The following is a 57,671-nucleotide window of genomic DNA, read 5'->3' on the forward strand; positions in this document are numbered from 1 at the left end:
TCGAATACTTCCAGGTCGGCAACGAGCCTGATGGCTTCCCCAGCCGCTTCCGCGACAAGACCAAGTGGTCCGCCGACGCCTATTTCGACGAGTGGCTCGCCGCCGCCAACGCCATCCGCGCCCGCGTCCCCTCCGCGCGTTTCGGCCTGCCCGACGTCGCCGGTAATCCGCAGTGGCCTACTACCGTCTCCACCCGCCTCGCCGCTTTGCACGACCACCCCGAGATCGCCGCCATCTCCCACCACTACTACTTCACCGGCCCACCGTCGAACCCCAAGGCCAACCTCGACGACCTGCTCAAGTCCAATCCCAAGGTGCAGACCGTCGCCGAAACCACCCGCGCTGCCGCCGCCAGGATCGGCACAAAATACCGCATGACCGAGGGCAATAGCTGCTACCGCGGCGGCCGCCCCGGCATGTCGGACGTCTTCGGCGCCTCACTCTGGTCGGCGGATTACCTGCTCACCCTCGCCTCCCTCGGCTACGCCGGCGCCAATCTGCATGGCGGCAGCGGCAAGGCCGTAGCGGACTCCCTGGGCGGCACGCTCCCCGGCGAGCTCCTCATGCCCGACCCCAAGGCCCCGCACCCACGCCCCTTCTACACGCCCATCGCCGAGATCGAGGGCCGCTACGTCGCCGAGCCTGTCTTCTACGGCATGAAGTTCGCCGGACACTTTGCCGGCGCAACCATCATCCCGATCGACTTCAACCCCGGCGAAGTGAACGCCACAGCCTTCGCGGCCAAGCTCCCCACCGGCCAGACCGTCATCGCGATCATCAACAAGGACAAGGCGAAGGAACTCCGCGTCGATCTCTCTGGCTACAGCCTGGCTTTCACGCTAAGCGCGCCGTCGCTATCTTCCACCAAGGTCGAACTCACCGAACCCGCAAAGTTCCGCGAAGCCTCCATCGTCGCCCCAGCCAGCGCCGTGCTGCTCTACAACACACAAGGCTAAGTTCTATACCTGACCTGTGCCGTTGTTTGTATTTCGTCGTCATCCTGAAGCGTAGCTGAAGGATCCCCGCATTCGTATTACCGCGAATGCGGGGGGTGTCTAGGGTGCCTCTGGCACGTGTTACCACAACCTTGTCATCTCGACCGAAGCATTGCGCTTTTTGCAATGCGAAGTGGAGAGACCTGCAGCTTGCCTGCGCTGGCACCACTGCTCGCGCTAGCAGCCTGCAGGTCTCTCCACTACGGCGCAAAAGCGCGCCTTCGGTCGAGATGACAAGGTTGAGTTAGCACATGCAATACCGCCGAAAACAACCCCTACTTCAACTCCACTCGCAAAATCTCCACCCGCTTCGTCCCCGCCTGCACGCCCAGCTTCGCCGCATCCCAACCCTCCCCCGCATGCGCCGTCTTCCCCGCGCACAGCGCCCCATCGACACGCACCGCCAGCCACACCACGCGCGCCGCGTGCGACTCCAACAACGCACTCTTCCCCGGCTGCACGCCCACGCGCACGATACGCAGATGCGCGTCGTCAAACTCCACCTTCTCCGGCTGCGCTGCTTTCCAGAAGTCCTCTCCCGCCGCCGCCATGCGAGCATGCATCGAATTGATATACAACGGCAGTGTCTTGAACTCGACACGCAGAAAATCACTCGACGTCTTGCTCAGGCTCTCCACGCGATGCGTCTCCATGCGCCCAGGGCTCAACCGCAGCTGTCCGGTCTGCACCGGCTTACGCACGAGCGAGAAGTTGTCGTCGCCGGTATGCACAAACCGCACCGGCCCCGCGTCGGAGAGATACACATACAGCGTAGGAGTCCTGGGGTGATCATGCTGCGGCACATGTTCTCCCGCGCCATAGTGGACATGCACTACTCGCACCGAAGGATCCTCAAACTCCACCCAGTAGTTATGCGGCAGCGTCTTCAGAGGATCCTGCGCCCACCCACAGCCCGCCACCCCCACTACCGCCAACAGTATTGCTACGACTCTCCACATCTCATCCTCCAGACACGCTCATCCTCTCCTTCAAACTTTCCCAAATCAAGTAGCACCCCGGATGCTCACGACTGGAAAAGAGCACTCGCCACTGTCTTACTCAAAACTCAAAACTGAAAGAACGCGCTCTTCCTCGTAGCTGACACCCTCATAGCTAGTAGCTGAACAGACCCTCTGTTTCCTACTTCCTGTTTCCTGTTTGCTGTTCTTCACCATCTACACTGCTAACTATGTGTGGAATCGTCGGATACATTGGCCCCAAACCCTGCGTCCCTGTCATCATGGAGGGCCTGGCCCGCCTCGAATACCGCGGCTATGACTCCGCCGGCATCGCCGTCGCTGGAGGCGGCCACCCCCTGCAACTCCGCCGCGCTCCCGGCAAGCTCCGCAACCTCGACGCGATTCTCCGCGAAGATCCTGTGCAGGGAACCTACGGTATCGGCCACACCCGCTGGGCCACGCACGGCCGCCCCACAGAAGAGAACGCCCACCCTCACCGCGACGGCACCGGCACACTGGTCGTGGTGCACAACGGCATCGTCGAAAACTACCTGCAACTCAAGAACGCCCTCATCGCCAAGGGCCACAAGTTCGCCAGCGAAACCGACACCGAGATCATCGCCCACGTCATCCAGGACGAACTCGAACTGGCCGAACTCACCAAAACTCTGTCATCTCGACCGGAGCGCAGCGCAGTGGAGAGACCCCTAGACGCAGAGCGCGATGCCAATATTGATGCCACGCTCAGCATCAAGAGACCCCTGCATTTCGCGGGTGCCAGCACCACCACCGGCGCTGAGGATTCCAACTCCGCCCAAACCGTCTTAACCGCCCCACCCTCTCTCCCCCTCGAAGAAGCAGTAAGACGCGCCGTCAAGCGCCTCACCGGAGCCTTCGCGATCGGCGTGCTCTCCGCGCACGAGCCCGACAAGCTCGTCGCCGCGCGCATGGGCCCACCCGCAGTGCTGGGCATCGGAGAAGGCGAATACTTCCTCGCCTCCGACGTCCCCGGCATCCTCCACCACACCCGCACCATCTACTTCCTGCAGGACGGCGAAGTCGCCACCCTCACCCCCCTGGGCATTGAGCTCACCGACTTCGCAGGCGCGCCCAAGACTCTCACGCCACAGCGCATCACCTGGGACCCCATCCAGGCCGAAAAGGCCGGCTACAAGCACTTCATGCTCAAGGAGATCAACGAGCAGCCTCGCGCCGTCCGCGACACCACCCTGGGCCGCGTCTCGCTCGATACCGGTAAGGTCTTTCTCCCGGACATGCAGATCACCCCCGAGGAGTTCCGCGCCGCTACAGGAATTACCATCGCCGCCTGCGGCACCAGCTGGCACGCCGGCCTCGCGGGCAAGTTCATGATCGAGCGCCTGGCGCGTCTCCCCGTGGACGTCGACTACGCCAGCGAGTACCGCTACCGCGACCCCATCCCCTCGCCCACCGACATCGGCCTGCTCATCACGCAATCCGGCGAGACAGCCGACACTATCGCGGCGCAGCACGAACTCATCGCCAAAGGCTCCAAGACGCTGGCCATCTGCAACGTGGTCGGCGCAGCCGTCACGCGCTTGGCCCAGGGCACAATTACCACCAACGCCGGCCCGGAGATCGGCGTCGCCAGCACCAAGGCCTTCACGGCCCAGCTCACGGCGCTCTTCACCTTCGCACTCTACCTCGCCCAAACCCGCGGGACGATTACGGACGCCGCCTCACTGCATCTGGTCACCGAACTCTCCCGCGTTCCTGGCAAGCTCGAAGAGATCCTCCGCACGGTCGACGCCCAGTGCTGCGAACTGGCCAAGTCCTTCTCCACGGCGCGCGACTTCCTCTTCCTCGGCCGCGGCATCCACTACCCGATAGCGCTCGAAGGTGCACTGAAGCTGAAGGAGATCAGCTACATCCACGCCGAAGGCTACCCCGCCGGCGAGATGAAGCACGGTCCCAACGCTCTGATCGACGAAACCCTCCCGGTAGTCTGCATCGCGACCAAAGACCCAAGTGATCCCAGCTCAGTCCTGAAGTACGAAAAGACCCTCAGCAACATCCAGGAAGTAACAGCCCGCAGCGGCCGCGTGATCGCCATTGCGATCGAAGGCGACGAGCACATCGCCCAACTGGTAGAGCACGTCATCCAGATCCCGCAGAGCCACGAGCTGCTGCTGCCGATCTTGGAAGTCGTGCCCCTGCAATTGCTGGCGTACCACATCGCTGTGCGCAGAGGCTGCGATGTGGATCAGCCGAGGAATTTGGCGAAGAGTGTGACGGTTGAATAGTCGATTTCGCGTGATTTTTTTACGCGAACTGCTGGATTGATATAGATTTTATCTATGATTCTCTCGTTTGCTGTCGAGAACTATCGCTCAATACTCAAAAGGCAGGAGTTAACCTTTCTCGCATCGCGTTATGGGGCATTCTCCGATAGCTTAGGCCATCACCCTGGGGTGAAGAATGGGGTTTTGCCTGTCATTGCTCTTTTCGGTGCAAATGCGGCTGGTAAGACGTCGATGCTGAAGGCTTTTGCCTTCTTCTCTGGCGCGGTTCGCAATTCTCATGCGGCACTGCGGGATACCAAGATTCAGATACGTCCTCACTTCTTTCGCACCTCAGAGCCGACGATGATGGAGTGCGAGTTCATACTTGACCGGGCTATATACAAAATTGGTTTTCGGATTGACGCCGATCGTGTGATCGAAGAGTGGCTCTATTTGGGGCGGCGTCTTTTATATCGACGTCACGGCCAAAATTTCCAAATCGGAACAGCATTCAAAGGGGGGAAAGCTCTCGTAGGTTTTACCCGACCAAATGCGCTCTTTATCTCAAGCGGAGCCGCGAATAACAACCAGCTGTTGGGGAAATTGCAAAATGCTATCGATTCATGGACGGTGGTAAGCGACGACAACCCATTCCAAAATGCAGTAGCCTCAGTATTCATGGATCACGAATATAACCGACGTTTCTTTCTCCAAGCGTTGAGAGTTATAGATCCTCTTGTAAGTGATATTCGACATAGCGAAGAAGCAGGTAAATTACCTTTCGAATTGCCACCAGACATGCAGGATTCGTTCGGCGAAATATTGCGAGGATCAAATCGTTTCAACAAAATTAAAGTAACCCATCAATCGCTAGATGGGAACAATGCGGCGGAACTCACGTTAGATGAAGAATCGGCCGGAACAAAGAATTATTTGGGCCTGTTGGGCTTAATTATGTTCACCCTTGAGTCAGGCACTTGCCTCTTCCTAGACGAGATGGATGCAAGTCTTCATACGGGCCTATTGAAATCGATAATTATGCTCTTTCAATCTCCCAAGACGAATCCGCGGCATGCGCAGTTATTCTTTACGACACATGACACGGCATTATTAGATTCTAAGGTGCTTCGCCCCGACGAAATCTGGTTTGCAGATAAGGATCCTGAATTTGGCACGAAGATTTATTCACTTGCAGACTTTGAAGGGATGAGATCTAGCATGAAAAGTCAGCGGGATTATTTAGAAGGTCGGTTTGGCGCTATTCCGTTTATGGAGGATCATCTGCAGGTTGTAGCGGAGGCTTTGGCTGGAGAAAGAGCGTACGAACAACATAAAGAAGAGACGAAATAACCATGCGAGAACGCCAGCGTCCAAGATTGAAACCAATTCCGCGTCTGCTCGTAGTTTGCGAAGGGAAGTTGACCGAAAAGATTTACCTTGAGGGTGCTAGAAGAGATAGGAAAATTGCGCAAGAACTCATGCACGTCAGAGGGGGTGGACTCTCACCACTTGATGTCGTGAATTTAGCGATTTTGTTGCAAGCGAAGAATAAAACGGATGCGGCCTCGGATCCTTATGGTCTCTACGATCAAATATGGTGCGTATTCGATAGAGATGACCACCTGAATATACCTCAGGCAAGGCAGAAGGCTGCTGGGCATGGATTTAAAGTCGCATTTAGTAATCCTTGCTTTGAATTATTTCTGCTATTGCATTTCGAAGAATGCAATAAGGACCTGCATCGCACGAAAGTTGCGTCGCTCCTTCGGAAGCATCTTGATGGCTATAAGAAGGCTTTCAAATACGAAGATATTAAGCAAGGTTATCTACAAGCTCGCACAAGAGCAGCTGTAATTAATGGCAAAAGTAGGATCGTAAATCAGATTAACAGTGCGCCGTACACGAACGTCAGCAATCTGGTCGACCAAATCCGTAAACCACTCTAGTATGCATTCGACTGCACCACATAAGCTAATGGTAGGTGGCCGACTCATGGTGTCTTAATCTATCCCAAAGTATTGGGTGCCGTATCTGTCGCGTTCTTTGCGATGAGGGGGCATCGCGAAGGCACGATTGCTCTCGCCCTTCACAATAGTTAGCACGAATCGGAAGGGCGCGGTTTCAATTTCGCCACAAACCCGACGTCGAAGACGCCTACCTCACTGTCGCAAGCAGAAGTGCAGGCGTAGCAGGAACGGCTGATCTGCTTTCCGTCGCAGCGCCTGCTATTTTTCAGTACAGCCACAGTATCCAAGCATTTTCCCTTTTGTCTTTGGATATCCCACCTCCTCTCCGCGTGCTACCCTAACCCCGCATCAACAAGAGGACACCAGCATGGCGGGAAGCTTGAATCTTTCCTCGGCAGTTCACGTTCTTCCGTGCCCCAACTGCGGAGAGACCATCAACACCTCGGTACAGCAGTGTCCGTTCTGCTCCACGCCTATAGATCCAGCGGCTGCGGAAGTCTCCGCCGCTGCCACCAGCAGGATTAGCCAGGCCTGCAGCGACGCCAGCTACCTGAAGGTCATGGCCTGGTCTCTGCTGACGTTCTTCTGCCTGATGTTTGTTCCGTTCGTGGGTCTGGCCGGCGCTGTTGGCTTATGGTTTCTCCGGATCGCGATTCCTGTGATGGTCGTCCGCTGGTGGATAAAGTTCGGCTCTATCAAGACCGACGACCCCGACTTCGCCCGCGCGAAGCGTGCGGCAATCATCGTCGGCATCGTAGGACTGCTGGCCCTCGCCAGTGCGATACCTCTGCATTCTCACCCATAGCGAAAACCGCCGCTTAAACAGACACGGCGATCACCCGCTCAAGAAAGCGGACAATCGCCGTGGTGTGGACTACAGGGCTTGGAGGAAACCAAATAACTCGAGGAGGTCTTGGATGAAATTGAGGAAGGGATTGTCAATGACGATCTGCGTGGATTGCATGAGTTGATCCGCCTTTCTTTCTGAAAAACACAGAGTCGAGGTGCAAGTACGGAAACCGGTAGATGAGACCATACAACTTTGCCTGTACCCACACAACACAATTGTTCGGCAATCTGAGAGTTCTCAGGTGATATTAACGGGGAAGTAACCACTCCCTCCGTCGAAGGCGAACCGCGTTTGTTGTAGGGAGCAGAGGCCACCGAGCCGGATGCCTCGCCTCTCGCTTCTGCGAGGTGTGCCACCGTGCAAAGCAAGATCGCTGCTGACTGGAATCGAAAGCCGCCGCTTTAAAGAGACACGGCGATCGCCCGCTCAAGAAAGCGGACAATCGCCGTGTAGTGGACTACGAAATGGTGATGCTGAGGAGACCAAAGAGGAACGTGAGGATGCTTGCGAGGTTGATAGCAATGGTAAGCATGAGATGAGTCCGCCTTTCTCTCTGAAAAAACAGAGGAATCGCACCTGCGTGTACGAAAGCCAGTAGAGAGACCATACATCCTTACCTCCCAACGCACAACACAATTCTTTCGGCAATCCGAGAGTTTAATCCGATATTTACTGGAAATTAAACGCTTCATCTTCCAAATGCGAACTGCATTTGTTGAAGGCGCAGAGTCCGTCGAGCCGGGTGCCCCGCATCTCGCCTCTGAGAACTGGGCCATCGCGCAAAGCGTGCCCGCAACCTTCTCAGCCGGGACTTCTCGCCAGAAGGGCGACGACAGAATAGAATTAAGCTTGCACCTACCGCCCAGGCCATGTACTCCCCGCCCCGCCGCCAGCGTGCAACCTCGATCGAGAAAACCCGTCTATTTCTATCCAGACACCCTAAGGAAAACCACGATTTTGATAGGTCGCGTTCTGCTCGTCTTTACCCTCTTCGGTCTCACCGGCCCCATCGTAGCCCAGACGGTAGCCCCGTCGGTGTCCCAGACGCTCGATAACCCCGTAGCGACCTCGACCGCGCCTTCTGAAACTCCCCTGCCGCCGTCGCCGAGCCAGAGCTCCCAGAACTCAGAAGACCAACTCGCCACCGTCACCCTGCCGGACGCTCCCATCCCGCAAGTGCAGGAATCAAGCTCCCAACAGCAGCAGCCCGTCGCACCCCAAACGCAAGCCCCTCAAGACGAGACCCCGGAACAGCGCCGCGCTCGCGCCGCGAAAGAGCTGCAACTCGAAGAGAAGCAGCGCATGTTCGGCGTCGTTCCCAGCTTCAACGCGGTCCTTAATGGCAACGCGACCCCGCTCTCAGCAGGACAGAAATTCCATCTCTTCTTCCACGGCTCGATCGATCCCTACCAGTTCGGCATCGCCGGCCTCGACGCGCTGCTCGAGCAGGCGGAGGGCTCCTATCCTGAGTGGCGCGGAGGCATCGGGGGCTACAGCAAGCGCTTCGGTGCGTCCTACGCCGACGGCTTTATCGGCAACTTCTTTGGCAACGCTGTCCTCCCCGCCGCCTTCCATCAGGACCCGCGCTACTTCCGCCTGGGCTATGGCAAGCCCATGCATCGCTTCTGGTATGCGCTCTCCACCACGTTCCGCGCCAAAAGTGACAGTGGTAACTGGCAGTTCAACTATTCCAATATCTCGGGGAACTTCATCGGGGGCGCCATCTCGAACCTCTACTATCCAGCCGCGGATCGCGGCGTTGGCCAAACCCTGGAGAGCGGCCTAACCGTCACGGCCGAAGGCGCCATCGGAACTCTGGCGATCGAGTTTTACCCCGACATCGTCCGCCACTTCCACAACCGCCACAACAAGAAGATCGCCGCGGACGCAGACACGACGCAACCCTAGCGCTGAAACTCAATAGTGTGATCTGTCCCTTTTCGACCCACCATGACAACTCTGGGGGTAGCCAAGCCATTCCGCCCCACCGGAGACAACCCACTCGAACCAACGAAAAGACACGTTAAATGGACACGGCGATCATCTGCTCAAAGGAGCGGATGACCGCCGTGTGCTGAACTACGAAACGGTGATCTTGAGGAGACCGGCGAGGAACGTGATGAGGCTTGCGAGGTTGATAGCAATGGTAAGCATGAGTCGATCCACCTTTCTCTCTGAGGCAAAAAAGCCAGAGGAATCAAAATTCAGAATTGCGGGGGGCCCGGTAAAAACATACAACTTAATAGGCAATTACACAATAGACCGTTTGATTCTCTGGGAAGTTTTCACTCCATATTGACTACGGAGTAAACACTATATTTCCATTTCCCCAGGGCCGTGCAATGTCTCGTGGTTCACACGGTCAGGAAAAGACTGTGCAGGATGCCTCGTAATCCCACTCTGCTGCGAAGCAACGACTGCTTAGGACCTGATCCTGAGCGGTTTAGTCCTACGTGAGGGAAATCTTGAGGATGGTAGACAGGAATGCGATGAGAGCTGCGAGGTTCAGAACGATCGTGAGCATATTGTTGATCCACCTTTCTCTCTGAGATCAGTCAGAGGAGTCAAAGTTCGAAAGTACAGGGCACAATAGAAGTCAACATACAGCTTTAGCTGGGATTACGCAATAACAATCCATGCTCAGCCATCAAGGCGTTCCACTTGATGTTGACTGGAGAGTAAACATCACATCTGCCTAACGCTGGGTGTACCTCCCCTGGAGGCAAAAACAGCCACGCGGGATGTCTCGCTCTCTCGCCCCAGAAAGAAAGACCTCTCCAGAACCTGAGCGTAGCCGAAGGCCGCAGTTGGCGGGAGCGAATACCGTTTGTGAAACAAGTTTTCTTAAAGGAAACACGGCGATCGCCCGCTCCTTGGAGCAGGCGATCGCCGTGTGCTGAACTACGAGATGCTGATGAAACCAGCGAGGAACGTGAGAAGGCTTGCGAGGTTGATAACGATGGTAAGCATGTGTGGGTTGACCTTTCTCTCTGGCTGCAACCAGAGGAATCAAAAATGAAAATTATTGGTGCAAAGCAGAAGTCAAAATACAACTTTACATACCATTACACAAATTATTTTTTTCGTCATCAAAGAAGTTTCACTTGATATTGACTGGGCAGTAACTACCCGATTTCCCGCTGTACATCGATCCGTTCTCTGTGCTACGCGGCGTGTTCCCGGCACAAGCAGAAGGCGCTCTCCTATATCTGTTTTTGAGAGATTTCGTTCCCGCAGGATAGGAGGGAAAGCAGGCCTTCCGCGTCCTCCGCTCGAGCGCAAAAAAACCACAGCCGATTTAAGTCCACTAAGATAGTGCTTGCATGTCGATGTTTTTCGTTGAGTCGATCTAAAACGTTGGTGTCATCTGCCTAATGGCTGACCTGGCATTCGAGGAGTTCCATGCACAGCATACTTTCCGATCTCAAACTGGTCTTCCGGCAATTGCGCAAGTCCCCCGGATTCACGCTAACGGCAGTCATGATGCTGGCTTTCGGGATTGGTGCCACGACCGCCATCTTTTCCATTGTCAACGCGGTGCTCTTGCGTCCGCTGCCCTTTCCTCACGCCGACCGTCTTGTGACGCTCGGAGACCAGGTCAGCGGCACCCACTGGGGAGAGCAGGACGCAGGCCCCGTCACCGGTCCAGAGGTCGTTATTTACCCGCGAGATACCCGTTCGTTTGAGAGCCTTGGCGGCTATGGCTCTGCAGGCTTTGAGCTCTCCGGAATTGGCCAGCCTGCACAGATCAACGCCACGCGCATGACGCCCTCGATCTTTACCGCGCTTGAAGTTGCGCCCCTCATGGGTCGCACCTTCACCGCACAGGAAGATCAGCAGAAGGCGCAGGTCACAGTCCTCAGCTACGCCACATGGAAGAGCCGCTTCAATGGCGACCCGCACATACTCGGCTCAAAGATGCTGCTCGATCGCAAACCGTATGTCGTCATCGGCGTCATGCCCAGGGACTTTGAGTTCCCACTCAATCCCGGCAGTCTCAACCGCAGCGAGATCTGGGTTCCGATGAGCCTCTCTGCGCAGGAGCTTTCTCCGGAAGCCAGTGCCAGCTGGTATCTCCAACTGGTGGGCCGCCTCAAGCCCGGCATCACGCCAGCTCAGGCTCAAAGTGATGCTGCGCTCGTTGCCCAGCAGATCATGCGTAACTTTCCGCCCGATGAGACCAACTTTCACATCAAGCCAGTGGTCTATCCGCTGCAGCACATCACCGTACTGCATGCTCTTCCACTTCTGCGCATGCTCTTCCTCGCCGTAGTCGTAGTGTTGCTCATCGCCTGCGCCAATCTCGCCGGACTCCTCCTGGTTCGCGCTATCCGCCGCCAACACGAAACGGCTATACGTCTGGCGATCGGCGCGCCGGCGGTCACGCTCTTGCGGCAGACGATTCTCGAGAGTCTCGTCCTGAGTATGGCTGGTGCTCTTCTCGGCATCGGCCTCGCCGCTCTCGCCTTAGTCGTCGGCCGCGGCCTCCTTCCAGAGACCATGCCGCGCGTCAACGAAATCACTCTCAACTGGTCTGTCATTGGCTTTGCATTCCTGCTCGCACTCCTTACCGGTCTCCTCTGCGGACTAGCTCCTGGCTTCGCCGCCCTGCGCACCAACGTGAATGCCGCGATGAAAGAAGGCGGACGCAGCGGCTCCGCAGGTGGTAGCCACGGCCGTCTGCGCTCCGCACTTGTGGTTATGGAGATCGCCGTCGCGCTCATTCTCCTCACGTCTTCCGGCCTGCTGCTGCGCAGCTTCAACAAAATGAGCGCAGTCGATCTCGGATTCCGTCCCCAGCATGTCACCACAGCCCTGTACTCGCTTCCGCAGAAGCAATACTCCATACAGGTGCAGGTTGACAGCTTTAACAACCGCCTTCTCCAACAGCTTCGTCAGCAACCCGGTGTCGAAGCCGCTGGTATCACCACCACGATTCCTACTACTGGAGACGGTATAGAGGCCTTTGTCGCCGAGGGATACGTCGATCCACGCGGCCCTGACCAGACGGCCGCTTCGCCTTCGCAGGTGATCGGCGACTACTTCAAGGCCATCGGTACTCCGCTGCTCCGCGGCCGCTATTTCACCGAGTCCGACAATGCCCAGGGCCAGCTTGTCATCATCGTCAACCACGAGTTCGCCGAGCACTACTGGCCGCATCAGGATCCGATCGGGAAACGCGTGCATACCGGCACCGCAAAGGCGCCAACTCCCTGGATGACCGTAGTTGGAGAAGTAGCCGACGCCAAGCTCAACTCGCCGGATGCAGACGCGACCGAGCAGTTTTACCAGCCTGTCGCCCAGCTCGAAAAAGATGCCGGCTCGTTTGCTCAACCTACGGATGTGAACGGCAACGGCGGCTACATCGTCCTGCGTTCCTCACTGCCGCCTGAACAGATGGAGAATGCTCTCCGCGCTGCCGTCAGGTCCATCGATGCACAGCTGCCGCTCACTCAGGTGCAATCCATGGAGCAAGTGGTCTCCCAGAGCGAAGCGCCACGCCGCTTCAACACCCTCATCATCTCCATTTTTGCCCTCGCAGCAGTAGTGCTCTCGGTGCTTGGCATCTACAGCATCATCGCGTTTTCCGTCGCCTCTCGCGTGCAGGAGATGGCGATTCGCATCGCTCTCGGATCGCAGCGGTCGCATATCATTCGTCTGGTTCTCGTCTCCGGCCTTAAACTCGCGACCATCGGTTGTATTCTCGGGCTGGCCGGAGCCGCCGCCGCGTCCAGCCTTCTGCGATCCTTCCTCTTTGATGTAAGCCCCTTCGACCCTGTTGTGATGATTCTGACCGCGATTGCGGTCTTCGCATTGGCTCTTTTGGCTTCAGCCATACCCGCACGCCGCGCTGCTTCGGTCGATCCTCTCAACGCTTTGCGAGGAGAATAACCTCATCGTTGTACGTATGAGCCCAGTCCAAAGCCTGTCATTTCTCCGCTCCCGTTGGTCGGTCGAAATGACAGACATCAACGGTAGGTTGGTTTCGCCGCAATAGTTAGCCGTGCACACGCGAACAGCGGACCGGTTTGGTCGCACATCCCCAGTGTTGACAAGGGTTTTCGCGCGGTAGAGAATTGGCGGCATCAGGCAACGTCAGCCCTTCGAGTGGAGTCACACTGTGGAGAGAGCGGGCGGAAAGCAAGCCTCGGGAGGTCAGTATGCAGGCAGTTCACGACGGACAGTGCGGGCTGTGTAGCCACTTTGGTGAGCAGCACGCGAAGGAGCAGGTTCTGGTGTCGATTCTCTCCAGCAAAAAGGCCGACGAGGGGCTGCTGGACGATTGCGGCCACCCCAAACACGCAGCACTGCACCTGAAGGTAACTCCGATCTCAGGATGCGACGGCTTTGTGCCGGCAGCACAAGCGTAAAAACGACCAGACATCAACAGGAGAAGTTGCAGAGCAAGGCTGCGTTGGTCGCAGCCTTTGTTCTGTCTGTTGTGACTTGAAGCTCCGCCGTTCGAACTATGATGGTGGAACTATGAGACGTTCCTTCGCGCGCCGCGCCGCCGTTGCTGGTCTATCCGCCTCTTTTGCTCTTACTTCCAACCTTGGTTTTGCCGCGGAGAAGCCCTCCGAAGCGGCAGCGAAGAAGACCGCGTCCGCTGTCGAGACGCTTGATCTTGAGATGTACTCGCGGATTCGCGATGAGGGCTTCAACCACTCGCGGGTCATGGAGTATGCCGGTGCGCTGTTCGACGACATCGGGCCGCGGCTTACAGGCTCGCCGGCCATGGCGCGTGCGAACGAGTGGACGCGACAGCAGTTGCAGGCGATGGGTTGCGCGAACGCGCATCTCGAAAGCTGGGGCGAGTTCGGTATGGCGTGGACGCAGATCGGCGCGAGTCTGCAGATGGTGAAGCCGGGGCCAGCAGTGTTTCTGGCGCAGGCCACACCGTGGTCTCCCGCGACGGCGGGAGCGATGACGGTGGACGTGATCGCTGTGCCCGGGCTGAAAGCTGAAAGCGAGCTTGCTGCGTGGAAGGGCAAGCTGAAGGGCAAGGCCATTCTGTACGGTCAGGCGCAGGAGAATCCGGATGTGGACCCGGACAAGGTTCCCAAGATGGAACATGACGATGCGGAGAAGCTCGCCAAGTTCGCGCAGTATCCGCTGAATGGCGACATGCACGAGCAATATGTGCTGCCCACCAACCAGCCCGATCTCTTTCGCAAGTACTTCGCTCAGAATGCCTTCAAGGAGAAGGTTGCGAAGTTCTTCGCGGACGAGGGCGCGGTAGCCGTGCTGGTACCTAGCGGCTCGGGCGGCGTATTGCATGACGACACGAACTCCTCCATGGGATGGTTCGTCTACCGGCCCGAGCACAAGCAGGCAATTCCGGAGGAGGTTATCGCCGACGAAGCCTGGAACCGCATGAGCCGCCTGCTTGGGCACAAGGTGCCGGTTAGCGTAAACATTGCGATTGCGACACAGTTCGGCGACGAGCATGCCCAGGGCTACGACACCATCGCGGAGATTCCCGGCACAGACCCGCAGTTGAAGGATGAGGTCGTAATGGTCGGCGGCCATCTCGATAGCTGGATTGCCGGCACGGGTGCAACTGACAACGGCGCAGGCGCGATCGCGGCCATGGAGGCCATGCGCATCCTGAACGCACTGCACGTCAAGCCGCGGCGCACCATCCGGATTGCGCTGTGGAGCGGCGAGGAGGAGGGTATCTTCGGCTCGTTAGGCTACGTGGCGAACCACTTCGCCACCTTCCACTACTCCGGCGCCAAGGAAGACGAGGATGTGCCGCTGTTCCTGCAAGCCATGACAGCGCCGCCGACGCTGAAGCCGGAAGCCGCTAAACTCGATGCCTACTTCAACCTGGACAACGGTACAGGCAAGTTGTTGGGCATCTACACAGAGGGCAATGTCGGGATCGGGGCGATCTTTCAGCAGTGGATGGAGCCGCTGAAGGATCTCGGGATGACGACGGTGAGCGCGCGCAACACGGGCTCTACCGACCATGTGCCGTTTCAGATGGCGGGCCTGCCGGGGTTCCAGTTCATCCAGGACCCACGCGACTATGACAGCCGCACGCACCACAGCAATCTCGATACGTACGATCACCTGAGTGAACCGGACCTGAAACAGGAGGCCGTGGTGGAGGCGATCTTTCTCTACAACGCGGCCATGCGCGACGCGATGCTGCCAAGGCCGGAACTCCCTTTCAGCGGCGCGAGCAAACCGCTGGAAGGTTTGTACCCAGACGCTGCGAAATAGTGCACCTTCACGAATAGTGTGATGTGTGGATGAACCACTACAGAATTGTCATCTCGACCGAAGCATGATGGTTTTATCATCATGCGGAGTGGAGAGACCTGCAGGTTGCCTGCGCAGGTGATAGTGCCGTGCAGGCAACCTGCAGGTCTCTTAGGCCATGTATTACGTGTCGATTCCCGTATCGGTCTTATTAGCCTGACGCACAATTCTGCTCTGTCACTTTCTTGATGGAAAACAAGGATGCATCGAGACCGGATCGGAATGGACCTGGAACCTCTGGAACAGGCCCGCCAAAGCCGCTTAAGACATAGTCGCTATCCAACACGCGGTGACAAGGTTATGACAAACCTGTGACAACTGATCGATTCCACTATGGTCTTCTAGGACGGCTCAAGACTGAAATGCAAACCGATTACACCTTGCCACTCATTAAGACATCTGGATTAAGGACGGCGCTATTCCTGGTGGCTACGGGTATTTTTTTATACCTGCGAACTTGTGTGCTTCCGGGTATACCAATGGCAGCGCAGAATGATGCGGTGTTTTTCTTTGAGCATGCGAAACGCATTTTAATGGGCCAGGTCCCCTTTCGCGATTTCTTTGTTTTTGTAATGCCGGGAACGGACCTCTTGTATGCCGGGCTATTTCGATTATTTGGCATTCATGCCTGGCTTGTTTTGGCCATCGTCATTCTGCTTGGTCTCTCGCTCACGGCAGTCCTCTTACAAATTTCGAAGCGACTCTTGAGCGGAAATCTCGTATTTCTACCGGCTACCCTGTTTCTTATATTTGATTTTGACAATGCGCGCGATGCGACACATCACTGGTATAGCACCTTGCTGGTAATGCTGGCTGTGCTCACGCTGCTGCGCGGCAGGACATACAGCAAAATTCTATCCGCGGGTGCTCTATGCGGCGTCGCTACGATATTTACTCAGACACAAGGCTTTCTTGGCTTTGTGGCTATCGCCACATTCATCATCTGGATGCTTCGGACCGAACGTCAGTCAAAGTTCTTATTAATAAAGGCACTAGTTGTATTAACCGTTCCATTTATCGTTATAGTTGGTGGAACTCTCGGCTATTATGCGCACTTGGCAGGCATTCGCACTTTGGTCTATGCGTTATGGGAATATCCCCGCCCCTTCACAGCCACACAATATTCTTATCCACTTTTGGGACTCGGGTCTCAGCCTGGATTCATTGATTTCTTTCATAGGGTCTCTTTTTCTTGCCTGTATCTATTCGTACCTCTTGTATATATCTTTTGTTTCCATCGATTATTTCGTCAAAAACATCATATGAATCCGCGTCACTGGGAAGCTGTACTGCTAATTAGCTTGGCTGGCTCGGCGCTTCTCGTTACCGTAGCACTAGGTCCGTCTTCCCACCGGCTATGCATGGTTGCTCCCCCAGCCATGATTGCGTTTGTCTGGTATTTCAGCGGGGTCGGGGCAATCGAGCGAAAGATACAAAGCACGCTCTGGTGGTTGTCGATCGCTTTATTTCTCTACCTGCCAATTCGATTACAGCTACTGCCGCGAAACTATCTTGATCTTCCGACTGGTAGGACTGCCTTTCTGTCACCGGAACAATATGCCGTGGACCGTTGGCTAGCAGAGCACACTCGTGCCAATGACTATTTCTTCGGATTAACGCCTGCGTCTTTTGCAGTCGCATTGCGAAATCCTACCCCGTTGGATCTCATCCTTCCCACAAAGATGACAACTCCTGCACAGGAGGAAGCAGTTATCCGATCGCTTCAACAATATCCTTCGACCCTCATCTTTCTACGGCACGAAGAAGCATTCGACGATAATGCTCGTTTGCAAGAATTTACCGTCTTTATACATAGTCATTACCATCTGGCAAAAGCATTTCCCTCCGGGGAATTTTGGCAAGTAAACCAATGATGACGCTCGCAAAGGTGCGCGTCGAGATCGAAGAACGACAAAGGGCGCGCCATAGTGGCGCGCCCTTTATGTCGAAGATAGTACAAACTACATCTCTTTGACGCCATCGACGAACGCCTTGAGCTTGCGCGAGCGCGACGGATGACGCAGCTTGCGGAGAGCCTTGGCCTCTATCTGGCGAATGCGCTCGCGAGTGACCTGGAAGCTCTGTCCAACCTCTTCCAGCGTGTGCTCGCTGCCGTCCTCGAGTCCGAAGCGCATCTTGATCACGCGCTCTTCCCGCGGGGTCAGCGTGCGCAGCACCTGAGAGGTGTACTCCTTCAGGTTGACCGAGATCACAGCGTCGCTCGGGCTGACGGCCATGCGGTCTTCGATGAAGTCGCCAAGATGCGAATCTTCCTCTTCGCCGATCGGAGTCTCCAGTGAGATGGGCTCCTGCGCGATCTTGAGGACCTTGCGGACCTTCGCGACAGGAATATCCATGCGCTTGGCGATCTCTTCCGACGACGCCTCGCGGCCCAGCTCCTGCACCAGCTGACGCGAGGTGCGGATGAGCTTGTTGATCGTCTCGATCATGTGCACCGGAATACGAATGGTGCGAGCCTGATCGGCGATGGCGCGAGTAATGGCCTGACGAATCCACCAGGTAGCGTACGTCGAGAACTTATAGCCACGGCGATACTCGAACTTATCCACGGCCTTCATCAGGCCGATGTTGCCCTCTTGAATCAGGTCGAGGAACTGCAGGCCGCGGTTGGTGTATTTCTTCGCGATGGAGACGACGAGACGAAGGTTGGCTTCGATCAGCTCACGCTTAGCCTTCTCCGCGTCCATGTCGCCCTGGATCATCTCGCGCTGCGTGCGCTTCAGATCGTCGAGTGAGATACCCGAGTCGGTTTCCACGCGCTGCAGATCCACGCGGCAGTTCTTCTGCTGGCGCTTGTATTCCTTCTTGAGCTCTTCAGAGCGCGAGGCGTCGAACTTCGCCTCGAGCGAACGAATCTGACGCTCCAGCGTGCGCATGGAGTCGACTGTCTTGTTGACCTTGTCGAGCAGCCGCTTCTTTTCGCCGTTGGTGTACTTCAGCTCGCGGACGATCCGGTTGACGAATACATGCTCGCGGCCCATGAGCCAGCGGCTCTTGCGCTTGTCCTTCTCCTTGGCCTTCGCGTCCTTGCCATGCGGCTCTGCGACGCGGATGGCATGGTCGGCGGCTTTCTTCTGGTGCTTGATCAACTCGTCGATGCGGGCGACAGTCTGCTTCACGCGCGCGGCGAGAATCTCTTCCGTCAGCTCTTCTTCGTCGAATACGACGACTTCCTTGATGTTGCGGACGCCGCGCTTGAGGTCTTCACCGAGGCCGGTGATCTCGCGAATGACGATCGGCGAGCGCGAGATGGCCTTCATCACGCGCATCTGGCCGCGCTCGATGCGCTTCGCAATCTCGACCTCACCCTCGCGAGTGAGCAGGGGAACGGTACCCATCTCGCGCAGGTACATGCGGACGGGGTCGTTGGTCTTCTCCAGCGTGCCGGGCGAGAGATCGAGTTCGACATCGTCGCCTTCTTCGCCGGACTCGTTGTCGTGCTCTTCGGCTGCGCGTTCGCTGGCCGCACGACGGCCCTCACCCGAGAGCACTTCAATGCCCTGGGTGTTGATGGTGGTCATCAAATCATCGAGCTCGTCGGGCGACGTGATGTCGCCGGGCAGCAGGTCGTTGACTTCGCCGTAGGTGAGGTAACCCTTCTCCTTGCCGGTGTCGATGATGCGGTCTACGTCTTCTTCGTACTTATCGATTTCGTCAGCCACGTTGGGCGCTCCTGGGGGGTCTCGGCGCGGGTTGGCGCGAGAAAATATTTAGAGGAAAAGAACGCGCTCGTGAGTGCGGCGCGGAGGTCTCCCTGGGTTGTGTCGGATCACTGGGACGGGGGTGCGGTCAAGGCCGCGGGCGCAGGCGGAAGACACTCAGGGCTTGAGGCTTCGGCAACTCAAAGGCGCACGTCTCCAGTGAAACATAGTGTACCACTCCTTTAGACGCGAATCCTAGTGGGAAAGATGCAGAGGAGGACCGTCGCTCCTACCCGCCCGCAGCTAGCTGCGGGCGGTGAAGATGGAAGCCCCCTGATCCGGTGTGCTGACCGTATTGCGGAACATGCTGAAGAGCTCGCGGCCCACCCCGAACTGCGACTCCGCAAGGTCCTCGTGGATGGGGGAGCGAGCGTCCCACTCCGCCGGATCCACCAACACATTGAGCTCGTTGGTATTGGCGTCGATCCGCAGGCGATCGCCATCGCGCAACTTGGCGATCGGGCCTCCTTCGGCGGCTTCGGGAGTGAGATGAATTGCCGCAAGCACGTCACCCGAAGCCCCGGAGAGTCGGCCATCGGTGACCAGCGCCACCTTAAATCCATGACTCTGAACGGCTTGCAGCGGCGGCAGAAGCTTGTGCAACTCCGGCATGCCATTGGCACGCGGACCCTGGAAGCGCACGACAACGATGATGTCCCGGTGCAGCTCCCCCGCGAGAAACGCCCCCTGCATCTCCTCCTGGCTATGGAAGGTCCGGACGACACCCTCGATCGTGTGCCGGTCTTCCGCAATCGCCGAAGTCTTGACGATGGCTTTGCCAAGATTGCCCTGAAGTACGCCCAGACCGCCATGGTGTTCAAATGGTTCGATTACCGGACGGAGGATCTTCGTCTCTCCGCTACTAGCCACACCCTCACGCCAGGTAAGTTCGCCCTCCGCGTCCAGAAAAGGTTCCTGGGTATAACGGTCAAGCCCCGTCCCCATGATGGTCTTTACGTCAGAATGCAACAGCCCAGCGCCGAGCAGTTCGCGGATCAGAAAACCCATCCCACCAGCAGCGTGGAAGTGGTTCACATCAGCCTTGCCGTTCGGATAGACCCGAACCAGCAGGGGCGTAACCTCAGCAAGCGCGGCGAAATCAGCCCACTCCAGCTTGATGCCCGCAGCGGCAGCCATCGCGATCATGTGCATAGTGTGGTTCGTTGAACCGCCCGTGGCGAGCAGTCCAATGAGGCCATTAACGAACACCCGCTCGTCGAGCATCGTGCCCACGGGAGTGTATTCCGAACCAAAGGCGGTAAGGGCCAGCGTACGATGCACGGCGGCCCGGGTGAGCGCATCACGCAGCGGTGTATTCGCGTTCACGAACGAGGAGCCGGGCAGATGCAGGCCCATGATCTCCATCATCATCTGGTTGGTGTTGGCGGTCCCGTAGAAAGTACAGGTGCCGGGGCTATGGTACGAGGCAGCCTCCGCTTCCAGCAGCTCTGCTCGAGTCACCTGGCCCTCGGCGTAGCGCTGCCGCAGGTACTTGCGGTCTTCGTTCGAGAACCCGGACGTCATGGGTCCACTGGGTAGAAAGACCGTCGGAAGGTGCCCGAAGGAGAGCGCGCCGATCACAAGGCCCGGGACGATCTTGTCGCAGATGCCGAGACACACAACCGCATCGAAGGTCTGGTGCGAGAGCGCAACCGCGGTCGAAAGCGCAATAACATCGCGCGAAAAGAGCGAGAGCTCCATGCCGGTCTCGCCCTGGGTAATGCCGTCGCACATGGCGGGAACGCCGCCGGCAACCTGCGCCACCCCGCCGGCCTCGCGTGCGGCTGCACGAATGAGCTCGGGGAACCGCTCATAGGGCTGATGCGCGGAGAGCATGTCGTTGTAGGCCGTGATGATGGCGATATTGCCTGCGCCGCCCTGGCGCAGCACGGCCTTGTCATGTGAGGTGCAGGCCGCAAACCCATGGGCCTGATTGGCGCAGCCACGGGCTTCACGATGCGGTGCGGTGCGGATAGAGGCCGAGAGAGCTTCGAGATAACGGGAACGGGTAGGTTGGCTACGTTCTACGATGCGGCGGGTAACTTCGGCGACGCGGTGGTTCACATCCATGGTGCGGACACCTGATTCGAAACGAGAGTGCGGGAAAAGAGGCAGGTCATGGGCGAAGTATATCCGATAATCGGACGTATTTTGCTTTCGCAACTTCTATCAAAAAGATGACCAGACCTTCCTGAGTCAAAGGACTCTAGTCTTTAGGAGGAGAAATCGAGCATCGGCCCGCGCTCACGGAGGGGCTCGCCGGGTACACCGGACTGGCAGCTAGGGCAGAGACGTCCTTTGATGTCGAGCCCGTTGCAGCCATAGTCGTGGGAGCAAAGACCGCAGCGCAGATGGTAGATGCTCTGGTTCGCGCGCGAGGTGGAACGCGCGCCTGTAGCGGCGATGACCTTCTGCTGGTTCGGGTTCAGAAAACCGGGAGCGGTGGTCTGGGAGAGTGAGGGAGAGGCGGAGGAGCGGCCGCGATGCGGCGGGGCCGTAAGCTTCATCGTGAGACTGCCTCCAGCGGCTTTGCAAAGATCAGATCGCAGCACACCTGTGTGCCGACTGTGAAGGTGCGTGTTCCGGCTTCACTGAAGCCGTTGCGCCGGTAGAAACCAATGGCGCGCTCGTTGCCTGCGTGTGTTCCCAGCAGCAGACGTGTGCGCCCTAGCTCACGGGCATCGGCAATGGCCGCATCCAGGAGTGCCTGCGCTGTCCGGATGCCCGGATGGCCTTCTACTGGTGTCGCCGACGAGCGAAATCGCGAAAACAGATAGATACGTTTGAGTTCGATGTCGGTGGGCAGCACGTCGAAGCTGGGAAGGTCGGGTGCGCTGAGCATCGCATAGCCCACGGGTACATCCACACCGGTGACCGCCAGCGTGATGCGCGTATCAGGCTTGGCAAGGTACGCGGCATACGCCTCAGGCGTATGGTTCTTCGCACAGTGGGCAACGATGTCTGCTCCCGGCAGCATCCAGGTGAAAGCTTCTAGAAACGTAGCGGCGCCGACGAGCGCAAGTACCGCGGCATCGGTTGCAGTGGCTCGGCGGAGGGTGACGGGTTCGATTGAGGGCGGCGCACTGGGGAGAAAAGAATCGGTGGTGGCTTTTACAGACATAGAAACTCTCGCAGACCTAATGGTAAAGAAACTCTAGCAACTCAAATGGTAATAGGACAGCGCGGAGAGGATAACGTTGAAGCTGTATCGAACGAAGGAGTTGTGTTGAAGAGTGCACAGGAAAAGGACGCGGAGTATGCCCAAATCGCCGAGGGCTTTGCGGGCGATGAAAGCGTGTCGAAAGAGTTGCGTGCCTTGGCCGACGATCCTCGGGTAACGGTGCGACGCGCTGGCGCTCCGGCGAAGGGCAAGTGCGTCGTCTACTGGATGCAGCGTGCGCAGCGCGGGCGCGACAATCATGCACTCGATAAGGCCGTTGAAGTTGCGAACACGCTGGGATTGCCCTGCGTGGCGTACTTCGCGGGAATCCGGAACTTTCCTCATGCCAATCTGAGGCACTATGTGTTTCTCAACCAGGGACTGCCGGATATCGAAGAAGACTGCGCGGAACGCGGTGTAGGGTTCGTAATGCGGCGGGCTCCGCAGGAAGATCACGAGCGCTTTTTTGCGGATGTCCATGCCGCTATGGTGATTGGCGACGAGAACCCGATGCGCGAGCCGGAGCAGTGGCGCGTACGGCTCGCGAAAAATCTGCAGGTTCCCTTCTGGACGGTAGATGCGGATGTGATTGTGCCGTCGAAGCTGCTGGAGAAGGCACAGTTCAGCGCCGGCGTAGCGCGGCCAAGGCTGTATCGCGCGTTGCCGGAGTTCCTGCACCCTTATGAAAATCCACGTGCAGAGAAGGTGTGGCGCAAACCGCGTGGTCTTCACGTCGACGATGTGCGCAAGGATATGACCCGTGATTGGCAGGACTTTGATCGCACAGTTCAGCTAGTTGCTGCGTGGCAGGGTGGGCATCGTGCTGCGATGAAGCGGCTGCACATCTTCTGCGGCAAGATGCTGGAGACCTATGACCGTGACCGCAACCATCCCGAGCTCGATGGATCGAGCAAAATGAGCCCCTACCTGCACTTCGGGCATATCGGGCCGCTGACGATTGCCCTCGCGCTGAATGCGCAGGTGAAGCGAGACCCAAAGCTAAGCGCCGCACGGGATAGTTACTTTAACGAATTGATCGTGTGGCGCGAACTGGCAGTAAACTTCGTGCGCTATCAGCCGGAGTACGACTCGCCGGCATGCGCGGACAACTGGGCCAAAGCAACGATCGCCGAGCATGATCGCGATGAGCGCGAGGTGCTCTACACACTTGCACAACTCGAGGGCGCACGTACCCACGACGAGTTATGGAACGCAGCGCAGTTACAGATGGTCCGCTATGGATGGATGCATAACTACCTCCGTATGTACTGGGCCAAGAAGATCCTGGAGTGGACGCGCAATACTGCGACTGCGATGAAATGGGCGATCTATCTGAACGATCGCTACTTTCTGGATGGGCGTGATCCCAATGGATATGCGGGCGTAGCCTGGGCTGTGCTGGGTAAGTTCGATCGCGCGTGGGGTGAGCGGCCAGTGTTCGGCAAGCGCCGTTATATGTCAGGCGCAAGCACCAGCAGGAAGTTCGACGCACAAAAATACATAGAGCAGATGAACGCACTACCGAAGTAGGGATAACTCCCCATACCGCATCTCTTGCCGAAACCCGCTCAACTACGCAAGAACAGAAAACTGCATTAAGCTGGAGCCATGCGAAGACGATCTCTTGTGGTGGCCCTGATAGGGTTGGCATCTTTGACTGTGCTGGCTCAAACGTCACTCTCTGACACTGCGTCCGAAGCCCATGGCCTGCACGTCGTCTCCGAGATCAAAGGCCTGGACTTCACACTCTATGACAACCCGCTGCCCAGGGCGCCGGGCGCAGTGCAGGACAGGAGCGAATGTGAGAACTATGTGATCCGTCCTGTCTCAGCAGCGGGCAAATTGGTCGCAGCGCACGGCTGGGCTGTGACTGGGGAGGCTGTTCTGGGCACATATCGGGTGGTCAGCTTTGCCGGAAAGTTTGAGGCGGGCACGAGTGCTCACTGCATCGTGGAGCAGGGGAATATTGGAATCTTCAACGGAACAAAACTGGTAGCACTGGCCTATGCTCCGCGGGCTTCCAAGGAGTCGATTGGAAAGATCGTAGCCCTGGATGGTGGTGGCCTGCGTGTCTGGAGCGGCGATATCCTGAGTGCCCCGGTCGGCGATATCCAGGGGTTGCAGGGCGATCTGCGTTTGGGCGCTCTCGCTACGGAAGACTCCTTCTGCCACGGCAAAGTGCTGGTTCCCAATATCTATGATCTGCCGATCGACAAGGCCCGCAAGATACTGATCGGTAAGGGCTGGAAACCTGTGGCGAGCAAGCCTACGTCTGCCCCCGAGATTTCCTCTCGGGAAGTGGGCTTCATTAAACATGGAATTATCGAAGTAGATAGCTGTGCCGGAACGGGCTATGCCTTCTGCGCCTTCAACTACAGAACCCCTGGGGCCCGGCTTTCAGTCACTACGGCTGGAGAGGGTGATGCCGGCAAGGATGCACCGGATGTCGTGGACTACTATGTCGAATGCCACTAAGTCTTTACCAAATTTGTAGATGAGACAGCACTCTCAAAGGAATAAGCTGAAATCATGCGGAGACGGATTCTTGCACTGGCTCTGATGGGGTTGTTTACGATAGAGGCGCGGGCGCAGACGAGTGCGCACGTTGGCTTGGCGACACGTGTGTTTCATCCAACGCAGACGCGCAACTGGCGTGGCGCTGAGCACAAGGAGTTGCGCTGCACCATCTGGTACCCGGCGATCTCCACGGCCATTGAGACAAAGCAGACGATTGGACCGCCGGATGCACCCTTGTTTGAAGCTGGATCGGCTGTGCCTGATGCGCAGTTCGAGCCCGCGCTGCGAAAGTTTCCTCTGGTGCTGCTGTCGCATGGCTCGGGCGGTTCGGCTGAGCAGATGGCGTGGCTCGGCACTGCCTTGGCGCGGGCAGGCTATATTGCGATTGCGGTGGACCATCCGGGAAACAACTCCCGCGAGCCCTATACGGCTGAGGGATTTGTGCTGTGGTGGGAGCGGGCGACTGATCTAAGTGAAGTGCTCGATGGCGTGCTCGCAGACGCTGAGATAGGTCCGCATATCGATCCGGAGCGCGTAGGCTCGGCTGGATTCTCTATCGGCGGCTATACCGCAATGGAGCTGGCTGGTGCGCAGACGGATGTCAGCATCCTCTACGATCTTTGCCGTGAAAGAACCGATAGCAGCCAAAAGCCGGATAAGGGAGCCAAAGACGCGGACACGGCGGCGTGCCACATTCCAGAGATGCGCAATATGGGCAGTCCCCATCAGATGTTGCAGGCCGTGCGCAAGACCAGCGGCGAATCCCTGGCACGGTCTGGCGATTCCTTCCAGGATCCACGGGTTAAGGCAGTCTTCGCGATCGCTCCTGCGATGGGCATGACGTTTACCGACGACAGTCTGCGCGCGATTCGCCTTCCGGTGGAGATGGTTGTAGGCAACGCGGATCCCATTGCGCCGGCTCGCGACAATGACGATTGGATTCGCATGAACGTACGTGGCGCACGGGAGACGATACTGCCGGGCGGCGTGATGCACTATACCTTTCTCGACACCTGTACCCCTGAGGGCAAGACCAGGCTCGGGACCTACTGCGCGGACAACGCGAGCGTAAGCCGAGATGCGGTACATGCGAAGGTGGCAGATATGGCAGTGAAATTTTTCGACAAGTCTTTGAAGTCACATTAACTGAAATAACCCGCGTGTCCATTGGATGGCCACCAGTTACTACCATTGCAACAGGGTATCCAGCTCTGCTATAAATTCATTATGAATTCAATTTCCCTGCTCGTGTCTGTGTCCCCCGAGTGTTGCTGTGCCTATGCATGGGCCAGGGATTGTGTCCGCTGCTGAAGCTGACTTCATACACTCTCTAGATGGCCCGCAGGTAAAACCTGCGGGCCATTTTCTTTTTACGTTGTTCTCATACCCCATTACTCGCAACACGATGAGATCTAAAAAATCCGGGCCATTGCTTTTAATAAAGAGCTCTTTCGAAACACAGTTTGGAGGCATCATGGGTAGCACACGAAGTATCAAGCAACAAGCAATCTATGTCTTTCTATCGGGCTTCTTACTGGCGTTCTTTGCACTGACATCGACGCAAGCCATCGCTCAGACCTTTCGTGGCGGCATCAACGGCACGCTCGCGGACAAATCTGACGCGGCAGTTCCCAATACTCAGGTCACGGCAACGGATGAAGGGACGGGTGTAGTTCACACCACCCTTACGTCAGATTCAGGTAGCTATAGCTTTCAGGATTTGCCACTTGGCAGCTATACGGTCCACGTTGCTACGCCTGGATTTCAGCCGATCAATGTAAAAGGCGTTCCGGTAAGCGCAGGCACAATCTATACGTTGCCACTGCACCTGAGCGTTGCGGATCAAAGTACCACCGTTGAAGTCCTGGCCGACGCCCTGTCGCTCGACACGACGACAACGCAGCAGACAACCGTGATCGCGGGCAAGTCTCTGCAATCCCTGCCGCTCAACGGACGCGACTTCAAGAAGATTGTTGGCGTTATTCCCGGCTTTGCCGGCTATACCGGTGTGCTTGGCTCAATCAATGGCGCGCGTACCAACCAGACCAATTGGCAGCTCGACGGTACGGATAACAACGATCTCTGGGCCAATAACTCGGCCATCAATCAGAGTGGTATCGGAGGCATTGCAGGAACTGTGTTGCCGCTGGATGCCGTCGATCAGTTCTCGATCCAGACACAATCAACCGCTGAGACCGGACGCAACCCAGGAGCCACGGCCAATCTGGTGATCAAGTCCGGCACCAACAGCCCGCATGGCAGTGCGTACTACTACAACCGCAACGAGGCGCTTGCCGCGGACCCAGTCTTCGTTCCGAAGACGAAGTTACGCAATGAGGCGTATGGCTTCTCGTTAGGCGGCCCCATCCGCCGTGATCGTACCTTCTTCTTCACCTCGTTCGAAAAGCAGCAGTTTCTCATTGGAGTACTGACAACTGGAACGGAGCCATCGACCGCTTATCAGGCAGAAGCCCAGAAGCTGCTTTCACTAAATGAAATTGCGGTGAACCCGCTTTCGACGAACGTATTAAATCTGCTCTGGCCGGCATCTGTTTTGACAGGACCTGCGACCGCGAATAACTATATCCCTTCGGCTGAAAACGGCTATAGCAATAACGGAGTGATTAAGCTCGACCATAACTTCAACGACAGAAATAGTATCTCGGCCCGCTGGATCGTTGGGCAGGGTAACCAGATAGCTCCTGTAGGGTCCTACATCAAGGATTATTACGAGGTAGCTCCTATCCACGTTCAGAACTATTCGATCGTGTATAACGCTGTCATCACGCCACGGCTGACGAATCAGTTGCTGTTTGGTGTAAGCGCCTACAACCAGGTCTTCCACGACTTCAATCACAGCTTCGATGTAAACGCTGTAGGTCTGGATACGGATGTCGCGAATGGTGCTCCACTCATTAAAATCGGGAGCTTTGATCCAACCGGTGAAACACCACCTGAGGGTCGCAACGACATCGTTGGACACGTTACAGATGATCTGTCCTATAACATCGGCGCACACCAGCTTCGTTTTGGTGGAGAGTTCCGCAAGGCACAGCTCGACGAGTTCTACTATCGCAATGGACTAGGAACCTTTACCTTCGATGGTTCGCAGGGTGGGTATACGACAAACCCCTATAGCTCGGATTCGAATGTGGCCGCATTAGCGGACTTCCTCGCCGGTAAAGTAGTTTCGTCGTCACTCGCGCGTGGCAACGCAGAGCGTTTGGTGTATGTGAATAACTTTGATCTGTTTGCGCAGGATTCATGGCAGATCACACATCGCTTGAATGTGAACTATGGCATCCGCTACGACTATGAAGGCCCATTGCACGATGGTTCCAAGGATCTGCCAACATTTGTCCCGTCACTCGGTGGACTCGTTGTGCAGGGAGATGGCATTGGCAGTCTTTACCCAACCCAATATACGAACATTGCTCCACGCCTGGGCTTCTCCTTTCAGCCGCAGGAGAATGGCCACCTTGTGCTGCGTGGCAGCTATGGCGTGTTCTACGATGCAACTTCCCTGAGTCCATTCCTCGATAACCGTCCTGGCAATGGCGGCCCCAACGGATTTGAAGGCAACCCTGCTGGGACTTCGCCCGTACAAACCATTAGTCAGAATGCCTATACCTGGGAGACGGGTGTTCCACTTTTCCAGGGTAGTCCTTCCAGCATCCTGAATCTGTTTTCGGTGAGCCAGAACTTCAAGACGCCCATCACATCCAACTACACGTTGGGTATCGAACAAGCTTTAGGATCGAAGGCCATCTTCTCGCTGGGATATGTAGGCAGCCAGAGCCGCCATCAGGTTGCGCTGGTGGATATCAATCAGGCAGGTTTGAATCCGGCTTCAACAAGCAATCCACTCATAGGAGTTCTTGGCGGTAAACCTGGATCGGTACAGCAATCTTCCCGCCCCTATTACTCGCAGTTCCCAACCTACGGTGTCATTAACCAGGTTGAGACGATTGGAAACTCCAACTACAACTCTCTGCAGGCAACCATACGTACCAGCTCATGGCACGGTGTGAATTCACAGTTCAATTACACCTGGAGCCACAACCTCGACGATATGACGCAGTATCGCAGCAAGCTGCCTCAGAACAGCAACAACTTCAGGGGTGAATACGGTAACTCAGACTATGACACCCGTCACGGCTTCAACGGCGCTGTCAGCTATGAGCTGCCCAGGTTCGGAAAAGGTCCTAAATGGCTGGCTGAAGGCTGGCAGGCCAATGGCTTGATCAACCTGCATGGCGGCGCGCCGTTCAACATCACTACTTCGAGCGATACAACAGGAACGAACGAAGGCTATCAACGTGTCAATCTCGTCGGTAAGCCATTCGACGTTTCACACAACTTCATTCCAACGAAGACTTCACGTTACGTGCAGTGGGTCGATCCGGCGGCTTTTGCGGCACCAACCGTGGGAACCTTCGGCACTCTTCACCGCAACGCTTACTACGGACCGGGCTATGCGTCGGCAGATCTGTCTCTGTTCAAGACAACGCATATAACGCAGCGTGTCTCAGCACAGTTCCGTGCCGAGTTCTATAACATCACCAACCGTATCAACCTCGCACCCCCGAGCTCTTCGTCCTTTGGATCGAGCTCCTTTGGGCGCAGCACAGATACGATTGGCGATTACAACGGAGCGCCTGGCATCGGTCCAGGGGAGCCTTTCAACACCCAGGTCGCTTTGAAGCTTCTCTTCTAAAGCGCTTTTCGGCAAACCACTCTAATAAAGGTGAACTCAAAAGGGCACGCAGCCATAATCAGGCTGCGTGCCCTTTTCTTCTTAAACGAGGCTTTGGGAGCCTGTGTCAGGCCTGCTCATTGACAGGCAGCGACAGCCGGGACGCGATGCCACACCTCAGTCCTGCCCAGCAGGGGGATACCGATATATCCACGCAGGTTCAACTCGTCGCCCGCGGAGGTGATGGTCCCCTTGTAGGTTCTGCCTGACTCCGGATCGTAGAGATGGCCACCGTCGAGATGATCGGCGTCAATCCGATGAAAGTCGATGCCAATCTCTAATCCACAGAGCGGACGGTTGCGCAGGCTGGCATTGGGATTATTGTGATCGACTTTCCCGGGAGCCGTAGGCGAGAGTTTGACGATCTTCGCGCACACGCTATTGCCGCAGGGATAGATCCGTATCACGGACTGCGTGGGATTTATCCAGTCCCCAAGCACGCCTGTGGCCGCATGGGCGAGAGAGCCAAAGGAGATCAACAGTAAAAATGCGTAGGGCCGTGTGCGTGGACTCATGTCGTTCTGGTTGGATGCGCGTTGATGGTACTAAACAAGAGTGGCAGAGCAAGCGACGTGCGGAGCTTTCTCCATTTAGCGTCGTTCAGGATCAAGAGAACGACGAAAGATAGATGTACCGGAAAGTGGAACCGTTAGTCCACTCGGCAGATCAGGCACTTAAGATAGCGCGTCTCGGGCAGTGTGAGAATCTCGGGATGGTCGGCCGCTGCCGCGCGGGTTTCTAGTAATTGCACGCGACGGCCGGCATCGGCTGCGGCCGATGTGACGATAGCGGTGAAGTCTTCCAGCGACACATGATGTGAGCAGGAGTTGGTAATCAGCGTCCCTCCTGCGGAGATCATGCGCAGAGCGCGCAGGTTCAACTCCTTGTAACCACGCAGGGCTCCCTCGGCAGCGCGTTTGGACTTCGCGAAGGCGGGCGGGTCGAGCACGATGGCGTCGAAGCGCTCGTGCTGAGCGTCATAGGCGCTCATAAGCTCGAAGGCGTCCGCTTCGATCCAATCGGTCTCGGCTTTTAACTGCGGATTGAGCGCGAGGTTGTGATCGGCGGCTTCGAGCGCGGTACGGCTGGCGTCCACACCGGTCACTCGTTCGCAGACCTGCGCCAGGTGTAGAGCGAAGCCCCCGTGGTAGGTACAGACATCGAGTACGCGGCCCGTTCGGCCGGACGCTTGCACATGGTCTGCCGCTGCGGCGTAGTTCAGGCGCTGGTCGAGAAACGCACCCGTCTTCTGTCCGGCGCCGACGTCATAGCCAAAGCGCAGGCCGTTCAGGCTGAAGATCGTCGTTGTTGCGGCCGAAGAGTCCGAGGAAAAGAGCGGATCGGGCGAAGGAGCTTCCAGTTGTTCGAGCTCCCGGATACGTGGATCGGGGCGCTCCCAGAGAGTCAGCGTCTCGTCGTTGGGCGCGAGTCCCTCGCGAAGGGCTGCAACGACGGTCTGGCGAACATCGTCCTGCGCCGTGCCCTGCGCGAGCAGTTGCAGAATGACGAGATCGTTGTAGCGGTCGGCCAGGATGCCGGGAAGATTGTCGGCTTCGCTGAAGATCAGGCGATGGGCATTGTTCCCGGCGGTGATGGGAGCAAGCTCGCGGCGCAGTTGCAGAGCGGCCTCGACGCGGCTGCGGACGTCGCCAAGATACTGCTCGCGTGCGAGCTCCGCTGTCTGCGAGACAAGGCGCGCAGCGATCTTCGAGGCGCTGGAGTATAGGGCTGTACCCAGCGGCTGGTTGCGCGCGTCGACGATCGTGACGAGAGATCCGGCAGGGGGTTCGGTCTGCGCCGGCTCGAGATCGGTACGGTAAACCCAAAGGTGGCCCAAACGGAGACGGTCGGCGGCGCGGCGTGTAATGCGAAGTGTGGACATCTTCTTCAAGTGTAGCGATAGAGGTGTTGGAGAGCTGCGAGATGACGTATATAGAGGCAAATCTAGAAGAAACTGTGACTACTCCAGCTGCGCAACCGTAATTCCCAACACCTGCGCGAGCGCGGAGACCACCAGCGCATGATCATCGCGCTGCGGCAAGCCGGAGACAATCACGCTCCCAATACATCCCACACCAACGACAAAGATGGGAAATCCGCCGCCGTGCGCGGCATAGTCTTTAAGCTCCAGCCCATGCCGCGCATGTAGCGTTTCGCCGTCGCGTTCGAGCGCACGGCCAATGGCATAGGAACTGCGCGCGAATCGCCGCACCGTATTGCGCTTGCGGCGAATCCAGTCAGCCTGCCCCGGCGTTGCTCCAACCGTACTGCCCGCGAACAACACCTGCCCGGCCAGTTCGATCTCCACTGTTCCGCCGGCACCCCGTTCGAGCAGCTTCGACCGCAGGATGCCGCCCAGTTGCCAGGCCGTATCGGCGTCGAAGGCGGCAAAGCGCAATGCCTTCTCCTGTTCCTCGATCACTGCAATATCTTCGATTACGCTCATCGGCTGCACTCTCCATCCACTATCATCGTTCATGCTCCTCGACCGCACAAAGGGAGCCTATGCGAGATTCCTATGTCTACCCCGCTTACCCATGCCGATCGCCACGCTCTAGGCGTGCGCGCCCGCAAGCAGCTTGCCCGCAGCGCGCACGCGAACTTTGAGATCTCAGCTTGCCCAAAAGCTCCGCTCAATCTGCTGCGCGACTCCATGCGCGGCCGCGTTACGCGGCTGGTGCAGCTCAAGTACGAACGCATGGTCGCCTCGGCCTTCGGCTTCTTTCGTGGAGCTGTGCCAATCATGGCCGCCGATCTCGCCTCCCACCCCAACACCGGCATCACTACGCAGCTCTGCGGCGACGCCCACGTTAACAACCTCGGTGCCTATGCGGGCTTCGATGGCCGCCTCGTCTTCGATATCAACGACTTTGATGAGACGATCCACGGACCGTTCGAGTGGGACGTCAAGCGGCTGGCCACCAGCCTGATCCTCGCAGGCCGCGAGGCCGGCATCCGCCGCGCCGCTCGCCAGGAGGCTGTGGCCACCTTCACGGCCCGCTATCGCAGCTCGATGAGCGAGTTTGCCGTGATGCCCGTGCTGGAGCTTGCGCGCTATCAGATCCACCGCCTCGCGCACATCGATCCCATCCCGGCGATCATGGCGACGGCGGAGCGCTCCACGCCGCAAAAGATTCTGACCAAGCTGACCGAGCCGGGGTCCGCCATCCCGCGGTCGGCTAAAAAAAACGCTCAGCCTTTACCCTCCCCAGCACGACGCTTTCGATCCGAGCCTCCGCTGCTCGAACGGCTCGGGCCTAAAGAAGCACAGACCGTGCTCGCGTCGCTGGGCCCTTACGTCCGCACGTTGCAGCCGGAGCGCCGCCACTTTCTCGCACAGTACAACCCGATCGATGTCGCCTTCAAGGTCGTCGGTACCGGTTCGGTGGGCCTGCGTGACTACTGTGTGTACTTCGAAGGCTGGAGCCGTCCGGAGTCCTCGGACCCGCTATTTCTGCAGATCAAGGAAGAGGCTCTCTCCGCATACGCGCCCTACTTGCCTGAGGACGCCTCGGGCCACACGCACCAGGGGCATCGCGTGGTCGACGGCCAGCGCGCCATGCAGCTTACCTCCGACCCGTTTCTCGGCTATACGACCATTGAGGGCCGCGACTACCTGGTACGTCAGTTGAACGACCACAAGGCATCGCTCGATCTCGAGACTCTGGACCCTGCGGGCCTGCTGGGCTACGCCGATCTCTGTGGCGAACTGCTCGCACGCGGGCACGCGCGGGCGGGAGACCCGGTCGCGATCTCGGCCTATATCGGCAACTCCGACCGCTTCGACCGCGCGATCCTCGCCTTTGCGCACACCTATGCGGACAAGACCGAGCACGACTGGGATCTGCTGAAGAAGAGCTTCAAGAAGCCGAAGTAAGCGGTTCTGCGGTGCCGGTTCGATAGAATCACGAAGATGGCACCGCCGCGCGCAACACCCGATTTTGTCGAGACCTCGCTCACCGGTCTCGGTCTGCTGAGTACGCCGATCTTCAACAAAGGCACGGCCTTCACCGAGGCCGAGCGCGATCTGTTTTCGCTGCACGGCCTGCTGCCTCCGCAGGTCGGCGACTTGGACCAGCAGGTGGCCCGGCGCATGAAGGCGTTTCACGCGCTCTCCGACGACTTCGCCCGTTACACCTTCATGCGCGATCTGCAGGATGTGAACGAGACGCTCTTCTATGCGCTCATCACCCGCAACGTCGAGGAGATGCTGCCGGTCGTCTACACACCGGCCGTCGGCGAAGGCTGCCAGCGTTTCTCCGAGATCTGGCGCAAGCCGCGCGGCGTGTTTCTGAGCTACCCCAACCGCGACCGCATCGAGACCATCCTCGGCCACCCACGCTACGACGGCGTGCGTTGCATCGTCGTGTCGGACGGCGAGCGCATCCTGGGGCTCGGCGATCAGGGCGCGGGCGGCATGGGCATTCCCATCGGCAAGCTCGCGCTGTACACCGCACTCGCGGGCGTTCATCCGCTGAGCTGCCTGCCGGTATTTCTCGACGTAGGCACCGACAACGCCGAGCGCATCGCCGACCCGCTGTATCTCGGCTGGAAGAACGAACGCGTGCGCGGCAAAGAGTACGACCAGTTCGTTGACCGCTTCGTGCGTGTGGTGAAGAAGCGCTGGCCGCACGTACTACTGCAGTGGGAGGACTTCGCCGGCCACAACGCCGGGCGGCTTCTGGACCGCTATCGAGATGCCTTGCCGAGCTTCAACGACGACATCCAGGGCACAGCCGCCGTCGCGACAGCGACCGTGCTCGCAGCAGTCAACGTAACCGGCGTGCCTTTGCAGGAGCAGCGCTTCGCCGTACTGGGCTTTGGCTCTGCAGGGCGCGGGATCGCCGGGCTGCTCTGCAGCGCGCTCATGCAGGCAGGGCTGAGTGAGCGCGAAGCCCACAGCCGTTTCTACGCTGTCGATAAAGATGGGTTACTGGTGGAAGGCATGGACGGCCTTCGCGCAGAGCAGGCTCCTTTTGCACAGACAAGGGGAGCGGTAGCCGATTGGCAGCGCGGAGAAAATGGCATCGGTTTGTTGGAGGTGATGGAGCGCGCGAAGCCAACGGTGCTGATCGGCGTCTCCGGCCAGCCTGGCGCCTTCACGGAAGAGGTCGTCCGCGCAATGGCTCGCGGCGTCTCTCGCCCGGTGATCTTCCCTCTGTCGAACCCCACCAGCCGCAGCGAAGCGCATCCAGCCGATCTATTGCAGTGGACCGAAGGCCGCGCCATCATCGGCACCGGAAGCCCATTTGGCTCGGTCGAGTATGCGGGTACTCAGCATCGCATCGCGCAGACCAACAACTCGTACATCTTTCCCGGGCTCGCGCTGGGCATCCTGAGTGCGCGCGCAAAGCGTGTGAGCGACTCCATGATCATGGCCGCTGCACAGGCATTGGCCGTGATGTCTCCAACAGCAAAGGACCCGAACGGCGCGCTGCTGCCGCCGCTTGAGCAGTTGCGCGAAGTCTCCGTCGGCGTGGCGCTGGCTGTGGGACGTCAAGCCGCTGCAGAAGGCCTTGCCGCAGTGCGCGGCGACGCCTTCGAAGAGGCCTTGCGTGCCAATGTGTGGGAACCGGTCTATCTACCCTACAGGCGGCGCAAGTGATCGCACACGGCATGTCCTGCGGGGGCCAATGAACGCACATCGTTACGACGTCATCGTGCTCGGCGCGGGCGCGGCGGGAATGATGTGCGCCTTCGAAGCGGGCCGTCGCGGCCGTCGCGTGCTGCTGCTCGATCACGGCGAGCGCGTGGGCCGCAAGATCCTCATTTCTGGCGGTGGCCGCTGCAACTTCACCAACCTCCACACCCGCGCGGAGAACTTTCTCAGTGCGAACCCACATTTTGCGAAGTCGGCACTGGCACGGTTTACGCCGGCGGACATGATCGCGCTGGTGGAGAAGCACGGCATCCGCTATCACGAGAAGACACTCGGGCAGCTGTTCTGCGACGACTCTGCACAGCGCATCGTAGCCTTGCTCGAACGCGAGTGCGGCGACGCCGGTGTCGAGACTCGATGCGGCGTAAAAGTTATTAAGGCACGGCAAGAAAACGCTGCAGCGGTGGCATCGAAGTTTGTCGTCGAAACCAGCGCAGGAGACTTTGCAGCCGAGTCGGTAGTTGTGGCCACAGGCGGCTTGTCGATCCCGAAGATGGGTGCGACGAGCTTTGGCTACGAACTCGCACAGCAGTTCGGACATGCGCTCATAGAACCGCGCGCAGCCCTGGTTCCACTGGTGTTTGCCCCTGAAGATCGCGAGCGCTGGTGCGATCTCTCCGGAGTCTCGTTTGAGGTGGTGGCACGCGCAGAGACCACAGGCAAGACGCGCCGGAAAGTTGCGCCGGAGTTTCGCGAAAAGCTGCTCATCACGCATCGCGGCGTGAGTGGACCAGCGGTGTTGCAGGTGTCTTCCTACTGGAAGCCCGGCGAACAGGTGTGCTTCGATCTTGCACCCGGTCGTGAAGTGCTCGCGGCGTTGCTCGAAAAAAATGCGCGGCGCGATGCAGCGAACCTTGTTGCTGCTTTGCGCGCCATACTTCCAGCGCGCATGGCCGAGCGCTGGGTCGCAGCGCAACTCACACTCGATTGGACGAACGCAGGAATCGCCCGCATGGAAGCCGCCCTGCACGCTTGGACGCTCACTCCAGCAGGCACAGAAGGCTTTGCGAAAGCCGAAGTAACAGCGGGCGGCATCGACACTGCCGAACTCGACGCCCGCACCATGGAGAGCCGCCGTGTACCCGGTCTATACTTCATCGGCGAGGTCGTAGATGTGACCGGCTGGCTGGGCGGATACAACTTTCAGTGGGCCTGGGCGAGTGCTGTATCGGCAGGCCAAGCGGTGTAGTTCAGGTAGGTCTAGCTGATAAAATGAGTATTGGGTGCAAACGTCATGGATAAGACAATTCGTTGGAACGTGGACCCCAAGGAACAACAGGCGGAGACCTACCGCTATTGGCAGAGTGTGCCTGTCGGGGAACGCCTCAGTGCTACGTCGGAACTTAGCATCGTCGCCTATAGTCTGAAAGGACCTGCCCATGATGTACAAGGACTTCCGCGACATCTTATTCGCCTTGAACGCCGAGAAAGCTAAGTATCTTATTGTTGGTGGATATGCTGTTTCAGTTCACACTGAACCACGCGCGACCAAAGACCTCGACCTTTGGATCAAGACTGATGTGGAGAACAGTAGTGCCGTCTATCGCGCTTTGATCATTTATGGTGCACCGTTGGCGGGCATGACCGCTGAAGATTTCAATGCCCGCGCCCAGACAGGCTTTCAGATAGGTGTAGCTCCCATCCGAATAGATATTCTTCATGCCATCGATGGGGTCATCTTCGATGAAGCTTGGCAGAACCGCATTGAGACTGTAATAGACGGCGATATACCAGTACATGTGATCTCACGTGAAGACTTGCTCAAAAACAAGCTAGAATCTGGTCGTCCGAGGGATCTTTTGGATGTCGAGGCGATTCGCGAAGCTGCTTCGACATCCAAGTTGCTGCCTTAGCAGCGAACAATCTTCCCCGAAGCTATCCCCCGCGTAGCATTGCGCGTATCCACGAATATCTTGCTGGCCTCAACCAGCGCCGCATAGTCATACGCCGAGTGGTCCGTGACCAGCAGCACGCAGTCGAAGTCCCCTACGCGCTCCAGCGCCGTAGACTGCCGCTTGAGCGCATATTTGCGCCCCACGCCTACCTCGGGAAAGAACGGATCGTTGTAGGACACACTAGCCCCGGCGCGCTCCAGCAGATCGAAGATGGTAAGCGCCGGCGACTCGCGCAGGTCGTCGACATCGCGCTTGTAGGCGATACCCAGCAGCAGCACCTTCGCTTCGGCAAGACTCTTGCCTTCGCGCTCCAGCGCTCGCTCTACGGTATGGACGACGAACCCAGGCATCGCCTCGTTCACTTCACCGGCGAGCTCGATAAAACGCGTTGGCTGGTTGAACTGTTTGGCGCGCCAGCTCAGATAGAACGGATCGACCGGAATGCAGTGGCCTCCGATGCCCGGTCCGGGATAGAACGCCTGAAACCCAAAGGGCTTCGTGGAGGCTGCGTCGATGACCTCCCAGATATCGATGCCCATCGCCAGGCAGAGCTGCTTGAGCTCATTCACCAGCGCAATGTTCACGCAGCGATAGATGTTCTCGAGCAGCTTCGTCATCTCTGCGGCAGAGGGTGACGACATCGCAACCGTACGGTTGAAGATGGTGCCGTAGAGCGCGACCGCAGCCTGCGTGGCGCGTGTGTCGACGCCGCCAATCACCTTGGGAATCTCACGGCGTGGTGTCGTCAGGTTGCCGGGATCTTCGCGCTCCGGCGAAAAAGCAACCATCAAGCCCTCGAGCGTATCGTGACCATCGCCGTTGCGCAGAACCCGCAGATTGTTGCGCCCGAGCCGCTCGAGCGTCGGCACGATGAGCTCATCGGTCGTGCCGGGATACGTCGTGCTTTCGAGCACAAGGAGTTGACCCGCATGCGTGTGCGGCGCCAGCGCCTCCACCGTGCTGGTGACGAAGCTCATGTCCGGAGTATGGTCAGGGTGCAGCGGTGTGGGCACGCAGATAAGAATGGCGTCGCACTCGTGCAGTTCGGAAAAATCTGTAGTCGCGCGAAAGCCTGCGGCTCTTGCGCCGGCAATATGTTCCGGCTCGATGCGGTGGATATACGACCGGCCATCGTTGAGCGTGGCTACCTTCTCTGCATCGATATCGAAGCCGGTCACACGAAAGCATTCTTCCGAAAAGAGCAGCGCGAGCGGCAGCCCGACATAGCCGAGACCGATAATGGCGATGTGTGTTTCACGGGCATCGAGGCGAGCGAGCCAGGAGGAGAGAGTATGGGTCGAGTTCATGCTGGTGAATTGGACGTGCTCACACCCCGCGCGGGTGCGAACTGTTCGCGATACCACGCGACGGTCTGTGCAAGTCCTTCCTCGAAGCTGACCAGTGGCTCATAGCCGAAGGCCTCACGTGCGGCTGTGATGTCCGCGAGCGAGTCGCGAATATCGCCGGCGCGAGACTCGGTATAAAGCGGCGGCTTCTTATAGCCGGTAAGCCCGGCGAGAATGCGATAGGTCTCGTTCAGCGTATGGCGCTCGCCGCACGCGACGTTGAAGACCCGTCCCGAGATATTCTCCGCGGGCGCCTCCAGCGCGAGCAGGTTGGCGCTCACCGCGTTCGCGATATAGGTAAAGTCACGGCCCTGCTCTCCATCGCCCTGGATCGTAGGCTGTTCGTCTTTTGTGCGGCTTCGGCGCAGCATCTGCAGGCAGAACTTCGCAATGACGCCGGAGTAGGGCGAATCGGGCGTCTGGCGCGGGCCGAAGATGTTGAAGTAGCGCAGGCAGACCGTCTCCATGCCGTATACGCGCGCGTAGCTCTGCATGTAGAGCTCGCCGGCAAGCTTCTGCACGGGATACGGTGCGATGGGCTGCGGCATCATGGTCTCAACACGCGGAAAGCCCGGCTGGTTGCCATAGGCCGAACTCGACGCTGCATAGACCACACGCTTGATCCCTGCGGCGCGCGCGCCTTCCAACAGGTTGAACGTGCCGTCGAGATTGGAGTTGTGGCTCGGCCGAGGGTCCTTCACACTGCGTGGCACACTGGGCAGCGCAGCCTGGTGCAAAATGCCGTCGACGCCAACGCAGGCGCGGGCTACGGTGTCGGCATTCACGAGATCGACGGTGAGCAGGTCGACCTTCTCGGCGATGTGCGCGAGGTTTTCGCGCCGCCCTGTAGAAAAGTTGTCGATGCCACGCACATGGTGCCCGCGCTCGACGAGCGCCTGCGCAAGATGCGAACCAATGAAACCCGCGATACCGGTGATGAGATAAGTAGCCAAGAAAACTAGTTTATCGCGCGCGCCCTATGTGGATCATCATTCTCCGTTTTGCGGAGGCGGCGGCCCTCCGGCGCGCTGTATGGGAGCGGGTGTCGCGCTGGGATCCACGGCCACGATCAGTTCGGCGTTCAGGCCTGCTTCAGGACGCGTCGCATCGACGAAACGCAGCGTCGCCAGGGAGCGATCGCCATGCTGGCCGTTGAAGATCCCATCTTCTTTCTGCGTCGTCCGATGGATGGCGTGTCGGGTATAAGGCTCATGCTTCATCAGGTCGATGGCCACGTCTTCTGGAAAGAAGACCTGACCAACGTGCGAAGTGTGCCCCTCGGCATAGGTGTGCCCGGCTGCGTGACCGCCCAGGCGCACTTTGAAGTGGACATGATTGGTGCGCCCCATATAGAAGCCCGGGAAGATGGTTTGAAAACTCACGGCTCCATCCGCGCCGGTGATCTGGATGCCGCGCAGAAAGGTCAGCTTGTCGGTAGGATGATTCTCCGGTGGCGGCCCGAAGCCTCCGGGCGGTCCGGGGCGATTACCGGAATGCGAAGTGTCGAAACCCTGATGTTGCGGATCGAAGTCGGGCGGTGGTCCTCCCGGTCCCTCTGGACCTCCCATTCCTCCCGGCCCCATCGGATTCTGTTTGGTAAAGCCAGCGTAGAGGCCAAGCGCATCGCAGTGCCACATGTCCACAGCGGCGTGCGTAAGCGGTTTGCAGGTGCGTGCATCCAGCACCGCGAGCCGCAGCGATAACGGTATGCCATGCCTGTCTTCGATAACATTGGAGCGCAGGAGCTCATCGGCTACGTAGTAGGGCCCCACCTCCTGCTCGGCGGCGAGTTTGCAGACATCGGCCTGAGGGATGAGTCCGAGCGCATGAGCAGCACGTTGCAGTTGCAGCGTGGATGCGAGCGTAGCGGTGGTGGTAAGGAATCGCCGTCGGCTGATGGTTTGGAACGTGCGCATAGACTCACTCCGGAAGATGGCTGACTTCCTGTCTTTGACGCGAAAAGCCGGTATCGGTGGTTCAGCAAAAATCCGAATATGGAATAAATTGTCTTATTGAATAGCTGCAAGGTCGACGTGCCATATCTTTTCCATCAGGACCTACCTGAAATCTGTCATCTCGGCTTACCTCAAATTTTTGATCTCGATCTACCCCAAATCTGTCATCTCGACCGGAGGCGGCGCTTTTTGCCGCCGTAGTGGAGAGACCTGCATGTTGCAGAGCGCGATGCAAATGTTTGTGGCGCGCTTTGCGTCAAGACCTGCAGTTTGTCCGCGCAGGCACTGATGCCCGTGCAAGCAATCTGCAGGTCTCATGATGCAAAGAGCGCTAAAGACCTATAAGAACGCCTCTACCCCTCAATAGCTATGCCCAAGAATCGGATGCGGCTCATACGGCGCTTCAAGCCGCTGGATCTCGTCTTCCGTAAGCTTCAGCGACAGCGCGCCAATCGCATCCTCCAACTGATACGGTTTGCTCGCGCCGACGATCGGAGCACTGACCGCAGGCTTGGAGAGAATCCACGCCAGCGCCACCTGCGCGGGCTTCACCTCGCGCTGCGCTGCGATTTCGGTCACGCGATCCACAATGTCGAAGTCCGAGTCGCGATAGTACATGCCATGCGCGAAGTCGTCGGTACGGGCGCGGGTGGTCTCGCTCTTGCCATCTCCGCGTTTGCGCGAACCCGTCAGAAAGCCGCGCGCCAGCGGGCTCCACGGAATGCAGCCCACCTGCTGGTCGAGGCACAGCGGAATCATCTCGCGCTCTTCCTCGCGATACACCAGGTTGTAGTGGTTCTGCATGGTGACGAATCGTGCCAGCCCCTTCTCGCGTTGAAAGTTCAGCATCTTGAGAAACTGCCACGCATACATGCTCGATGCGCCGAGATACAACGCCTTGCCCGCTTTGACCACATCGCTAAGCGCCTCACAGGTCTCCTCGATCGACGTCTGCGGATCGAAGCGATGAATCTGATACACGTCAACATAATCCACGCCCAGGCGTTTCAGGCTCGCGTCGATCGAAGCCATAATGTGTTTGCGCGAGAGCCCGCGGTCATTGGGCCCGTCGCTCATCGGGTTGAAGACCTTGGTGGCGATCACCAACTCTTCGCGGCGCGGCTGGAACTCGCGCAGCAGCTTGCCGGTAACCACTTCGCTCTCCCCGCGCGAGTACATGTCGGCGGTATCGAAAAAATTGATGCCGGCTTCGACAGCGCGGCGCACCAGTGGCCGCGACTCATCCTCTTCCAGCACCCACTCGCGCCATTTTTTGGAGCCGTAGGTCATCATGCCAAGACACAGCGGCGAGACCCGGACGCCGGTGGATCCAAGTCTCAAGTAGGACATTGTGGAGTTTGCAGAATCGCTCATGGGCAATTGGACGCCCGACCCAGGCCCGAGGTTCCAAAATCCCCAAATCCAAAAAATGAGACCGAACAAACCTTTTGCGGCGGTTTGCGTCTTAGATAATGGAGCCGCTGTTTGCGTATACGAGTTGTTGTAAGACTCACGGGCCCCCTTTGATGGAAGCGCAAACGGCGGCTTACCCATTTAACGAAAACGCCCAATTCAGCAACGGGCTTTCTGGGCTCTCTCTAAGAGCCTGACTAAATCCACAATCGCCAGATGTGAAAAGGTTTTGTCGCCGTTTGTTTTTCGTCGTCATCCTGAAGCGTAGCTGAAGGACCCCCGCATTTAGCGGTGGCACGAATGCATCAGTGTCGCCAAGCTCTTCGTTCGCGCTCACATAGATCCCAGCGAGGCAAGGACCGGAAGGGCATGGCTTTCAGCCATGCCAATAACGGCCGGGCCAAAGGCCCGCACCTCGCTGCCGCAGGCAGAGTGGAGCCAGCAGGCGCAACGACTGAATTGCCTTCCTCGGTTAAGGCGAGACAGCATACCCATCGGCACTCACCTACTGCGCGTTCGGATCAATCGTTGTCACCACTGGCACACTCTCATTCCCTTTGGCATCCACGGCAGTAACGCTGTACCGATACCTTTGGCCAACCGTCACAGTGTCATCGTGGAACGCAGGCAACGCCACAGGTGCCGTATTCAGCCGAGCCTTATTCCCATCTCCGCCGTCGCGATAGACGTTATACCCCGCAAGGCGAGGATCATCGACTGGCTGCCAGATAAGATCGATCGCCGGCTTCGGGTTATCAAAGCTCGCGGCACTCAGGTCAGTAGGCGCAGGCGGCGGATAGACATCGTGCAGCGTGAACTCAATCGGAGCGGAAACCTCGCTGCGCAGCTCCAGCGTTCGCCCGCCAAGGGTAATGCTCCGGCGCCGCTCGGCCGTATAGCGATACGGCTCGTCGACGAGCGCGGACTCGTCCATGGTAATGCCGTCGCGAGCAGGCTGAACCGAATCGGCAACCGCCGAATCCCCTGCCAGCGGATCAGGCTGCGGAGCGGTGGTGAGCCACACCACATTCGGCTCGTTGTCTTCACTGGCCTTCGCGGCCTTCGGTGTTTTTGGCACAGCAGCCGAACTGCCGTGGTGCGCCGTTGCTGGCTTACTTGGCGAAGCTCCGGCAGTCGAAGCTGGCATCACATGATGAGCCGCATGCGCGGGCGTCTTTGGATTTGGAGAGATGTCTTCCCGGCGCAGTACAACATTGCCGGCGTCCGGATTCGTGGTCGGCTTCCAGCTCAACACCACTCCCAGCCTCGACCCCTGGGCGTGCAACTCTTCCACGGGCGAGGGCTCCGCCCCGCTGGCAGCATACGCTGGCTCCGCGAACCCAGCCGTGCGACCGGTATCGCTGAATAACTGCACCCGATAGCCCAATACATGAGCCGCACCGGAGGCCAGTGCCGCAGGCAGCGCATCATGCACCACGACCAGAGTCGGCTGTCCTGTCTGCGCATTGGCGACGCGAGCAAAGCTCTGCTCCGGCAGCTCAGCAACGGCAACACAATCTCCTTTATCGAGAGCTCTGCAAAACCCAGCTTTCACATTGGCGGCCTTGAGGGGAAGCTTATCGGTAGTCCGCTGTGGCATGGTAAACCGCAGCTCAACCGTAGTCCCGCGACGCGTAGCGGCAAGGTCCGTCACAAACCCCGGCAACTTCAACGAAGGAGGCTTCGGAGGCCCAGGATTAGCACACCCCACCATCCCCAAACCGGCAAGAGCCAGCATCGGGAGCACAAGTACAGGGCATCTGCGATTCAACACCATGACATTGAGGCTAGCATCGCGCCGCATGTCCCGGAATCTCTGCACGTATAGGATCGCTTGCCGACGATGGAGCATCTGCTCGCGGCCATCGGAACCCAAGTCAGTGCGATATTCGAACGGCCGAAACCGCCACGCCGTTTCGCGCGCTTTACGGCATTCTCCAACACTTCAGCAAAATAGTACGGGCTTACGAATTTGAGGATGATAACTACCCGAGAAACATCTTCTCTACATCCAGCCAGTCATTAACCCGGCGAAAGCCGGTGACATAAGCATTGGCGGGAGAACTGAACAGGATGCCTTCGCCGCGGAAGAGCCGCAACTGCCGGGGGTTATCGTCGATCAGATAGTCGGCGCGGAGGATGCTCTTGTTGCCGCAGAACACAATGTGCGATGTCGGAATAAAGGAGAAGTGCTCTGCCAGCCAGCGGAACTTGGCATTGAAGCTGCTCGGCACCTCCATCGCAGCGGTCGCGATGAAGATGTCGTAGCGCTCCTGCAGCCGTTCGAGCACACGCTGCGCATGCGGCATCACGCCCAGCACGCCGAAGAAGTCGTCCGTGCGCATGTACTCGTCGAGAGCCTGCAGGCGGTCGGCGGGTACGTAGTCCCAGAGCCAGCGGCCATGCAGGTCGGCGGGCGTAAGATGCTCGCTGAAGTCGCGGTTGTAGCGCATCAGGTGCTCACCCAGCGCGTCGGCGATGACCTCATCCATATCGACACAGATAATCTTGCGTTCAGTTCCGAGGGTCTGTTGCGAATGCGCGTGCAGCGAGGTCATGCGTGCGGCTCCAGAGGCTTTGGATGCGTGGCCGTCGCCAATCGCTCTCCCGCAGCCCAGCTGCCGGGAGCATCGCGTCGCGGATCCCAGAAGAGCATGCGGCCGCAGGTCTCGCAGGTAAAGATCTCGTGGTCATGTTCGCGGCCGGTGAGGTCATTCCAGCGCTGCGGGCGCACCATCATCTGGCAGGCCGAGCACTTATGGTCGACCGCTTCGGACAGCCCCGTGCCCTTAGCCTTCGAGACGCGGTCATACGTGCTCAGCGCGCGCTCTCCCGCATCGGTCGCGGCGATCTGGGCGCGCAGTGCCGCACGCTCCGTCTCGATGCCCTTAATAGCTGCGTTGTTACGCTGCGTAACTTCGGCAGCGCGGGCACGCTCGGCTTCGAGTGCAGCAGTAGTCTTCTCCAGCGCATCCGTTGCTACGGCTTTCTCGGTTTCGAAGCGTTCCGTCCGCTCCATGGACGCAAGCTCTTCGTCTTCGAGTTTGCTGATCGACTCTTCCGAGAACTTGATCTCATGTTCGAGCGCGTTGATCTGCGTGGCGCTGGTAGCGGAGTCCATCTGCTTGCGCAGGCGCGCGATCTTGCCTCGCTTGTCGGCCACGTCGGACTCCTGCGAACGGCGCAGGACTTCTTCTTTGGTGAGTGCTTGTTTTGCGGCGGCGAGTGAAAACTCAGCCTTGCCGCGAGCAGCTTCGGCGATGGCCACGCGGCGCGGCGCTTCAGCGAGTTCTCCGCGAAGGCGTTTCAGTTCCAGATCTTGCGCCTGGAGAACGACGAGATGCTCGAGGTTGGCGTTCATCGTGCTCCTTTCGAGCGATTTCAGCCCAAGGGAAAAGGCTAGCACGTTGCGGGAGGAAGTATCTGCCGGGTAGGAGGAGCCCGATAGTCGATCCGATAAACTAATAGATATGAAGCTGAAGCTGCCCGACGGCCCCTTCAAGGCCTACCTGTTCGACTGCGACGGCACGATCGTCGATTCAATGCCTCTCCACTACGTCGCCTGGAACCAGGTCCTCGCGGAATGGGGCTGCAAGTTCCCTGAAGATATCTTCTATGCCTGGGGCGGCATGCCCGCCGCAGAGATCATCGCCACGCTCAACGAGCAGCAAGGGCTGAAGATGCCGGTGGACGATATCCTGCACCGCAAAGAGAATCTCTACTATGAGATTCTCCCGCAGCTCAAAGCCGTTCCCGAGGTGCTGGAGCACATCGAGGCCAGCTACGGGCAAATCCCGTTTGCGGTGGTCTCGGGAAGCACGCGCGATTCGGTAACGGCCTCCCTGGTGGCGCTGAAGATACTCGACCGGTTCGAAACATTGGTCTGTGCCGGCGACTATAAGCGCAGCAAACCTGACCCCGAGCCGTTCCTCACCGCGGCAAAGCGGCTTGGCGTGGCTCCGGAAGACTGCCTGGTATTTGAGGATACGGAGATGGGCATCCAGTCCGCGACGGCCGCTGGAATGGCCTCAGTAAAGATTCTTCAGCCCTGGGAGCGGGTTGCACTGGAGGAAATTACGGCGAATTCCTGAATCGCCGGGCTGCTTCGTGGAATCTGAAATAACTACTTCTATGGCAGCCGCAACCGCAGTCGAAATTCCCTCAGGCCAAACCTCTATCGCGCCCCCAGCGGCTGTGCCCTGGCGGCCGCGCATCAATCCGTGGATCGTCGCGATGACCGTAACCCTCGCGACGTTCATGGAGGTGCTCGATAGCTCGATCGCCAACGTCGCTCTGCCCCACATCGCGGGCGGCCTGGGCGCTACCCAGGATGAAGCGACCTGGGTATTAACGGCCTATCTTGTTGCAAACGCTGTCATTTTGCCAGCCGGCGCGTACATGACGACCTTCATCGGCCGCAAAAAGTTCTACATGATCTGCGTGGCGCTGTTCGGCATCTCGTCCGCCCTGTGCGGTGTGGCGCCAACCCTTCCGCTGCTGGTCTTCTTCCGGATTCTGCAGGGCATTGGCGGCGGCGGCCTCGCACCCAGTGAACAGGCAATCCTCGCCGACACCTTCCCCCCTGAAAAACGCGGGCAAGCCTTCGCGATGTACGGCCTGGCGGTCGTCGTCGCACCGGCCATCGGGCCCACGCTCGGCGGCTACATCACAGACAACTTCGACTGGCGCTGGATCTTTTATCTCAACATTCCGATCTGCCTGCTGTCACTGTTCTTGACCTCGCGTATCGTCGAAGATCCACCCTGGGTCGAGAAGCAGGTCAAGGAGTCGAAAAAGGGCGGCCTGAAGCTCGACTTCCTGGGCTTCGGCCTTCTGGGCCTCACCTTCGGGTCCTTGGAGTTCATCCTCGATAAGGGACAGGAAGACGATTGGTTCTCCTCGCATCTCATCGTGTTCTTCTGTGTGGCGATGGTGGTTGCGTTCATCGTGATGATCTGGTGGGAGCTCAAGCAGCTGCGCGATGGCCATCGCCCCATCCTGAACCTGACGCTCTTCACTCGACGCCAGTTCGCCGTCAGCTTTGTGCTGATGTTCGTGCTCGGTTTCTCGCTCTACGGCACAACGATCCTGATTCCTCAGTTCGTTCAAACGTTGATGGGCTATACCGCGGAGCTTGCAGGAAAAGTACTGTCTCCTGCGGGTTTCATGATGATGGCAATGATGCCCGTGGTGGGCTTCTTATCCGGGAAGATAGACCCCCGAAAGCTCATCGCCTATGGCTTCACCATGCTGACGCTGTCGCTCATCTACATGACGAACCTGAACTTGCAGTTGAGTTACAGCCAGCTCGTCATCATGCGTATGTTCCAGGCTTCAGGGCTCGCGTTCCTGTTTATTCCGATCAACACGATCGCGTACGTCGGAGTAAAGCAGAGCGAGAGCAACGATGTCTCAGGCCTGACCAACCTCGCACGTAATATCGGTGGCTCGTGCGGTACGGCGTTCATGGCAACGATGCTCACGCGCCGCACCGCCGCGCACGAGAACTCGATGGTGCGCAACCTGACCACCGGCAATCCGGGTTTCAACTCGCAGGTAAAGGCCATGGCCGGAAACTTCAAGGCTGGCAATGGCACGGGACCGGTGGGCGGCGGTCCATCACTTGGCGCGATGCATCAGGCCCAGGCGTATATCTACAACCAGCTTCATGCGCAAGCGGCGAATCTGGCCTACGTGGACATCATTCGCGACCTCGCGGTCTTCTGCGCCTGCATGCTTCCACTGCTCTTCCTGATTCCGCGGCCAGCAAAGAATGCAGCAGCGAACGCGGGACATTAGAGCTTCAGAAACTCAGGAAGCATAGAAGTAAAAGCAACGACAAAGGACGGCGCATCAGCGCCGTCCTTTGTCGTTTGTGCGCGCGTTATTGCCCGTAAGTCTGCGGTACAGGGAACGGGTTGCGCTCCTCGAACTGTACCTGGTGCCAGTAGGGATACGCGGGGTTCACGGCACTGGCGGCGTCGAGCTTGGCCACCTGTTCGGATGTCAGCTTCCAGCCCACACTCTCAAGGTTCGCGCGAAGCTGCTTCTCGTCGCGCGCACCAATCACCACTGTCGAAACGGTAGGCCGGCGCAGCAGCCAGTTCAAGGCTATCTGCGGAACAGTCTTGCCAGTCTCCTTCGCGACCTCGTCGAGAGCATCGACAACCTTATAGAGATACTCGTCGGACATCGTAGGACCACCTGCGGAGGCCTTGTGCAGACGCGAAGTCTCCGGTAACGGCTGTCCGCGGCGAATCTTTCCGGTAAGCCTTCCCCATCCGAGCGGCGACCACACCAGCGCGCCGACACCCTGATCGGCGGCGAGCGGCATCAGCTCCCACTCGTAGTCGCGGCCAATCAGTGAGTAATAGACCTGATGGCCTACATATTTCGCCCAGCCATAGCGCTCGCTGACAGAGAGCGACTTCATCAGGTGCCAACCTGAAAAATTTGAGCAGGCGATATAGCGCACCTTGCCTTCGCGCACCATCTTGTCCAGCGTGTTCAGCGTCTCCTCGACCGGTGTAGTCGCGTCGAAGGCATGCAAATGATAGACGTCGATGTAGTCGGTGTTGAGGCGCTTTAGCGAGCCTTCGAGGGCCTGAATCAAGTGATAGCGCGAGCTGCCCACATCGTTCGGCCCTTTGCCGAAGCGGAAGGTCGTCTTGGTGGAGATCAGCACGTCCTCACGCTTGAGGTGCGCTATTGCCTTGCCCAGGATCGTCTCGCTGGCGCCGTCGGAGTAAACATCGGCGGTATCGAAGAAGTTGAGACCGGCCTCCATGCAGATGTCGATCAATTTGCGGGCGTCGTCCTGCGAGGTGTCGCCCCAGGCTTTGAAAAACTCATTGCCGGCGCCAAAGGTGCCAGTGCCGAAGCAGAGTTCGGGGACTTTGAGGCCGGAGCGGCCAAGCGAGCGGTATTCCATGTGAGACTCCAGTGATTAGGAAATGGATAACGTTTGGGGTTGTAGGTTGTCAGGTCTCAAGAATTGAAAACGGAGACTTGATGAGGCAGTACCGTTGCTCAATGCACCGTTACTTGATTGTTCGATGCGGCCAGTGAAGAGAAGTCGCGATTCAGGCCGATCCCCATCGCGGCCTTATCCAAAGCATCTTGTGTGCGAAAGAACTGATGTTGTGGGTTGGAGTGCGGAAAGAAGCGGATGACGACTTCACTGCGCTCGACGGAGCTTCTCTTGCCATCGTGAAAGGGATAGCCCAAAGATTGCAAAAGGTGCAGCGAACCCTCATTGCCGCTGGGGTTGCCATCGTCGCCGACGATCCCGAACACGCTGTGTCCGGTGCGCCGTGAGTACACCGCAACGAAGTCGCCCAACCGAGCGCCTCTGTGCGTGGCTTCGTTGCCCAGCACGACATAGTTGATTCGTGTGGCATCGATGTAGCGCAGAGGATCGCGCTCATTGGTGCGTGCACGATCGGTATAGGCGGTTTGCGAGATGTAGTAGCCCGGTGCGGGATCGTGAGGGCCTTGCACGACGGGAACGTGCGGATGGTTGTCGTCAGTAAGGTAGCCGACGATCTCCGCGCCCGGTTGCCCGCGGTAGTGGGCATTCCGAAGATAGTCGAGAGTCCGTTTGTTGGGCGGACCGTAAGCGGTGGGTGCGCCGTCTACGTCTACGTCCATCCGACGCGTCCGTATCTCGAAGGCTGGAGAGGTCTTTGAAGCAGTTGGCTGCGCCCGCAGGCCCCATGCGACCGAGCCCGCAAGGAACATGACGAAGAAAAACATGCGCCAATGATTCGACAAGGGCATAAGGCAACCAACACCTAACAGAATGATAGCGTGTGCGGTTCAATGTATGGCGTCACAAACAGGAAGAGCGTGGCCGAAGCCACGCTCTTGCCTTCACGGAATCGCCCTGTGCCAGAAACCAGGTGCAGTTGCGGGGTTTAGGGTGCTGTCGGCGTAGGCATCATCGGGGTGGCCGTGGGTACGGCGAGTCCGATGAACATCACAACACCGTTCGTGTCCTTGCTCGTAATCCACACGTTGCCGCTCCGATCGGGGATGGTGGCGACCGGCGATACCATCCCGGCATCTACTCCAAAACCGCCGGGGGTGGTGCAGGTAGTGTCGCCGCTGGTGGTTGTGCATCCGCTCGGGGCAGGTGAAAGAGCTGTCAGGCTACTGGTAGAGATGCCCGTGAAGGACGCTCCCACAGTGGTTGTTGCCGAGTGATAGTTGGCGATCCAGAGATTCTGGCCTGCGTCGATCGAAAGACCGTTCGATGGCTGCACGCCACTAATCGCGAGTTGGTTGACCAGCACGGCGCCGGTGGGGGAGACCTCGCTGATCGTGTTGTTATCGTAATTTTCAGCCCATACATTGCCTGAGGAGTCAGTAGCCAGGGCATACGGACCAGAGCAGCATGTTGGCCGGAAGGAGGTGCCATCAGCGGCGACGTGTGAAATTGTCGTGTCAGGATCGCTATTGCCGAGCCAGACACCGCCGGATGAGTCTGCGGCAATCGCCTGGGGGAAACTAGTGTCACCGATTCCTAGAGCACTAATGGCGCCAGTAGAGGTGGTGAAGACTGATGCGTAGTCGGCATCCTGGTTGCCGACGAATATCTGGCCGCTGTTATTGGCGGAGAGATACGAAGGGAAATAGGTTCCAGAAACCGTGGAGGCGTCGAAGAAGTAAAGAGAACCATACCCCCCGGTGGCGGGATTCGTGTTCGTGATGGGACTGCCCGGTGTCGCCGAGTTGGATCCGAGAAATCCTGTGATGCTTCCGTCGGCATTGTTGTTGTTGTTTACGTTGTTGCCCTGCTGGTTGGTAACCCAGATATTGCCAGTGGAATCGATGACCAATGCAAAGAGCTCGTTCAGGCCGGTGTAGCCGTAGCCTATTTTGGGACTTATCGCCTCACCCTGTGGAGTAAATTCACTGACGGAGCTATCGCCGCTATTGGTGCCGGAACCGTTGTTGCCAACCCACACATATCCATTGGCATCGATATCGATCCGTTCCGGATAATACAAGCCTCCGGCCAGGGCATAATTGGGATCGCTCATGTTGATGATGCCTGAACTCGGGTTTAGCGCCCCGCCTTGGATGGTCAGCGACATGGTCCAGTCATTCGGTGCTTTGGACAGGGTTGGCGAGAATGGCGGCGTCGACTGAACGACCGTATAGATCGCGGCTACATTCTGGCCGGGATGTTTCACGATGTTCAGCAGGGCGCCGAGAGTGTCGGTAGGCGCCGTTACGCCGCTTGGGGTGGCGGCAGTAAAGAGCGGCGTGCAGCTGGATCCGCCATCCGAGTTGACGCAGGTGGCGATCGCATCGGCCAACGTATAGAGCTTACTGCTTTCGGTAATCAGATTTGCCGCCAGCGTGGCGGCTGTGCCCTTGCTGGAACTGGCGAGCAGTTGCGCGTCCAGAAAGGCATTCGTGATGCCCAGCGTGTTCGTTGCGCTCGCGCCGACATTGGCATAAGACGTCATGAACGGCGCCAGCGCCCAGGCTGCGGCTGCGGTGGTCACTTCGTTGATCGTGACGAAAGGTGTGGTGCTGAGATTGCCGCAGTTGCCCAGCGCCGTCATCATGACGATTGCAGCATTACTTATGCTGCCGCCCAGGCCGGGGTTTCCGCCGGTCGCCACCAGGTACACCTGGTCGGTGCTGGAGCTGCAAGCGTAATCGCCGGCGATGGTGAAAGAACCCGTGCTGTCGGTGGTGACCGGATTGTTCAACATCGAGGTCGCAGCAGAACCGTTGCCGGTTTTGCCCGCACTGTAAAGGAAGATGGAGGCGGATGAGACGGGCTGCTGACCGCCACGAACTATGCCCTGGATACCCAGCGTGCCTGTGCTGGAGGTCGTAACAACTCCGCTTCCGCAGCCGCTCAGCACAGCGGCCAGACAAAAGGAGGCGGGGAGGGCCAAAGCGAGTCTGGGCGTAGAAAAAGTGCGAAGAGAAGGCATGATTCGGCGATTTTACGCTATATTCGGCAGCTGTAGCCATGAATTTCCATGAGCCTGGTTAGCGAATGTCCGCGCCGTGCAAAGGGAATGTTCTACTGAGCAATTCGGCTCAAGCGGCTTTTCTATAGCTGTAGATCGAAGCGAAAGCCGCTTGCGTGGTTTGTCGCAAGAAAACCAAACACTGCATGATTGCAGCCACTCTGAAACTGATCTATGACTTGAGTCCTGCCTGGGCCAGCATGCCCAAAAACTGCCGCTGGGTGCGCATGTCCATCGACTGCGCAGCCAGCTTACCCGCGCGATCGAAGACAAACGTGCGAGGCAGTCCATCGACATGGAACTCCGCGCCAACCTTGTGACCCGTATCGAGAAGTGGTTAGGTGAAACAGTGTGCAGGCGGCCCGTAAGCCGAATTTTGTTTTAGACGATCATTCCTCTAGGCGACGCATTACTGCGGCGCTCCAGCAACCTACCCGCAGGTTCCGGTCAGCATGCTTGCGCATGCTCTTGCCCTTCAACCTGGGCGCAACGGGCCGTTGCGCGACTGCCGACTGAAGAGGGTCGGCGGTCTCCCTGCCTATTTGGTCTTGCTCCGTGTGGGGTTTACCGTGCCGTTCGCATTACTGCGAACGCGGTGGGCTCTTACCCCACCCTTTCACCCTTACCGCAGGCCGCTTGCATGAACGTGCCTCTTGCGAAGCCCGCTCAACAGTCTGAGGCGGTTTGCTTTCTGTTGCACTGGCCGTCCCCATACCTTGACGCATGGGTCCCGGACGTTATCCGGCACACTGCCCTGCGGAGTTCGGACTTTCCTCCCCCTCCCGACGGCAAGCCGCGGGAGGCAGCGATCATCCGGCCGCCTGCACTCCCTTCAGTGTACGCGTTGTGCGCCTTGCCCGCAGGAGAGTGGTCGCACCTAATAGTTTCGGTGTCAAGTAGGCAGAATGACGACTACGCGTAGACAGTTCCTCACTCACGCTTCCGCTCTCAGTGCGCTTGCGGCTATGGGAATCCCAGACTCCGCCCAACCTCTTCACGCCAGCCAGTCTGCAAGTGAGCCCGAACATCCCGGCCACCCTGCTGCTACCCTGCGTGCCGCGGGGGTTGCGCATGGCATTCTCGTGGGGTGTGCGGTGAAGGTGCGCCTCCTGCGCGATACTCCGGAGTATGCCGCGTTGGTGCGTGAGCAGGCCGGTATCCTCGTCGAAGAGAACGCGATGAAGTTCGCGCGGCTGCGCCCTTCGCCCACTACGTACTTCTTCGACGACGCCGACTACCTGGTGCAGTTTGCCGAAGCCAACAAGATGAAGGTACGCGGACACAACTTCGTCTGGTGTCGCGAACTGCCACAGTGGTTTGAGGGCTACGTAACGAAGGCCAATGCCGAGCAGGTGCTTGTGGAGCACATCGAGCATGTTGCTGGGCGCTATGCCGGCAAAATTCATAGCTGGGATGTCGTGAATGAGGCGATTAACCTGGAAGATGGTCTCCCCGATGGCATGCGCAACTTACCTTGGCAAAAGCTATTGCCCGGCTACCTCGATATCGCCTATCGCACGACGCGTCGAGTCGATCCGAAGGCGCTGCTGGTCTACAACGACTATGGGATAGAGGGAGAGGATGAGGGGTCGAGGAAGAAGCGCATCGCCGTCATGCAATTGCTGAAGGGAATGCAGAAGCGCGGTGTGCCGTTGGACGGAGTAGGTATTCAGTCGCATCTCTCGGCAGGTCCAAAGCATGTCTATGGCCCTGGACTGCAGGCCTTTATCGCAGAGGCACACCAGATGGGATTGAAGATCCTGCTGACCGAGATGGACGTCAACGACCACGATCTGCCTGCCGATATTCCAGCGCGCGATGCAAGTGTGGCGGACACCTATGCCCGGTACCTGCAGACCGCGCTGGGCCATTCGCCCCTGGAGGCGGTTCTTACCTGGGGCATTACGGACCGGTACACCTGGTTGAACAGTGATCAATCACGCAGCGACAAACTGCCTGAGCGCTGTCTGCCCTTCGATGCCGATCTGCAGCCGACACCGGCGTTTGCAGCGATGGTTCAGGCTCTGCGGGCCACCTCAAAGAGCTAAGCAACCTCTGAACAAGGGTCTTGCTTTGATCGGAACAAGTACTTTGCTCTGAAGGGGCGGGACTTTAGTCCCGCCGTAAATCTCCAGGAATCAGTGCGGCTTTAGCCGCTGAAGGAACGACGCTCTGCGCGCCACAAACGTTGGCATCGCGCTCTGCATCATGAGGGAACGACGCTCTGCGCGCCACAAACGTCGGCATCGCGCTCTGCATCAAGAAGGGAAGGCTTGCCCACTTGTTCAGGGCTTCCTTAAGGGATGTTTTATGGCTCTACTTCCTTCATTCAATTTGCCGTTCCTGATAACGAGACCGAATCTGGTGACGAAGCCGCATTGCTGAGGATCTGAACCGCTGCTGTTTGAGAACCCGTTGTTGTGGGGGCAAACGTTACATTGATCGTGCAGGTTCCACTGACTGCGACGGTTGAGAGGCAGTTGTTGGTTTGGGTAAAGTTGCCATTGACCGCCCCTGGAATGCTGATACTGCTGATCGTGAGGTTCGCTGTACCCGTATTGGTCAACGTAAAACTCATGGGGATTGAGGTGGTGCCGCTAGAGCGTGCAGGGAACACGAGCGCGGAGGTAGAAAGAGAGACGGCAGCAGCACCGCCGCTGCCAATAAGCTCTATGGTATGCGTGTCCCCACTGATCTCGTCTGTGGCGGTTGCGTACTCGGTGACGGAGCCCGTTTGGAAAGGATGGAAGGCGATAGCCAGGGTGCAGACCTGCGTCAGGCTCGCCGGGCAGGTGGAGCCTTCCGTCAAGACGAAGTTGCTGGGCGACGGCAGCGTAACGCTAAATGAGTGACCCAGCGGATATCCGTTCGGATCGGCTAGCGTGAACGTCTGCGCTGCACTGGTTGTACCTGGAGCCTGCAGGCCAAATTGCAAGAGGCCAGGAGACGCTACCACAGGCCAATATGACGTATTGGCGATGATGGGAAGGTTTCGGGAGAAGGTGGAATTCGCATCTTTGATGATGACTGAAGCCGTGAACGTACCTAAGCTGGTCGAGCTGAACCCAATGGTTGCCGTGCAGGATGCCTGGGGAGCTACGGAGGCACAATTGCCTGCGCTGGCGGCCATCAATGCAGCGTTTGGCCCGGTAAAGCTCGCCGAGAAACCGAAGGTGGTCGTGCCGGTGTTTGTAATGGTTAGCGGAACCGACGCCTGAGTGTTGCTGTAAGGATCGGGCGCACTGGGTAAGTTACTAGCAAGGGAGATCGAGGACGAGCCAAGTGTGAACGATGCCCCTGGACCGACTCCTGTGCCCGTCAACAATATGTACTGGTTTCCCTGATTGACAACAGCCTTTGCGGTGCGTGCGCCTGCCGCACTGGGCGTGAAACTGAACGTGACGTTGCATTGTTGCCCCAACCCCGGAGCGCAATTCGACGCAACAGGGGAGCCGCCCAGACTTATGCTGTCTGTGAAGTCGCCAGGATCGGATCCAGACAACGCCAAAGAAAGGCCTGGTGCCCCGTAGTGGCCGGTGGACTGATAGTTGTAGCCGTTCTGGGTCTGCTGATAGCCCACTTGGTTTGCCGGGAAGGACGCAACGCCCGAGAAAAGTTCAGAGCCGGTGGTAACGAACTCACCAGTGTTGGTGGAGGTAAGTGCGGCAGTCTGTGGCCCCCCTGCGGCGTCGTCTACGACCGTGAGCGTGCCAGCGGAGGTTGCCGGCTCTCCGTTAAATTCAACTCCTCCGAGAGAGGCTACCGAGATGGTACAGACCGATTGTGCCGGAAGCGTGCTTCCACAGGTGGTGTTTGCAATGGAATAGGTTGGTGCAAAGGGCGGTCCATTAACGGTGGTCACCGTCGCCGTCATACTCTTGATCGCGAGTGGAGTCGACCCGAAGTTCGATAAGGTGACGTCCTGAACTGTGCCTCCAACGGTGAAACTGAGGGTCGATGGAGTAATCGTTACGGGGCCGCCATTCGGGGTTGTGCCTGTCACCGAAAGCGCAACATATTGGGGAGAATCGGGGCTGCTTGAAGTAACGCCGAGATACGCATTGCTCGTAGTACTTGCCGATGGTGCGGCAGTTACCTGTACGGTGCAACTTGCAGCAGGTGCGAGGCTGGAGCAATCATTTGTCTGCGAGAAATCAGCCGCGTTGGCGCCTGTAATCGCGATGGAGCTAATCGTGATCGCCGTAGATCCGCTATTCGTAATCGTGCGGCTGAGCTGCGGATGTGAAACCGATAGCCGTGTTGGGAAACGCGATGGAGGAAGGTGTGATTTGCAGCACGGTTGTGCCTGAAGCTGGTATGAGCCGTATCCGAAAATCTGGCGGCGCGATCGACAGCGTCGGCTGAAAGGGTGCAGTTGGCGGCGTCATAGCGTAGAGCGCGGGTGTGTTAAGCGCCGGATTGTTGGCCAGGTCCAACAACGCCGCAATCGTATTTGTCGGCGCTGTGGCATTGGCTGGCGTTGTCAGGCTGAACAGATTGCCGCAGTTCGTGTTATCTCCCGTTGTTCCCCCAATGGAGTTGATACAGGTGGCCACGATATCGCCCAGCGTGTTGATCTCCGCAGCGGGCACGGTCAACCCGCTCGGTACATTCAAGCCTGGTGTTGTCCCTGTCGAAAAATTCACGAATTCGGAGGACAGCTCGAACGCTGTGGCCAGTGCGGCGGCATCGCTTGTGCCCGAACCGATTGCCGACAGCGACGTCATGTACGGGGCTAGCGCAGAAACTCCCGCCACTGTTGTCAGTTCATTCACGACCACGAACGGGATAGACGCCAGGGAGGAACAGGGCCCCAGCGCGGCCATTAGAGCGAGGTTGGGGTTGTTCTGCGAGACTCCGGGATTGCCGCCTGTCGCCGTTAGGTAGACCTGTGTCGCGCTCGTGCACGAGTAGAGGCCTGCCAGGTTGAAGCTCCCATTGGCATCGGTAGTTACCGTCGCGGTCAGCAACGGCGTCGAGGCCGAACCGTCGCCGCCGGTTCCTACGGTATAGAGCTGAATCGTCGCGCCCGCTACCGGTTGTTGGCCTCCATGCACCTGCCCGCTGATACCGGCCAGCGGGCTCGAAACAACTTGATGAGAGGCTTGCGTCCCGCATCCGCCAAGCAGCAGCAGTGCGGCCATCGGAAAGATCAGCTTCAGGGAACGGACGGGTGTCATGTGCAGCCTCGCTATTGCTGGGTCCCAAGGCAAAAATGTGACATGAATACGCGCCCATTCTATCGCTTTCTGATCGTCCGTCCAGTGAATTTACGGATATCCAGGAGATAGAGTGACTCACTCAAACCTGATGTTCATCCAGGCAAACGGAACCGTCCTGTAACCTCACACGTACAGAACTTCGGAGACGTGTGTCTCCCGGCCCCGCGATGTGTGCGGTAGACGCGGTAAACTTGAAACGGTTCCCCCTATGGAGACAAAAGAGGCATTTCGGATAGCGCTGCAATCGCTGTGGGCCAACAAACTGCGTACGGTGCTGACGCTGCTGGGCGTCGTCATCGGTGTAGCGTCGGTCATCGCCGTGGTCACATTGGTCAATGGTGCGAACGTCTATGTCGCGACGAAGGTGAACAAGCAGGGCGCCGATGTGTTCACGATCTCCAAGCAGGCGGCCTTTACCGGCAACTATGCCGAATTTCTGACTTACGAGAAGCGCAAGATCATCTCGCTGGACGATTACCGTGCGGTCCAGAGCGAGTGCCAGCACTGCCTGTCTGTCGGCGCACTGCAGGCGAGCATCGGCAAGATCGTTTACGGCACGCAGTCGAGTACCGACACCACCATCCGCGGCTACACCTCGCTGATGGCCGAGATGCAGAATCTCGATATCGTGGAAGGCCGCGACATGACACAGGCGGACGAAGACCACGCCGCGCACGTCGCGCTCATCGGGTCCGACATCGAAGAGAACCTGTTGAAGGGCGATGATCCTA

The 57,671-nt window shown here is 58.2% G+C and carries 42 protein-coding genes, 1 other RNA gene and 2 pseudogenes (1 of these 45 only partly in view); 23 read left to right on the top strand and 22 right to left on the bottom strand.

What is annotated here, in order from left to right; genetic code table 11:
- A pseudogene (locus GSQ91_RS03125) lies at nt 1-956 on the top strand (hypothetical protein); the annotation flags it as partial.
- 314 nt (nt 957-1,270) lie between these two features.
- Here the strand turns inward: GSQ91_RS03125 and GSQ91_RS03130 are convergent.
- Nucleotides 1,271-1,954 (bottom strand): hypothetical protein, encoded by a 684-nt coding sequence (locus GSQ91_RS03130; protein WP_158819797.1) that lies wholly within the window; start codon nt 1,952-1,954, stop codon nt 1,271-1,273.
- Between the two features lie 230 nt (nt 1,955-2,184).
- Here GSQ91_RS03130 and glmS point away from each other — a divergent pair, with 230 nt between their 5' ends.
- The 10 genes from glmS to GSQ91_RS03175 all read left to right on the top strand — a co-directional run bounded on the left by glmS (nt 2,185) and on the right by GSQ91_RS03175 (nt 17,174).
- The gene (gene glmS, locus GSQ91_RS03135; protein ID WP_158819798.1) at nt 2,185-4,236 is read left to right on the top strand and encodes a glutamine--fructose-6-phosphate transaminase (isomerizing); all 2,052 of its coding nucleotides are present in this window, start codon (nt 2,185-2,187) and stop codon (nt 4,234-4,236) included.
- Nucleotides 4,237-4,290: 54 nt separating this feature from the next.
- Nucleotides 4,291-5,565 carry an ATP/GTP-binding protein gene (locus tag GSQ91_RS03140; RefSeq protein WP_158819799.1) on the top strand — a complete coding sequence of 425 codons (1,275 nt, stop codon included), beginning with the start codon at nt 4,291-4,293 and terminating at the stop codon, nt 5,563-5,565.
- Between the two features lie 2 nt (nt 5,566-5,567).
- A complete protein-coding gene (locus GSQ91_RS03145) occupies nt 5,568-6,161 on the top strand; it encodes an RloB family protein (protein ID WP_158819800.1) in 594 nt (197 codons plus the stop codon).
- 388 nt (nt 6,162-6,549) lie between these two features.
- Complete coding sequence (locus tag GSQ91_RS03150) at nt 6,550-6,987, top strand: hypothetical protein (protein WP_158819801.1); 438 nt, start codon at nt 6,550-6,552, stop codon at nt 6,985-6,987.
- A gap of 1,002 nt (nt 6,988-7,989) precedes the next feature.
- Nucleotides 7,990-8,940, top strand: a complete 951-nt coding sequence (locus GSQ91_RS03155; protein ID WP_158819802.1) for a hypothetical protein — start codon at nt 7,990-7,992, stop codon at nt 8,938-8,940.
- Nucleotides 8,941-9,861: 921 nt separating this feature from the next.
- Nucleotides 9,862-10,140: a hypothetical protein gene (locus GSQ91_RS25650; RefSeq protein ID WP_216845044.1), complete on the top strand. Its 279-nt coding sequence runs from the start codon at nt 9,862-9,864 to the stop codon at nt 10,138-10,140.
- A 294-nt stretch (nt 10,141-10,434) separates the two neighbouring features.
- The gene (locus GSQ91_RS03160) at nt 10,435-12,924 is read left to right on the top strand and encodes an ABC transporter permease (protein WP_158819803.1); all 2,490 of its coding nucleotides are present in this window, start codon (nt 10,435-10,437) and stop codon (nt 12,922-12,924) included.
- 269 nt (nt 12,925-13,193) lie between these two features.
- The gene (locus GSQ91_RS03165) at nt 13,194-13,403 is read left to right on the top strand and encodes a hypothetical protein (protein WP_158819804.1); all 210 of its coding nucleotides are present in this window, start codon (nt 13,194-13,196) and stop codon (nt 13,401-13,403) included.
- 112 nt (nt 13,404-13,515) lie between these two features.
- Nucleotides 13,516-15,261 carry a M20/M25/M40 family metallo-hydrolase gene (locus GSQ91_RS03170; protein ID WP_158819805.1) on the top strand — a complete coding sequence of 582 codons (1,746 nt, stop codon included), beginning with the start codon at nt 13,516-13,518 and terminating at the stop codon, nt 15,259-15,261.
- A 401-nt stretch (nt 15,262-15,662) separates the two neighbouring features.
- Nucleotides 15,663-17,174 carry a hypothetical protein gene (locus GSQ91_RS03175; protein ID WP_158819806.1) on the top strand — a complete coding sequence of 504 codons (1,512 nt, stop codon included), beginning with the start codon at nt 15,663-15,665 and terminating at the stop codon, nt 17,172-17,174.
- An 87-nt stretch (nt 17,175-17,261) separates the two neighbouring features.
- On the opposite strand, the gene rpoD is transcribed toward GSQ91_RS03175, so the two are convergent.
- From rpoD to GSQ91_RS03195, 4 genes are all read right to left on the bottom strand, one after another.
- Entirely contained in the window at nt 17,262-18,983 is a 1,722-nt protein-coding gene (rpoD, locus tag GSQ91_RS03180) for an RNA polymerase sigma factor RpoD (protein ID WP_158819807.1), read from the bottom strand.
- A gap of 282 nt (nt 18,984-19,265) precedes the next feature.
- The gene (gene edd / locus GSQ91_RS03185) at nt 19,266-21,086 is read right to left on the bottom strand and encodes a phosphogluconate dehydratase (protein WP_371417082.1); all 1,821 of its coding nucleotides are present in this window, start codon (nt 21,084-21,086) and stop codon (nt 19,266-19,268) included.
- Between the two features lie 149 nt (nt 21,087-21,235).
- Complete coding sequence (locus GSQ91_RS03190; RefSeq protein ID WP_158819809.1) at nt 21,236-21,529, bottom strand: hypothetical protein; 294 nt, start codon at nt 21,527-21,529, stop codon at nt 21,236-21,238.
- Nucleotides 21,526-22,143 carry an N-acetyltransferase gene (locus GSQ91_RS03195; RefSeq protein WP_158819810.1) on the bottom strand — a complete coding sequence of 206 codons (618 nt, stop codon included), beginning with the start codon at nt 22,141-22,143 and terminating at the stop codon, nt 21,526-21,528. The genes GSQ91_RS03190 and GSQ91_RS03195 overlap by 4 nt, the downstream gene beginning before the upstream one ends.
- Nucleotides 22,144-22,245: 102 nt before the next feature.
- On the opposite strand from GSQ91_RS03195, the gene GSQ91_RS03200 reads away from it, so the two are divergent.
- The 4 genes from GSQ91_RS03200 to GSQ91_RS03215 all read left to right on the top strand — a co-directional run bounded on the left by GSQ91_RS03200 (nt 22,246) and on the right by GSQ91_RS03215 (nt 29,416).
- Nucleotides 22,246-23,712: a deoxyribodipyrimidine photo-lyase gene (locus GSQ91_RS03200; RefSeq protein WP_371417077.1), complete on the top strand. Its 1,467-nt coding sequence runs from the start codon at nt 22,246-22,248 to the stop codon at nt 23,710-23,712.
- A 78-nt stretch (nt 23,713-23,790) separates the two neighbouring features.
- On the top strand, nt 23,791-24,657 hold the full coding sequence (locus tag GSQ91_RS03205) for a hypothetical protein (RefSeq protein WP_158819812.1): 867 nt from the start codon (nt 23,791-23,793) through the stop codon (nt 24,655-24,657).
- Between the two features lie 54 nt (nt 24,658-24,711).
- Entirely contained in the window at nt 24,712-25,845 is a 1,134-nt protein-coding gene (locus GSQ91_RS03210) for a dienelactone hydrolase family protein (RefSeq protein WP_158819813.1), read from the top strand.
- A gap of 328 nt (nt 25,846-26,173) precedes the next feature.
- Nucleotides 26,174-29,416, top strand: a complete 3,243-nt coding sequence (locus GSQ91_RS03215) for a TonB-dependent receptor (RefSeq protein WP_158819814.1) — start codon at nt 26,174-26,176, stop codon at nt 29,414-29,416.
- A gap of 116 nt (nt 29,417-29,532) precedes the next feature.
- On the opposite strand, the gene GSQ91_RS03220 is transcribed toward GSQ91_RS03215, so the two are convergent.
- The 3 genes from GSQ91_RS03220 to GSQ91_RS03230 form a co-directional block, all read right to left on the bottom strand.
- Nucleotides 29,533-29,970, bottom strand: a complete 438-nt coding sequence (locus tag GSQ91_RS03220) for a DUF2147 domain-containing protein (RefSeq protein ID WP_158819815.1) — start codon at nt 29,968-29,970, stop codon at nt 29,533-29,535.
- Nucleotides 29,971-30,104: 134 nt separating this feature from the next.
- Nucleotides 30,105-31,337 carry a class I SAM-dependent rRNA methyltransferase gene (locus GSQ91_RS03225; protein WP_158819816.1) on the bottom strand — a complete coding sequence of 411 codons (1,233 nt, stop codon included), beginning with the start codon at nt 31,335-31,337 and terminating at the stop codon, nt 30,105-30,107.
- A 78-nt stretch (nt 31,338-31,415) separates the two neighbouring features.
- A complete protein-coding gene (locus GSQ91_RS03230) occupies nt 31,416-31,901 on the bottom strand; it encodes a heme-degrading domain-containing protein (RefSeq protein WP_158819817.1) in 486 nt (161 codons plus the stop codon).
- 72 nt (nt 31,902-31,973) lie between these two features.
- On the opposite strand from GSQ91_RS03230, the gene GSQ91_RS03235 reads away from it, so the two are divergent.
- The 4 genes from GSQ91_RS03235 to GSQ91_RS03250 all read left to right on the top strand — a co-directional run bounded on the left by GSQ91_RS03235 (nt 31,974) and on the right by GSQ91_RS03250 (nt 36,967).
- A complete protein-coding gene (locus GSQ91_RS03235; protein ID WP_158819818.1) occupies nt 31,974-33,332 on the top strand; it encodes a DUF2252 domain-containing protein in 1,359 nt (452 codons plus the stop codon).
- Between the two features lie 36 nt (nt 33,333-33,368).
- On the top strand, nt 33,369-35,060 hold the full coding sequence (locus GSQ91_RS03240; RefSeq protein WP_158819819.1) for an NAD-dependent malic enzyme: 1,692 nt from the start codon (nt 33,369-33,371) through the stop codon (nt 35,058-35,060).
- A gap of 28 nt (nt 35,061-35,088) precedes the next feature.
- On the top strand, nt 35,089-36,303 hold the full coding sequence (locus GSQ91_RS03245) for an NAD(P)/FAD-dependent oxidoreductase (RefSeq protein WP_158819820.1): 1,215 nt from the start codon (nt 35,089-35,091) through the stop codon (nt 36,301-36,303).
- Between the two features lie 190 nt (nt 36,304-36,493).
- On the top strand, nt 36,494-36,967 hold the full coding sequence (locus GSQ91_RS03250) for a DUF6036 family nucleotidyltransferase (protein ID WP_254064340.1): 474 nt from the start codon (nt 36,494-36,496) through the stop codon (nt 36,965-36,967).
- Here the strand turns inward: GSQ91_RS03250 and GSQ91_RS03255 are convergent.
- The 7 genes from GSQ91_RS03255 to GSQ91_RS03285 all read right to left on the bottom strand — a co-directional run bounded on the left by GSQ91_RS03255 (nt 36,964) and on the right by GSQ91_RS03285 (nt 45,084).
- Complete coding sequence (locus GSQ91_RS03255; protein WP_158819821.1) at nt 36,964-38,316, bottom strand: nucleotide sugar dehydrogenase; 1,353 nt, start codon at nt 38,314-38,316, stop codon at nt 36,964-36,966. The two genes, GSQ91_RS03250 and GSQ91_RS03255, sit on opposite strands and share 4 nt — an antisense overlap.
- Nucleotides 38,313-39,308, bottom strand: coding sequence for an SDR family oxidoreductase (locus GSQ91_RS03260; RefSeq protein WP_158819822.1), 996 nt, complete (start codon nt 39,306-39,308; stop codon nt 38,313-38,315). The genes GSQ91_RS03255 and GSQ91_RS03260 overlap by 4 nt, the downstream gene beginning before the upstream one ends.
- Nucleotides 39,309-39,344: 36 nt before the next feature.
- On the bottom strand, nt 39,345-40,271 hold the full coding sequence (locus GSQ91_RS03265; RefSeq protein WP_158819823.1) for a dioxygenase: 927 nt from the start codon (nt 40,269-40,271) through the stop codon (nt 39,345-39,347).
- A gap of 399 nt (nt 40,272-40,670) precedes the next feature.
- Complete coding sequence (locus GSQ91_RS03270; protein ID WP_305794267.1) at nt 40,671-41,684, bottom strand: aldo/keto reductase; 1,014 nt, start codon at nt 41,682-41,684, stop codon at nt 40,671-40,673.
- Nucleotides 41,685-42,228: 544 nt separating this feature from the next.
- Nucleotides 42,229-43,527, bottom strand: coding sequence for a fibronectin type III domain-containing protein (locus GSQ91_RS03275; protein WP_158819824.1), 1,299 nt, complete (start codon nt 43,525-43,527; stop codon nt 42,229-42,231).
- Nucleotides 43,528-43,708: 181 nt separating this feature from the next.
- Nucleotides 43,709-44,281, bottom strand: coding sequence for a 5'-3'-deoxyribonucleotidase (locus tag GSQ91_RS03280; RefSeq protein ID WP_158819825.1), 573 nt, complete (start codon nt 44,279-44,281; stop codon nt 43,709-43,711).
- Complete coding sequence (locus tag GSQ91_RS03285) at nt 44,278-45,084, bottom strand: zinc ribbon domain-containing protein (RefSeq protein WP_158819826.1); 807 nt, start codon at nt 45,082-45,084, stop codon at nt 44,278-44,280. Before GSQ91_RS03285 ends, GSQ91_RS03280 begins: the two co-directional genes overlap by 4 nt.
- A 109-nt stretch (nt 45,085-45,193) precedes the next feature.
- On the opposite strand from GSQ91_RS03285, the gene GSQ91_RS03290 reads away from it, so the two are divergent.
- Entirely contained in the window at nt 45,194-45,814 is a 621-nt protein-coding gene (locus GSQ91_RS03290; RefSeq protein ID WP_158819827.1) for an HAD family phosphatase, read from the top strand.
- A 40-nt stretch (nt 45,815-45,854) separates the two neighbouring features.
- The gene (locus GSQ91_RS03295) at nt 45,855-47,522 is read left to right on the top strand and encodes a DHA2 family efflux MFS transporter permease subunit (RefSeq protein WP_158819828.1); all 1,668 of its coding nucleotides are present in this window, start codon (nt 45,855-45,857) and stop codon (nt 47,520-47,522) included.
- 85 nt (nt 47,523-47,607) lie between these two features.
- On the opposite strand, the gene GSQ91_RS03300 is transcribed toward GSQ91_RS03295, so the two are convergent.
- The 4 genes from GSQ91_RS03300 to rnpB all read right to left on the bottom strand — a co-directional run bounded on the left by GSQ91_RS03300 (nt 47,608) and on the right by rnpB (nt 52,543).
- Complete coding sequence (locus GSQ91_RS03300) at nt 47,608-48,654, bottom strand: aldo/keto reductase (RefSeq protein ID WP_158819829.1); 1,047 nt, start codon at nt 48,652-48,654, stop codon at nt 47,608-47,610.
- 98 nt (nt 48,655-48,752) lie between these two features.
- On the bottom strand, nt 48,753-49,502 hold the full coding sequence (locus GSQ91_RS03305) for a glycoside hydrolase family 75 protein (RefSeq protein WP_158819830.1): 750 nt from the start codon (nt 49,500-49,502) through the stop codon (nt 48,753-48,755).
- A gap of 137 nt (nt 49,503-49,639) precedes the next feature.
- Nucleotides 49,640-51,679 (bottom strand): hypothetical protein, encoded by a 2,040-nt coding sequence (locus GSQ91_RS03310; protein ID WP_158819831.1) that lies wholly within the window; start codon nt 51,677-51,679, stop codon nt 49,640-49,642.
- Nucleotides 51,680-52,067: 388 nt separating this feature from the next.
- An RNA gene (rnpB, locus tag GSQ91_RS03315) (RNase P RNA component class A) lies at nt 52,068-52,543 on the bottom strand.
- A gap of 80 nt (nt 52,544-52,623) precedes the next feature.
- Between rnpB and GSQ91_RS03320 the strand changes: the two genes are divergently transcribed.
- Nucleotides 52,624-53,766, top strand: a complete 1,143-nt coding sequence (locus tag GSQ91_RS03320) for an endo-1,4-beta-xylanase (RefSeq protein ID WP_158819832.1) — start codon at nt 52,624-52,626, stop codon at nt 53,764-53,766.
- A gap of 281 nt (nt 53,767-54,047) precedes the next feature.
- On the opposite strand, the gene GSQ91_RS03325 is transcribed toward GSQ91_RS03320, so the two are convergent.
- From GSQ91_RS03325 to GSQ91_RS25800, 3 genes and pseudogenes are all read right to left on the bottom strand, one after another.
- On the bottom strand, nt 54,048-55,721 hold the full coding sequence (locus GSQ91_RS03325; RefSeq protein WP_158819833.1) for a choice-of-anchor D domain-containing protein: 1,674 nt from the start codon (nt 55,719-55,721) through the stop codon (nt 54,048-54,050).
- 84 nt (nt 55,722-55,805) lie between these two features.
- Nucleotides 55,806-55,940: pseudogene (locus GSQ91_RS26160) on the bottom strand (hypothetical protein); the annotation flags it as partial.
- Nucleotides 55,930-56,898, bottom strand: coding sequence for a prealbumin-like fold domain-containing protein (locus GSQ91_RS25800; RefSeq protein ID WP_254064341.1), 969 nt, complete (start codon nt 56,896-56,898; stop codon nt 55,930-55,932). The gene GSQ91_RS25800 and the pseudogene GSQ91_RS26160, both read right to left, overlap by 11 nt.
- Nucleotides 56,899-57,148: 250 nt before the next feature.
- Here GSQ91_RS25800 and GSQ91_RS03335 point away from each other — a divergent pair, with 250 nt between their 5' ends.
- Nucleotides 57,149-57,671, top strand: the 5' portion of a protein-coding gene (locus GSQ91_RS03335; RefSeq protein ID WP_158819834.1) for an ABC transporter permease. 704 nt of this gene lie beyond the right edge of the window; the window shows 523 of its 1,227 coding nt (coding positions 1-523); its start codon is at nt 57,149-57,151; its stop codon lies off the right edge, out of view.

This window comes from Granulicella sp. S156, assembly GCF_009766105.1.
In the GTDB taxonomy this organism is placed as follows: Bacteria; Acidobacteriota; Terriglobia; order Terriglobales; family Acidobacteriaceae; genus Granulicella.

Coding starts and splice junctions, on each gene's coding strand:
- GSQ91_RS03130 (WP_158819797.1), bottom strand. CDS start 1,954: ATGTGGAGAGTCGTAGCAATACTGTTGGCGGTAGTGGGGGTGGCGGGC.
- glmS (WP_158819798.1), top strand. CDS start 2,185: ATGTGTGGAATCGTCGGATACATTGGCCCCAAACCCTGCGTCCCTGTC.
- GSQ91_RS03140 (WP_158819799.1), top strand. CDS start 4,291: ATGATTCTCTCGTTTGCTGTCGAGAACTATCGCTCAATACTCAAAAGG.
- GSQ91_RS03145 (WP_158819800.1), top strand. CDS start 5,568: ATGCGAGAACGCCAGCGTCCAAGATTGAAACCAATTCCGCGTCTGCTC.
- GSQ91_RS03150 (WP_158819801.1), top strand. CDS start 6,550: ATGGCGGGAAGCTTGAATCTTTCCTCGGCAGTTCACGTTCTTCCGTGC.
- GSQ91_RS03160 (WP_158819803.1), top strand. CDS start 10,435: ATGCACAGCATACTTTCCGATCTCAAACTGGTCTTCCGGCAATTGCGC.
- GSQ91_RS03165 (WP_158819804.1), top strand. CDS start 13,194: ATGCAGGCAGTTCACGACGGACAGTGCGGGCTGTGTAGCCACTTTGGT.
- GSQ91_RS03170 (WP_158819805.1), top strand. CDS start 13,516: ATGAGACGTTCCTTCGCGCGCCGCGCCGCCGTTGCTGGTCTATCCGCC.
- GSQ91_RS03175 (WP_158819806.1), top strand. CDS start 15,663: ATGCAAACCGATTACACCTTGCCACTCATTAAGACATCTGGATTAAGG.
- GSQ91_RS03190 (WP_158819809.1), bottom strand. CDS start 21,529: ATGAAGCTTACGGCCCCGCCGCATCGCGGCCGCTCCTCCGCCTCTCCC.
- GSQ91_RS03195 (WP_158819810.1), bottom strand. CDS start 22,143: ATGTCTGTAAAAGCCACCACCGATTCTTTTCTCCCCAGTGCGCCGCCC.
- GSQ91_RS03205 (WP_158819812.1), top strand. CDS start 23,791: ATGCGAAGACGATCTCTTGTGGTGGCCCTGATAGGGTTGGCATCTTTG.
- GSQ91_RS03210 (WP_158819813.1), top strand. CDS start 24,712: ATGCGGAGACGGATTCTTGCACTGGCTCTGATGGGGTTGTTTACGATA.
- GSQ91_RS03215 (WP_158819814.1), top strand. CDS start 26,174: ATGGGTAGCACACGAAGTATCAAGCAACAAGCAATCTATGTCTTTCTA.
- GSQ91_RS03220 (WP_158819815.1), bottom strand. CDS start 29,970: ATGAGTCCACGCACACGGCCCTACGCATTTTTACTGTTGATCTCCTTT.
- GSQ91_RS03225 (WP_158819816.1), bottom strand. CDS start 31,337: ATGTCCACACTTCGCATTACACGCCGCGCCGCCGACCGTCTCCGTTTG.
- GSQ91_RS03230 (WP_158819817.1), bottom strand. CDS start 31,901: ATGAGCGTAATCGAAGATATTGCAGTGATCGAGGAACAGGAGAAGGCA.
- GSQ91_RS03235 (WP_158819818.1), top strand. CDS start 31,974: ATGTCTACCCCGCTTACCCATGCCGATCGCCACGCTCTAGGCGTGCGC.
- GSQ91_RS03240 (WP_158819819.1), top strand. CDS start 33,369: ATGGCACCGCCGCGCGCAACACCCGATTTTGTCGAGACCTCGCTCACC.
- GSQ91_RS03245 (WP_158819820.1), top strand. CDS start 35,089: ATGAACGCACATCGTTACGACGTCATCGTGCTCGGCGCGGGCGCGGCG.
- GSQ91_RS03250 (WP_254064340.1), top strand. CDS start 36,494: ATGATGTACAAGGACTTCCGCGACATCTTATTCGCCTTGAACGCCGAG.
- GSQ91_RS03255 (WP_158819821.1), bottom strand. CDS start 38,316: ATGAACTCGACCCATACTCTCTCCTCCTGGCTCGCTCGCCTCGATGCC.
- GSQ91_RS03265 (WP_158819823.1), bottom strand. CDS start 40,271: ATGCGCACGTTCCAAACCATCAGCCGACGGCGATTCCTTACCACCACC.
- GSQ91_RS03270 (WP_305794267.1), bottom strand. CDS start 41,684: ATGAGCGATTCTGCAAACTCCACAATGTCCTACTTGAGACTTGGATCC.
- GSQ91_RS03275 (WP_158819824.1), bottom strand. CDS start 43,527: ATGCGGCGCGATGCTAGCCTCAATGTCATGGTGTTGAATCGCAGATGC.
- GSQ91_RS03280 (WP_158819825.1), bottom strand. CDS start 44,281: ATGACCTCGCTGCACGCGCATTCGCAACAGACCCTCGGAACTGAACGC.
- GSQ91_RS03285 (WP_158819826.1), bottom strand. CDS start 45,084: ATGAACGCCAACCTCGAGCATCTCGTCGTTCTCCAGGCGCAAGATCTG.
- GSQ91_RS03290 (WP_158819827.1), top strand. CDS start 45,194: ATGAAGCTGAAGCTGCCCGACGGCCCCTTCAAGGCCTACCTGTTCGAC.
- GSQ91_RS03295 (WP_158819828.1), top strand. CDS start 45,855: ATGGCAGCCGCAACCGCAGTCGAAATTCCCTCAGGCCAAACCTCTATC.
- GSQ91_RS03300 (WP_158819829.1), bottom strand. CDS start 48,654: ATGGAATACCGCTCGCTTGGCCGCTCCGGCCTCAAAGTCCCCGAACTC.
- GSQ91_RS03305 (WP_158819830.1), bottom strand. CDS start 49,502: ATGCCCTTGTCGAATCATTGGCGCATGTTTTTCTTCGTCATGTTCCTT.
- GSQ91_RS03310 (WP_158819831.1), bottom strand. CDS start 51,679: ATGCCTTCTCTTCGCACTTTTTCTACGCCCAGACTCGCTTTGGCCCTC.
- GSQ91_RS03320 (WP_158819832.1), top strand. CDS start 52,624: ATGACGACTACGCGTAGACAGTTCCTCACTCACGCTTCCGCTCTCAGT.
- GSQ91_RS25800 (WP_254064341.1), bottom strand. CDS start 56,898: ATGACACCCGTCCGTTCCCTGAAGCTGATCTTTCCGATGGCCGCACTG.